General features: G+C 36.4%; 52 protein-coding genes and 1 pseudogene (2 of these 53 cut by a window edge). 5 read left to right on the top strand and 48 right to left on the bottom strand.

What is annotated here, in order from left to right; genetic code table 11:
• Positions 1–10 carry the beginning of a ribosome biogenesis GTPase YlqF gene (gene ylqF, locus CD172_RS09065; RefSeq protein WP_103346175.1) on the bottom strand. It extends 872 nt beyond the left edge of the window, so only the first 10 of its 882 coding nucleotides appear in the window; the start codon lies at positions 8–10; its stop codon lies off the left edge, out of view.
• A gap of 228 nt (positions 11–238) precedes the next feature.
• Here ylqF and CD172_RS09060 point away from each other — a divergent pair, with 228 nt between their 5' ends.
• Genes CD172_RS09060 through CD172_RS09050 form a run of 3 tightly spaced genes read left to right on the top strand, consistent with a single transcriptional unit; the run spans position 239 to position 5814 of the window.
• A complete protein-coding gene (locus CD172_RS09060; RefSeq protein WP_103346160.1) occupies positions 239–601 on the top strand; it encodes a GtrA family protein in 363 nt (120 codons plus the stop codon).
• Between the two features lie 27 nt (positions 602–628).
• The gene (locus CD172_RS09055; RefSeq protein WP_404829371.1) at positions 629–3223 is read left to right on the top strand and encodes a YfhO family protein; all 2595 of its coding nucleotides are present in this window, start codon (positions 629–631) and stop codon (positions 3221–3223) included.
• Positions 3220–5814: a YfhO family protein gene (locus CD172_RS09050; protein WP_225906116.1), complete on the top strand. Its 2595-nt coding sequence runs from the start codon at positions 3220–3222 to the stop codon at positions 5812–5814. The genes CD172_RS09055 and CD172_RS09050 overlap by 4 nt, the downstream gene beginning before the upstream one ends.
• Positions 5815–5916: 102 nt before the next feature.
• Here the strand turns inward: CD172_RS09050 and CD172_RS12995 are convergent, their stop codons facing one another.
• The 23 genes and pseudogenes from CD172_RS12995 to CD172_RS08940 all read right to left on the bottom strand — a co-directional run bounded on the left by CD172_RS12995 (position 5917) and on the right by CD172_RS08940 (position 28199).
• Positions 5917–6129, bottom strand: a complete 213-nt coding sequence (locus tag CD172_RS12995) for an LPXTG cell wall anchor domain-containing protein (protein ID WP_103346158.1) — start codon at positions 6127–6129, stop codon at positions 5917–5919.
• A 111-nt stretch (positions 6130–6240) separates the two neighbouring features.
• Positions 6241–6498 (bottom strand): annotated as a pseudogene (locus tag CD172_RS13140) (prealbumin-like fold domain-containing protein); the annotation flags it as partial.
• 7 nt (positions 6499–6505) lie between these two features.
• Positions 6506–7159, bottom strand: a complete 654-nt coding sequence (locus CD172_RS09040; RefSeq protein WP_103346157.1) for a collagen binding domain-containing protein — start codon at positions 7157–7159, stop codon at positions 6506–6508.
• Between the two features lie 519 nt (positions 7160–7678).
• Positions 7679–8362 carry a phosphatase PAP2 family protein gene (locus tag CD172_RS09035; RefSeq protein WP_103346156.1) on the bottom strand — a complete coding sequence of 228 codons (684 nt, stop codon included), beginning with the start codon at positions 8360–8362 and terminating at the stop codon, positions 7679–7681.
• A 284-nt stretch (positions 8363–8646) separates the two neighbouring features.
• Positions 8647–8997 carry a 50S ribosomal protein L19 gene (gene rplS / locus CD172_RS09030; RefSeq protein WP_037564712.1) on the bottom strand — a complete coding sequence of 117 codons (351 nt, stop codon included), beginning with the start codon at positions 8995–8997 and terminating at the stop codon, positions 8647–8649.
• 101 nt (positions 8998–9098) lie between these two features.
• Positions 9099–9836 carry a tRNA (guanosine(37)-N1)-methyltransferase TrmD gene (gene trmD, locus CD172_RS09025; protein WP_103346155.1) on the bottom strand — a complete coding sequence of 246 codons (738 nt, stop codon included), beginning with the start codon at positions 9834–9836 and terminating at the stop codon, positions 9099–9101.
• Positions 9833–10336 carry a ribosome maturation factor RimM gene (rimM, locus tag CD172_RS09020; RefSeq protein ID WP_103346154.1) on the bottom strand — a complete coding sequence of 168 codons (504 nt, stop codon included), beginning with the start codon at positions 10334–10336 and terminating at the stop codon, positions 9833–9835. Before rimM ends, trmD begins: the two co-directional genes overlap by 4 nt.
• Before the next feature lie 104 nt (positions 10337–10440).
• Positions 10441–10716, bottom strand: a complete 276-nt coding sequence (gene rpsP / locus CD172_RS09015; RefSeq protein ID WP_037564718.1) for a 30S ribosomal protein S16 — start codon at positions 10714–10716, stop codon at positions 10441–10443.
• Positions 10717–10941: 225 nt separating this feature from the next.
• The gene (ffh, locus tag CD172_RS09010; protein ID WP_103346153.1) at positions 10942–12309 is read right to left on the bottom strand and encodes a signal recognition particle protein; all 1368 of its coding nucleotides are present in this window, start codon (positions 12307–12309) and stop codon (positions 10942–10944) included.
• A gap of 13 nt (positions 12310–12322) precedes the next feature.
• Entirely contained in the window at positions 12323–12655 is a 333-nt protein-coding gene (locus CD172_RS09005; RefSeq protein ID WP_037564722.1) for a putative DNA-binding protein, read from the bottom strand.
• Positions 12642–13973: a signal recognition particle-docking protein FtsY gene (gene ftsY, locus CD172_RS09000; protein WP_103346152.1), complete on the bottom strand. Its 1332-nt coding sequence runs from the start codon at positions 13971–13973 to the stop codon at positions 12642–12644. Before ftsY ends, CD172_RS09005 begins: the two co-directional genes overlap by 14 nt.
• A complete protein-coding gene (smc, locus tag CD172_RS08995) occupies positions 13974–17540 on the bottom strand; it encodes a chromosome segregation protein SMC (protein WP_103346151.1) in 3567 nt (1188 codons plus the stop codon).
• 3 nt (positions 17541–17543) lie between these two features.
• Entirely contained in the window at positions 17544–18275 is a 732-nt protein-coding gene (gene rnc / locus CD172_RS08990) for a ribonuclease III (RefSeq protein ID WP_060550889.1), read from the bottom strand.
• 111 nt (positions 18276–18386) lie between these two features.
• Positions 18387–18620: an acyl carrier protein gene (locus CD172_RS08985; protein ID WP_019165520.1), complete on the bottom strand. Its 234-nt coding sequence runs from the start codon at positions 18618–18620 to the stop codon at positions 18387–18389.
• Positions 18621–18936: 316 nt separating this feature from the next.
• Entirely contained in the window at positions 18937–19674 is a 738-nt protein-coding gene (gene fabG / locus CD172_RS08980; RefSeq protein ID WP_060550888.1) for a 3-oxoacyl-[acyl-carrier-protein] reductase, read from the bottom strand.
• Positions 19667–20593, bottom strand: coding sequence for an ACP S-malonyltransferase (gene fabD / locus CD172_RS08975; protein ID WP_103346150.1), 927 nt, complete (start codon positions 20591–20593; stop codon positions 19667–19669). Before fabD ends, fabG begins: the two co-directional genes overlap by 8 nt.
• The gene (gene plsX, locus CD172_RS08970) at positions 20586–21572 is read right to left on the bottom strand and encodes a phosphate acyltransferase PlsX (RefSeq protein ID WP_103346149.1); all 987 of its coding nucleotides are present in this window, start codon (positions 21570–21572) and stop codon (positions 20586–20588) included. The genes fabD and plsX overlap by 8 nt, the downstream gene beginning before the upstream one ends.
• A 1-nt stretch (position 21573) precedes the next feature.
• Positions 21574–22134, bottom strand: coding sequence for a transcription factor FapR (gene fapR, locus CD172_RS08965; RefSeq protein ID WP_060550885.1), 561 nt, complete (start codon positions 22132–22134; stop codon positions 21574–21576).
• A gap of 258 nt (positions 22135–22392) precedes the next feature.
• Positions 22393–24438, bottom strand: a complete 2046-nt coding sequence (gene recG, locus CD172_RS08960) for an ATP-dependent DNA helicase RecG (RefSeq protein WP_103346148.1) — start codon at positions 24436–24438, stop codon at positions 22393–22395.
• Position 24439: 1 nt separating this feature from the next.
• Positions 24440–25309: an L-serine ammonia-lyase, iron-sulfur-dependent, subunit alpha gene (gene sdaAA, locus CD172_RS08955; protein ID WP_103346147.1), complete on the bottom strand. Its 870-nt coding sequence runs from the start codon at positions 25307–25309 to the stop codon at positions 24440–24442.
• A 17-nt stretch (positions 25310–25326) separates the two neighbouring features.
• Positions 25327–25992, bottom strand: a complete 666-nt coding sequence (gene sdaAB / locus CD172_RS08950) for an L-serine ammonia-lyase, iron-sulfur-dependent subunit beta (protein WP_060552470.1) — start codon at positions 25990–25992, stop codon at positions 25327–25329.
• Positions 25993–26153: 161 nt separating this feature from the next.
• Positions 26154–27812 (bottom strand): fatty acid kinase catalytic subunit FakA, encoded by a 1659-nt coding sequence (gene fakA, locus CD172_RS08945; RefSeq protein WP_037564742.1) that lies wholly within the window; start codon positions 27810–27812, stop codon positions 26154–26156.
• Between the two features lie 12 nt (positions 27813–27824).
• Entirely contained in the window at positions 27825–28199 is a 375-nt protein-coding gene (locus CD172_RS08940) for an Asp23/Gls24 family envelope stress response protein (protein ID WP_037564745.1), read from the bottom strand.
• Positions 28200–28639: 440 nt separating this feature from the next.
• Between CD172_RS08940 and rpmB the strand changes: the two genes are divergently transcribed.
• On the top strand, positions 28640–28828 hold the full coding sequence (rpmB, locus tag CD172_RS08935; protein ID WP_037564748.1) for a 50S ribosomal protein L28: 189 nt from the start codon (positions 28640–28642) through the stop codon (positions 28826–28828).
• 81 nt (positions 28829–28909) lie between these two features.
• Here rpmB and CD172_RS08930 read toward each other — a convergent pair whose 3' ends face one another.
• The 14 genes from CD172_RS08930 to gmk all read right to left on the bottom strand — a co-directional run bounded on the left by CD172_RS08930 (position 28910) and on the right by gmk (position 44423).
• Positions 28910–29545, bottom strand: coding sequence for a thiamine diphosphokinase (locus tag CD172_RS08930; protein ID WP_103346146.1), 636 nt, complete (start codon positions 29543–29545; stop codon positions 28910–28912).
• 3 nt (positions 29546–29548) lie between these two features.
• Complete coding sequence (gene rpe / locus CD172_RS08925; RefSeq protein ID WP_103346145.1) at positions 29549–30199, bottom strand: ribulose-phosphate 3-epimerase; 651 nt, start codon at positions 30197–30199, stop codon at positions 29549–29551.
• Positions 30199–31074 (bottom strand): ribosome small subunit-dependent GTPase A, encoded by an 876-nt coding sequence (gene rsgA / locus CD172_RS08920; protein ID WP_060550880.1) that lies wholly within the window; start codon positions 31072–31074, stop codon positions 30199–30201. Before rsgA ends, rpe begins: the two co-directional genes overlap by 1 nt.
• A gap of 294 nt (positions 31075–31368) precedes the next feature.
• Positions 31369–32646, bottom strand: coding sequence for a cytochrome P450 (locus tag CD172_RS08915; protein ID WP_103346144.1), 1278 nt, complete (start codon positions 32644–32646; stop codon positions 31369–31371).
• A gap of 301 nt (positions 32647–32947) precedes the next feature.
• Positions 32948–34924 (bottom strand): Stk1 family PASTA domain-containing Ser/Thr kinase, encoded by a 1977-nt coding sequence (gene pknB / locus CD172_RS08910; RefSeq protein WP_103346143.1) that lies wholly within the window; start codon positions 34922–34924, stop codon positions 32948–32950.
• Positions 34921–35664 carry a Stp1/IreP family PP2C-type Ser/Thr phosphatase gene (locus tag CD172_RS08905; protein WP_103346142.1) on the bottom strand — a complete coding sequence of 248 codons (744 nt, stop codon included), beginning with the start codon at positions 35662–35664 and terminating at the stop codon, positions 34921–34923. Before CD172_RS08905 ends, pknB begins: the two co-directional genes overlap by 4 nt.
• A 5-nt stretch (positions 35665–35669) precedes the next feature.
• On the bottom strand, positions 35670–36764 hold the full coding sequence (rlmN, locus tag CD172_RS08900) for a dual-specificity RNA methyltransferase RlmN (RefSeq protein WP_037564763.1): 1095 nt from the start codon (positions 36762–36764) through the stop codon (positions 35670–35672).
• Entirely contained in the window at positions 36764–38071 is a 1308-nt protein-coding gene (rsmB, locus tag CD172_RS08895) for a 16S rRNA (cytosine(967)-C(5))-methyltransferase RsmB (RefSeq protein WP_103346141.1), read from the bottom strand. The genes rlmN and rsmB overlap by 1 nt, the downstream gene beginning before the upstream one ends.
• The gene (fmt, locus tag CD172_RS08890; RefSeq protein ID WP_060550875.1) at positions 38072–39004 is read right to left on the bottom strand and encodes a methionyl-tRNA formyltransferase; all 933 of its coding nucleotides are present in this window, start codon (positions 39002–39004) and stop codon (positions 38072–38074) included.
• Entirely contained in the window at positions 38997–39485 is a 489-nt protein-coding gene (gene def, locus CD172_RS08885) for a peptide deformylase (RefSeq protein WP_103346140.1), read from the bottom strand. Before def ends, fmt begins: the two co-directional genes overlap by 8 nt.
• A 197-nt stretch (positions 39486–39682) precedes the next feature.
• Positions 39683–42094: a primosomal protein N' gene (priA, locus tag CD172_RS08880; RefSeq protein ID WP_103346139.1), complete on the bottom strand. Its 2412-nt coding sequence runs from the start codon at positions 42092–42094 to the stop codon at positions 39683–39685.
• Positions 42091–43308, bottom strand: a complete 1218-nt coding sequence (gene coaBC / locus CD172_RS08875) for a bifunctional phosphopantothenoylcysteine decarboxylase/phosphopantothenate--cysteine ligase CoaBC (protein WP_103346138.1) — start codon at positions 43306–43308, stop codon at positions 42091–42093. Before coaBC ends, priA begins: the two co-directional genes overlap by 4 nt.
• Positions 43309–43590: 282 nt before the next feature.
• Positions 43591–43800, bottom strand: coding sequence for a DNA-directed RNA polymerase subunit omega (gene rpoZ / locus CD172_RS08870; RefSeq protein WP_037564773.1), 210 nt, complete (start codon positions 43798–43800; stop codon positions 43591–43593).
• Entirely contained in the window at positions 43800–44423 is a 624-nt protein-coding gene (gene gmk / locus CD172_RS08865) for a guanylate kinase (protein WP_037564775.1), read from the bottom strand. The genes rpoZ and gmk overlap by 1 nt, the downstream gene beginning before the upstream one ends.
• 160 nt (positions 44424–44583) lie before the next feature.
• Between gmk and CD172_RS08860 the strand changes: the two genes are divergently transcribed.
• Complete coding sequence (locus CD172_RS08860) at positions 44584–46296, top strand: Rqc2 family fibronectin-binding protein (protein WP_103346137.1); 1713 nt, start codon at positions 44584–44586, stop codon at positions 46294–46296.
• Positions 46297–46653: 357 nt separating this feature from the next.
• Here CD172_RS08860 and CD172_RS08855 read toward each other — a convergent pair whose 3' ends face one another.
• The 10 genes from CD172_RS08855 to CD172_RS08810 form a co-directional block, all read right to left on the bottom strand.
• Complete coding sequence (locus tag CD172_RS08855; RefSeq protein WP_103346136.1) at positions 46654–47067, bottom strand: VOC family protein; 414 nt, start codon at positions 47065–47067, stop codon at positions 46654–46656.
• A gap of 547 nt (positions 47068–47614) precedes the next feature.
• Entirely contained in the window at positions 47615–48223 is a 609-nt protein-coding gene (gene pyrE, locus CD172_RS08850) for an orotate phosphoribosyltransferase (RefSeq protein ID WP_103346135.1), read from the bottom strand.
• Positions 48223–48915 (bottom strand): orotidine-5'-phosphate decarboxylase, encoded by a 693-nt coding sequence (gene pyrF / locus CD172_RS08845; RefSeq protein WP_103346134.1) that lies wholly within the window; start codon positions 48913–48915, stop codon positions 48223–48225. The genes pyrE and pyrF overlap by 1 nt, the downstream gene beginning before the upstream one ends.
• Positions 48916–48919: 4 nt before the next feature.
• Positions 48920–49837 (bottom strand): dihydroorotate dehydrogenase, encoded by a 918-nt coding sequence (locus CD172_RS08840; protein ID WP_103346133.1) that lies wholly within the window; start codon positions 49835–49837, stop codon positions 48920–48922.
• Complete coding sequence (locus tag CD172_RS08835; RefSeq protein ID WP_103346132.1) at positions 49834–50598, bottom strand: dihydroorotate dehydrogenase electron transfer subunit; 765 nt, start codon at positions 50596–50598, stop codon at positions 49834–49836. Before CD172_RS08835 ends, CD172_RS08840 begins: the two co-directional genes overlap by 4 nt.
• A gap of 11 nt (positions 50599–50609) precedes the next feature.
• Complete coding sequence (carB, locus tag CD172_RS08830) at positions 50610–53783, bottom strand: carbamoyl-phosphate synthase large subunit (RefSeq protein ID WP_103346131.1); 3174 nt, start codon at positions 53781–53783, stop codon at positions 50610–50612.
• A complete protein-coding gene (locus CD172_RS08825; protein WP_103346130.1) occupies positions 53783–54877 on the bottom strand; it encodes a carbamoyl phosphate synthase small subunit in 1095 nt (364 codons plus the stop codon). Before CD172_RS08825 ends, carB begins: the two co-directional genes overlap by 1 nt.
• On the bottom strand, positions 54877–56151 hold the full coding sequence (locus tag CD172_RS08820; RefSeq protein WP_060550864.1) for a dihydroorotase: 1275 nt from the start codon (positions 56149–56151) through the stop codon (positions 54877–54879). The genes CD172_RS08825 and CD172_RS08820 overlap by 1 nt, the downstream gene beginning before the upstream one ends.
• Before the next feature lie 13 nt (positions 56152–56164).
• Positions 56165–57040 (bottom strand): aspartate carbamoyltransferase catalytic subunit, encoded by an 876-nt coding sequence (locus CD172_RS08815; protein ID WP_060550863.1) that lies wholly within the window; start codon positions 57038–57040, stop codon positions 56165–56167.
• Positions 57041–57063: 23 nt separating this feature from the next.
• A protein-coding gene (locus tag CD172_RS08810) for a uracil-xanthine permease family protein (RefSeq protein WP_037564799.1) crosses the window boundary here: on the bottom strand, positions 57064–57671 show its 3' end. 685 nt of this gene lie beyond the right edge of the window; only the last 608 of its 1293 coding nucleotides appear in the window; the start codon falls outside the window, past its right edge; it ends in the stop codon at positions 57064–57066.

Genomic DNA, 57671 nt, shown 5'->3' with positions numbered 1-57671 from the left:
GAATTACCAACACGTTTCACTCACTTTCATCTATCTTTAACTCGAATCATTTACACACTAAAATATGATTTATGTTATATTTATCTTAGTTTTTAACTATATAAAATATGTGTCATCATTCGTTAAATACTTTTTCTACAACCCTTAGTATAATTGTTTTTAACGTCAAAGGCTATCCTAATTGACACATCTCTAGAATCGTATGAAAGTAGGAATAAATTTGTTTAAAACCGAAAGAATGTATGAACTCATCCGATTTGTGATTGTCGGTGGGATTAATACTGTCAATTATTATGCGATATATTTACTATTATTATCCCTTTTTCATGTTCACTATTTAATCAGTCACATCATTGGCTTTGTTGTTTCATTCATTATCTCTTACTACCTCAATTGTTATTTTGTATATAAAGTTCAACCTACATTGAAAAAGTTTTTAGCTTTCCCATTAACACAAGTCGTCAATATGGGCACACAAACTTTATTCATTTTTATTTTTGTACATTATTTTCATTTCAAAGAATTTATTGCACCTTTCGTCGGTTTAATTATTACAATTCCGATTACATTTATCTTATCAAGGTATATATTAAAAGATTAATTATTGAGAGGTAATCACATGTATAAAATAAAACACCGTTTATTATACTTTCTTTCATTTTTACTACTATCGATTGTCGCACATAGTTATATCTTATATAAGTTTTTTAAAGACGGTATTTTATTTACGGGTCCCAACGACGGCATAGAACAAATGGTTCCTATTCAAATGTATATTTATCAAAAGTGGTCGTCAGGAACTTTTTTCTATGCGACAGACTTTGGTCTCGGCGGTGATTTTTTTACAGATTTATCATATTACTTCACGACTAACATTTTATTTATTATCAATGTGATCATCGTGAAACTCTTACATATCATGCATCTCGTTGAACCCAATCATCTCATGTTTTGGTTCCAAAATGAGATTGTTATATCCATTATAAAATGTGCACTTATTCTTGCAGCCACTTATTATTATGCTTCATATTTAAAGCTGAATGCCATATCTAAATGGGTATTTGCTACTGGCTTTGCGTTTTCACCCATATACTTTAGATTTACAGTATATTGGCCATTTTTTAGTGATGTATTTATTTTATTACCACTTTTGTGGGCTAGTATAGAAAGATATTTCAAAACAGGTAAAGTCGGTCTATTTATCCTAATTGTCACCCTCTCATTCATCAATAATTTTTACTTTGCGTATTATCAATTATTAATGGGGTTACTCTACTTTATTTTACGCTTATACAATCGTCATCCAGATGATTTAATGTCAAGAAAGCAAACCATTTTCACATTATCCATTGGTGCCATTTTAGGTTTAGGTTCAAGCTTGCTTTTTTTCTTCCATGGCGCACGTAGCTTTTTAAATAATGAACGCGTTCCATTTGATACAACGATTCCTTTCATTGAAAAGTTTAATCAAAATACAAACATTATTTATGATAACTATCTTATTGTCATATTAATCATAAGTATTCAAGCACTACTCACCTTTAAGTTGTATCGAAATATGTATTTTAAATTGTTTGCTTTACTGAGTATCTTAACGATTATCTCAGCGTACATTCCATATGTTGACAGTATATTTAATGGTTTTTCAGCGCCTCAAAAACGTTGGCATTATTTATTGGCGTTTTCAACGAGTGGTTTAATCGCATGTTACGTGCAGCATTTTTTAAAATTACATTTACGTACATATCTGTGGACATCTTCTTTCGTGTTAAGCTTAGTTATCATTAGTGCGATAATGTATGAAAAATTTGTTATATGGATACCTTGGCTCATCATCGTGTGGTTTATCGGTGGCATCACATTATATATAAAACAACAACATTATCGTCATCCAATGCGCTTGGTTTATGGTTCAAGCATCATTATTTTATCCATACTTGTGTCAAGTGTATTCACGCATTTTCAAATCTTTCATTCGGACCATTTAAAACGTGCTAATACATTTTATGTCAATGCAAGTCTCTATCATACACCACTCCAACAAGCGTTAGTGAATAAAATGACACATCAAAAAGCGCCAGAAGAACGCATAGATTGGCGGGTGAATGAACAAGACAATACACCGATGTATCAACATTTTAAAGGATTGAGTTTGTACTCAAGTATTTTTGATCAACAACTTATCGATTTATATTACAATGCATTAATGATAAATATTAAAGAAGAGTCAGTCAGTCGCTATCAATCGACTGGAGGCCGTGCCAATATCGCAAGTTTAATGTCTATCCGTTATCAAATGTTAAAAGATTATCAAGGAAATTTACCTCAATATTTTAAACAAGTTGACACTTCTGGTCAGTACCGAATTTATGAAAACCAAAACGTCCTTCCAGCTGTCAAAGTGACCGATACGTATTATGATGCGAATCAATTAAATACAGCAATAGATCGTGAACATGCGATGATAGATGGTGTTGTTTTAGAGGGGCAAGGACAGCCCTATCCTGCGCCTGCACCTAACTTATTAAAACAAACGACATTGCAGTATCAAAATGCTCAAAGTGTCGATCAAATACACATTAATGTCAATCAAGGGTATGGCGGGGCGACATTAACGCTACCGAAAGCATTACGATCAAAATATAAAGATTTTTACCTGGTCATACACGTAAAACGAGGTCTGCCTGATAGTAATCATGTGATCGATATTAATGGATATCATAATAACCGATTATTTAATGCCTCAAAATACCGTACTGGACAATACGATTTACTTTATCGTACACAGCCTGATCAAAACGGTAAAATCCATATACGTTTGTCTCCGAAAGGAAAGTATGCATTTAAACTATTAGGTTTATACGGTGAAGACTATCAAACGTTACATCAAGCATCTAAAGAAAAAAACTATACGTATCATGAATCACGATCTACGATAAATATAGGTTTAAAAAATCATAATAAAGGTATGATGGTGATAAATATACCTTATAGACATGGTATGCGCGCTACTGTAGATGGGCAATCTGTAAAACCTGAAAAAGTAAATTACTTTATGACAGGGATTCCAGTTAAACAACATGCGAAAAACGTTGAAATCACATATCGTCCCCCATATTTCTATACGATGATTATCATTTCAGTTCTTTCAATTTTAATCGCATTTTGGTTTTCAAAATACAGTTATAAGAAGAATATTAAACGAAAGAGTGAGGCAGATTGAAAGCATCTCTTAAAAACAAGTTGATCAAATGTTTTAAAATCTTTTTAATGGCTTTAGGTGTGGCAGCTGTCGTATATGTCCCTGTTATTTATCGCTTTATCGTAGATGGGATTATATATAGTGGTAATGGGGACGGCTTTAAACAGATGATGCCTTTCCAACGATTTCTATATGATCGCTTTACTCATTTTTCATCTCTATACGATGTTTCAATGGGTCTCGGTGGAGATTACTACATGGACTTAGCCTATTACTATTCCACATCCGTAGTTATGTACCTCAATTTTATAATGATTGCGATTGGCCAATGGCTATTTCATTTAAATCCATCTGAAATCTCATTTTGGCCCGCAAATCAAATCTTCACCGGTTTCTTTAAATGTATGATCACATTCTTTGTCACATATGGCATGTTTCGTGAATTTCATTTAAAAGGAAAATATCGCTTTATAGGCGCATTTTTATATAGTGCATCATCGGTATTATATTATTTTAATTTTACTTGGTCGTTTTTCGGTGACATTTTAATTTTCTTACCGTTGTCGATTTGGGGCATCGAGCGCTTTTTTAAACAACGAAAAATTGGTGTATTTATCCTTGCCATTAGTTTAACGTTGTACTCTAATTTTTATTTTAGTTATTATGAAACCATTGCTTTAACTGCTTATTTAGCTTACCGAATTATATTTAAACATCCTGAGGATATCGTTTCACGTTGGCAGAAATTATATTTATTAATTCCGGCCACCATGTTTAGTTTTTGTATCGCTTCATTCGGGTTCGTTTCTGGAGTACGCTCTTTTATCAATAATGACCGTACATTAAATCAAATTTTCATTTCACCCATTATTGACTTTTCTCAAAAATACCATATATTTACCAACGGATTTTACATAACGTTAACTTTTATTGTCATTGTTGCATTATGCTCATTTAAACTGTATCGACATTATTATTTTAAAATGTTCGCAATTTTAACATGGTGTATTCTCATAGGATCGCTATCGCTCTACTTCGATAGTTTTTTCAATGGCTTTTCAGCTCCACAACGACGTTGGGTCTATTTATTAGCACTTACTACAAGTGGTTTGATTGCACTCTGGTTGAAACATTTTTCTGAATTAACGTTAAAAGATTATGTGAAAGCTTTATCACCTTTAGTGATCTTAGCAATTTTCACAGTATTATTTTCACGTGGCGCCATGTGGTGGATGATTGTTGGCGTATTGATATTAATCCTTTTAGGATACATGTCATGGCGTGCACACTCACATTCCAGATGGTTAATGACTGTTGTCATTTCACTCTTTGTATTACAGCAATTTGTTTTATTAATGAATTACCATACGAACAATATCGCAAAATATCAATCCACGATGAAGGATATTGATGCACCTAAATACCATAGTCAACCGCTTCAACAGAAAATAAATCAAATTACATCACATCAACAAGATTTAGACCGTATTGATTATATGGACAGTTATGCCGTTAATGCTGGGATGATTTATAAATTTAATGGTGTTTCCTTATATTCAAGTATTTTTGATGGTAACATCCTCGAATATTATGATAAAACGATGCAAATCAACATGGAATACGATAGTAATAGCACCTATAGAATGTTAGGTAATCGTGCAAATTTATATGCACTATGGGGTGTCACTGACCGTATTAAAAAAGCGCCAGATCAAAATTTACCATACGGTTTGAAAGTAGAAGACACGATAAAAGATGGCGCTACAACATGGGAACATGCGCGTAATACTGTTCATTATCCTGCAGCCCATTTAACGTCACGTATCTATGACCCTAAATCACTTAAATCACCTATTGACCGTGAACATGCAATGTTATTAGGGGTCGTTAGTGATCAACATAAAGCCAATTCACAGTTAAAAACGAATCCAAACTTAATTTCGCAAGCTACGATTACTGAACGCGATGCGAAAATTTTAGGCAATCAATTAAATGTCAAAGAAACTGATGGTGGTGTCACGATTAAGTTGCCAGAATCCGTACAAAAACAATTTAAAGATTATTATATAGAATTAGATGTTGAACTACTTCAACCGAATCAACCACATTATTTAGATGTAAATGATTTTCATCAAAGACGATCTAATCTAGATTACCAGTACCGACGTTTTGTAACCCCTGTTACTGTACGAGTTCCAGTTAAAGATGCAATACACATTAAACTAAAAAAAGGCACATATCGTTTTCAAGTCAACGGCATCTATGGTGAGAATTATCAAACCTTACGAAATGCTCAACATGCCGTCGATCCCGTTCAAGTGACTAGACACCGAGATCGCTTAGATGTGACAATGTCACCTAAAAAAGACAGTTACCTCGTGTTACCGATTCCTTATAGAGAAGGTTTATACGCGAAAGTAAATGGTGAAAAAAGAGCCATCACCCAAGGAAACGGCATACAATCAATCGTTCCGGTTCATAAAGGAGAACATAAACTTACAGTGCACTATGCAATTCCGTATTGGCCAGTATTACTTATTTTAACGATTATCGGTATTTTTGGTGCATATTTATATAGACGATGGTTAATTAAAAGTAAGCTATGTAAATAAATGATGTGCATTATACAATAAACCCCTTCAGCGTAGGTTTACCTACGTTAAAGGGGTTTTCTCATTTAGAACTTAAACACGATACGTCTTTTATGGAAGAAATTATTTTTTTCTTCTATTAAATGTAATAAGTACGAGACCTAAACCAATTAAACTTAAAATAATCATCGTTGAAGCAAATGGATGATTTTGCATAACTTTACCAGTATTAGGTAACGCATTGCTTTGGTTGGGTTGTGCGTTTTGAGTTGGTTGACTTGAACCATTTGGATAAACTGGTTGCGGTTGTTCCGGTAATAAAGGATTCACTGGCACAGAAGGTTCACTTGGTGTGATAGGTGCTTCTGGTGTTGCTGGTTCTTCCGGTGTTGTCGGCTCCTCTGGTTGAGGGTCTTCCAGAGGTGGTTGTTTAATATTTGTGACGTCTATTTTAATTTCTTTATTTTTTTCAAAATCTAGTACAATTTGATTAGGAAAATTTGCCTGATCAATCGCATATCCATCAGGTATTTTTGTTTCTTTTAACGTATGCGTACCACCTGTAATATTTTCAAATACAAGTTCACCTTGAGCATTAGTGGCTCCTTTAGCTACAACTTTTCCTTCTAGATTTATAAGTTCATATTCTGTACCCGGTAATGGCGTGCTTGTACCATTGCTCTCATCTTTACCAGTTTTCGCAATGGTTACTTTACCCTTTATATTTAGCTAAATCGCCTTCTGCTTTTCCACCAGCATTAATATTTAAAACTGTAGAATTGGAATTTACTGTTATGTATTCTCCGTTTTTATTAATATATGTAACTGACAATTGGTTTTTAAAATCTTTCATTTTCTGATCAATGATTTTTGCTGAGTAATATATAACTAATTCATTATAATTAGGGTTATTAGCTCTAACTTGGAAGCTGTTTCCTTCAATAGTGGCTTCTCCAAAGCCTGCAGTTTCAAATTCACTTTTCGTATAAAATCGAGGTCTATCTTCATTTATCTGGCGAACGGCAAATTGAAATTGATCTTTACTTAATTCCATACCGGCTCCCAGGGTATCTTTTATAATAGCCGGATCATTTCCTCTAAAATAGTCTTGTTTATTATTGAATATAATGGCCCATTGTACATTGTCAACATCAGTTGTAAGGATTTGTCCTGTTTTATAAAACATTTCATTAAAAACACCTACTACACCATTAGAATTATTTACAACTATGTTTTTTGTAATATGAGTATTTCCAAATACTAAGTTGACATTATGACTTCCTTCTTCCGCTTTATTAATTTCTGCCTCGAAGAAGAAATCACCTTTAATATTATTTAAGTTTTTAACATCATCACTAAACGTCAAATAATTTTTCCATTTTGAACAATACAATCCCCTGGAATTTGGCCATCAGAACTTTTAATTCAAAATCTGTAGGAAAACCTACTAGTTCTTTAGGTAACTCTATGGAAATTGTATCTCCAGATTGAATCTTTTGTGTATTTTTCTGTGAAAAATTTACGGTAATTTTCGCTCTATCACGATACCTAAATTCTCCTGTTGAGCCATCTTGTTTCGAGACTTTAATGTCATCGACAAGGGACTAGGTTAAGTCTTGTGCTAATGCACATTTCCCATTGGTAAAAGCTGTGTAAATAAAATAAAAATAGATATTAAAACTGTAAACTTTTTCAATTCTGTCCCACCTTATAAAATTAATCACAAACTTTGAACATTGTAACACAAGTTATAAGGGCATTTTTTAATAAATTTACTATTTAAGCGTAATTTAAGTTATCTATATATTCGCATAAAAAACACAGTTAAGTTCCAAACTTAACTGCATACATTTGTATTTATTGTGCTTATCCTATTGTAAACGTTTTAATGATAAACGATGTGAAATGCTTTGGCATTCTTGATATATTTGCTTACATCAAATCGTTGTTTATATAATTGGTATAGCATTAGAGACATGTTCACCCAGAATAAACCAAATGTAACGCCACCTATGACGTCTGTAATAAAATGGGCATGGAAATAAAGTCTTGAAAAAAGAATGCTCATCCATAATATCATCACAACTGCGACCAAACTCCATCGTAAAAACTGCTGTCTGATTTTTGGTATAAACACTAAAACTATTAACATGATAAATAATGTACTTGATAGTGAATGTCCACTTGGAAATGAAAATCCTGTATCATTTAATAAATGATCATAAGGACGTAGTCGATGTAAAAGCGCTTTTAATATAAATCCTATGATGCCACCACTTGCGACAGTGGCGAGCATCCACAATGCGAATAAATAATACTTTTTTACCATTAAGATGACTGCCCCGATTATCGTTAAAATAACAAATGTAAGGACATCACCATAAGTGGCAACAAACGTCATATAATCATTAAACAAACCATGGTTGAATACCATTTGTGGCTCCCCAAAATGTGCCATCATCCAATTAAATACGCCGTGATCTAATACATACGTTAGCTCAAAACGCAATGCCACACTGCTCATTATAATAATAAAAATCAAACTGCTGACCATTGAAGTTACTTTCATATTTGTCGGTCATTTATACGTATGCATTTATTCACTCAGTGTAAACTTACAAAATTTAAAATAAAATAGTTTCATTTCTTACTATTGTATTTTAAATCTCCGTATGAAATGAACCTTCCCCCTTTATAGTATATTTTTTATAGTATATCCTCTTTCCATTTAGATCACATACACATTAAGACGTAATTAAATATCATCCATTAGTCGTAATGACATTTGAAGGCAAAATAAAAAAGCCTGAATATCCATCATTAATAGATGTACATTCAAGCTTTAAACATGTATTAGCGAATTTCTTGGATACGTGCTGCTTTACCACGTAAGCTACGTAAGTAGTAAAGTTTCGCACGGCGTACTTTACCACGACGTTTCAATTCGATTTTTTCAATTTTTGGTGTGTGTAATGGGAACGTACGTTCAACACCTACACCAGATGAAATTTTACGAACTGTGAAAGTTTCAGAAATACCGCCACCGCGACGTTTAATTACAACACCTTCGAATACTTGGATACGCTCACGAGTACCTTCGACGATACGAACGTGTACACGTAAAGTATCACCAGCGCGGAATGTTGGGATATCGTCACGTAATTGTGATTTCGTTACTGCTTCGATTAATTTGTGGTTTGTCATTTTTATACTCTCCTTCAACCTATGTTCTTGCCTTGACATCATATAGCAGCGGATCATAGTGATTTTTGTGCATTTCACACTCAGAATATTGTAGCAAAGTTTTATTCCATTTTCAATGTTCTTTTGTGTGATTCTACAATTTTCTTATCTTCTTTCGTTAATGGATATTTTTCGAGTAAGTCCGGTCTCTTTTCTAATGTTCGTATTAAAGACTGTTCTCGACGCCATTTTTCAATATGGGCATGATTGCCTGAAAGTAATACATCCGGTACATCATGGCCTTCAAATGTTCTAGGACGCGTATATTGTGGATATTCTAATAATCCACTTGAGAATGAATCATCTTCATGTGACACTTGATTTCCTAACACCTCTGGTATGAGGCGAACGATAGCGTCTGTCATTACCATTGCAGGTAATTCTCCACCTGTAAGGACAAAGTCGCCAACTGAAAACTCATCCGTCACGAGTGTCTCTCTAATACGTTCATCATATCCTTCGTAATGCCCACAGATAAATACGAGGTGGTCGGCTTTTGCGAGTGATTCTGCTTGTTGTTGATCAAAACGTCGGCCTTGTGGCGTCATCAAAATCACACGTGTATGCTCAGTTGTATCTAAATCACGCATCGCATTAAAGATGGGTTCAGGTTTTAATACCATCCCTTGACCACCGCCATATGGGTAATCATCTACTTGGTTATGTTTATTATTCGCATAATCCCTAAAATTTATGGTACGTGTTTGTAATATTTGTTTTTCACGTGCACGCTTTAAAATTGAAGCATTTAACACGCCTTCAAACATTTCCGGAAATAATGTTAAATAATCAATTCTCATTCATTTAACAATCCTTCCATTGGTGTAATGACAATACGTTTAGAATCAATATCTATGTCTTTTACAACATCAGCAATATAAGGAATTAAATGTTCTTTATCACCTTTTACAACCCAAACATCATTGGCACCCGTTTCAAAAATTTCAGTGACACGACCTATTGGACGCGCGCCATCAAACACTGTGCAACCAATAATGTCTGAGTAGTAATATTCGTGTTCTGCTAATTCGATTTCTTCATGATCGCGCTCTTGATATAATGATTGTCCTTTTAAATGTTCTATATCATTAATATTATTAAAGCCTTCAAATGTGAGCATATGCAATCCTTTATGCATACGATGTGTTTTAACAGTGAGTGACACCGTTCGACCTTTATCGTTTACTTCAAGCATTTCACCTGGCTGAAAACGTACATCTGTAAAATCTGAATTAGATTGAATTTTGACTTCCCCTTTGATGCCATGAGTATTAACGATTTTACCCACTTCTACTTTCATCGATTGGGCCTCCTCATTCAAAATAATGTATAAAAAAAGTGAGACGTAAAATCAAACACTTCAATTTGATTTCGCCGTCTCACCTACGTTCATGAACTTTAGAATTATTTTGCTTTCTTTTGTTCGTCAAACGTTTTTAAGATACCTTCACGTGAAAGAATGTTGTGAACTGTATCAGTTGGTTTAGCACCGTCTTTTAACCATTTAAGTGCTAATTCTTCATTAATTGTAACCTCAGGTGCATTCACTGCTGCTGGGTTGTAAGTACCGATTTGCTCGATGATACGACCATCACGTGGTGAACGAGCATCTGCAACTACGATACGGTAGAATGGATTTCTTTTTGAACCTAAACGTGTTAAACGAATTTTAACTGCCATTTATAATACGCTCCTTTAAATTTTCAATAGTTTTGTTATCTACAAGAAATTATAATAACAGGCTTTCGAGACTTTGTAAAGAGAAAATACTTTACCAATTAAAAAATTTGTTACGCCGATAGATATCATAATGCTTTTCATCGAGCCCAAATGGTTTTCGACGTATAGCGACATAAAAAGAAATAGCACTACGGCCTCTCTCCGTAGCACTACTCCTTATACATCCTAAAATGGCAAATTCATACCTTTTAGCATATTTTGCATTTGACTTTGTTTACCTTTTTTACCTTTAGCACCGCCAGTAAATTGTTTCATCATCTTTTTCATATCATTAAATTGTTTCAATAAGCGGTTGACTTCTTGTAATGAACGCCCTGATCCTGCAGCGATACGACGTTTGCGTGAGATATTGAGTTTCGCGGGATTTTCACGCTCTGCAGGTGTCATGGATTGAATGATCGCTTTAATGTGATCAATTTGTTTATCGCTCATTTTTAAATTGTTGATACCTTTCATTTTATTCATGCCAGGTATCATTTTCATAATATCATCTAAAGGTCCTAAGTTTTTCACTTGATCTAGTTGTTCTAAGAAATCTTCCAACGTAAATGATGAATCGCGCATTTTCTTTTCTAAATCTTTTGCTTTTGATTCATCTACATCTTGTTGGGCTTTTTCAATAAGACTTAATACATCACCCATGCCTAGAATACGCGATGCCATACGTTCTGGATGGAACAATTCTAAGCCATCCATTTTTTCACTCATACCTACAAACTTAATTGGTTTTTGTGTGACAGCACGAATTGAAAGTGCAGCCCCACCACGTGTATCCCCATCAAGTTTTGTAAGTGTCACCCCTGTGACATCGAGCTGTTTGTCAAAAGAATCTGCGACATTGACAGCATCTTGACCTGTCATCGCATCAACGACTAACATAATTTCGTCAGGTTTAGAAATTTCTTTCACTTCTTGAAGCTCATTCATTAATGCTTCATCAATGTGTAAACGACCTGCAGTATCGATAATGACAAAATCAAGATGTTCCTCTTTGGCATGCTTTAATGCATTTTCAACAATTTGTTGTGGCGGTACTTGATCACCTTCAGAATATACTGGAATGTCAATTTGTTTACCTACCGTTTGTAATTGATTAATCGCAGCTGGACGGTAAATATCACCCGCAACAAGTAACGGTTTTTTATTGTATTTTTTACGCATAAGTAGTGCAAGCTTACCCGCAGTTGTTGTTTTACCTGCACCTTGTAAACCAACCATCATAATCACAGTTGGAGGTTTTTTAGCCATATTAATACGACTATTATCGCCACCCATTAATGTTGTCAATTCTTCTTGAACGATTTTAATCACTTGTTGTCCTGGTGTTAATGATTTCATTACGTCAGAACCAAGTGCACGTTCAGATACAGTATTGACGAAGTTTTTAACTACTTTGAAGTTAACATCGGCTTCAAGTAATGCAAGTCGTACTTCTCGCATCATTAACTTGATGTCTGCTTCTGTCACTTTACCTTTACCTTTTATTTTCTGCATCGTCTCTTGCAGTCGATCGGATAACCCTTCAAACGCCATAAAGTGACCCTCCTTATTCTAAGTCTTCTAATTCTTTAATATAATGCTTTAATGTTTCAGGTTGTTCAAGCGATTGTTTCATTAATTGATAGAGTTCTTGACGGCGTGTGAAACGTCGATATAACCCTAGTTTCGTTTCATAATCTTCTACTAAGTCGCCAGTTCTTCTTATATTATCATAAACGGCTTGACGACTCACATCAAACGTTTCTGCGATTTCACTTAATGCATAATCTTCTAAATAAAATAAGCGTAAATAATTGCGCTGTTTTTCAGTTAGCAAGGATTGATAAAAATCAAATAAGTAATTCATACGAATTGTTTTAATTAAATCATTGTCGCTCATCCGTTACGTCACCATTTTCATCTGTCGTTACACTTTCTTCAATCATATCAGCAAACAGGCCATATACATAACTTTCCGCGTTGAATGGTTGTAAATCATCTAACTTCTCACCTAGACCAACATATTTTACCGGAATGTGTAACTCGTTTCGAATCGCAAGCACAATACCACCTTTAGCTGTTCCGTCTAGTTTTGTTAATACGATACCTGTGACGTCTGTGACTTCTTTAAACGCTTTGGCTTGCGCTAAGGCATTTTGACCTGTAGTCGCATCTAAGCATAATAAAACTTCATGTGGTGCTTCAGGAATCGAGCGTCCTATCACACGTTTCACTTTCTGAAGCTCATTCATTAAGTTTTGTTTATTTTGTAAACGACCTGCTGTATCACAAATTAAAATATCTACACCTTTATTTTTAGCCGCATTAATGGCATCATACATGACTGCTGCAGGATCAGATCCTTCTTTTTGACGAATCACTTCAACGCCTACACGGTCTCCCCATACTTGAAGTTGCTCAATAGCTCCAGCACGGAATGTATCGCCAGCAGCAAGCATGACTTTTTTACCTTGTGCTTGGTAACGGTGTGCAAGTTTACCAATCGTCGTTGTTTTCCCTACACCATTAACGCCCACCATTAAAATTACATTTAAACGTTCATCTTCTAAATTCATTTCTTCAGATTTATCGTCTTCTTGATGATAGATTTCTACCATTTTTTCAACGATTGTTTCACGTAAATCTTCAGTCTCTGTCACATTACGACGTTTGGCTTCCATACGCAACTCATCAACGAGTTCCATTACCGTATTGAAACCAACGTCTGCCTGAATAAGCATTTCTTCTAATGCCTCAAAAAAGTCTTCATCTACGGTACGATAATGTGCAATTAAATTGTTCAATTGCGTTTGGAAATTTTCACGTGATTTCTCTAATCCATCACGGAACTTGGCTCCTATTTTTTGAGCTTCAAGTTCTTCAAATTCCTCAATAGACATCAGTCCATCATCTTCGAAATCATCATCCCAACTTTGATCTTTCCAATCAATTTCGTTTGCTTTTAACTTTTTCTTTTTGGGCGATGGTTCATTTAGGTTTGAAGTTTCAGATTGCGTAGGATGTGTTTGCATGTGCGTATTTTCAGTTTGACTCGGACGCGTTTCCACTTGACGTTCGAAATCTTGATTCTCATCACGCCATTCTACTTCCTCGTGTCCTTCATTTTTACGCTCGGATTCAAAATCATCCATTTTCCCAAAATCTTTTTCAATATCTTGTCCACTAAATTTGTCTTTGAGTCGTTTAAAAAAGCTCATTTAGCTTTGTTCCTCCTTCATGACATCATCAATTGTATTTAAATTGACACTTACCAGTCTTGAAACACCTAATTCTTGCATTGTCACACCATATAGTCGGTCACACTTTTCCATCGTTCCTTTACGGTGCGTAATGACAATAAACTGCGTTTCATGTGATAAATCCCGTAAAAATTGCGCATAACGTACGACATTGGCTTCATCTAATGCCGCTTCCACTTCATCCAGTATAACAAATGGCGCAGATCTCACCTTTAAAATTGCGAAAAGTAAGGCGATTGCACTTAACGCACGTTCACCACCACTTAATAATGAAAGATGTTGTAATTTTTTCCCAGGTGGTTGTACCTTTATTTCTACCCCTGCAGTTAAATAATCATCATCAGTTAAACTTAATGTAGCTTCACCGCCACCAAATAAAGCTTTAAACACGTCTGAAAAATGTTTTTGAACCGCATGAAATGTTGTACTGAAACGTTCTGTCACTTCTGCATCCATTTCTGCAATAATCTGTTCGAGTGTCGTTTTGGCTTCTCTCAAATCTTTCTGTTGCGTAGATAAAAACGTATACCGTTCATTAACTTCTTCAAATTGTTCAATCGCATTTAAATTGACCGGTCCTAATTCGTCTATCGTCATTTGAGTGAGTTTTACCTTTTGGCGCAATGCAGAAATCTCTTCCTCTTTAGATGCATAATGCGTTTCTGCATATTGGAACGTCATATGATATTTTTCATCTAAGTGTGTTAATGCATGATCAATCAAAACGTCTAACCTTGATTGTGCTGATTTAATATCTTGATATTGATTTTCAATATTTAACAATTGTTGATGAATATCTTCTAACGCTTTTTCATTTGATTCAATTAAATGTTCCGTCTCTAAACGATGTTGACGTAACTGATCTTGTTGCTCATTTAACGATTGCTTCTCATTTTGAAAAGCGTTAATTTTTTCCTCTAACGCTGACAATGTCGCATCATCGTTACCATCTTCAGAATTGATAAGTTCATATTGTTCTTGGAGTTTTTGTAGTTGTGCAGTCACTGTTTCATTTTCTTGATCTAATCTTTTTTGTTCTCCAAGTTGGGCTTTTAAGCGCTCTTTAATCACCGCTAAGTCTGATTGCTTTTGATGCAGCGTCTGTTGTAACGTCGATTGTTTTTCCTTATCTTCTTTCGATTGGTTGGATAAAGCTTGAATTTGAGTGTTGAGTGCTTCAAGTTTTGAAGCTAACGCCGCGTGTTCATTTTGTTTTGATTGAAGTGTAGCTTCACTATTATCTCTTTGATAACCATCATTCATTTCGAATTCAAATTCTTCATGTTCTGCTTTAAGACGTTGTTCAATTTCTTGATGACGGTCTTGTTCTAAAGATAAATCATGAATCGCATGTTTTAAATGATTGTGTTGCTGTTGCACCTTAACATATGCATCGCTCAATTCATTTTGTTGCTTCTTATAATTTTGGCAACGTGTCTCAAGTTCTTGAGTTTGCGTAGTATAGGTCTCTAACTGTGATTCAAGACGTTGAATGTCTTGCTTTTGACTTAAAATAGATTGCTTTTGTTGTGTACCCCCACCAGTCATAGATCCACCTGGGTTAACGACATCACCTTCTAATGTCACAATTCGTATTTTGTAATGTATTGCTTTCGCTATCGCATTGGCATGTGCAATGGTATCAGCAATAATAGTGCGTCCTAATAAATTTTGAATAACGTTTTGATATTGTTTATCCGTTTTCACTGCGTCACTTGCAACCGTTATAAACCCTTCCAAAGAAGATGCTTCTTTAATTAATGACGGTTCAATGTGTTTAGGTTTAATGACAGATAATGGTAAAAATGTTGCACGGCCGGCTTTCTTTTGTTTTAAAAATTGAATCGCGCTACGTGCCACTTTCTCATCATCCACAATAACGTGTTGCATTGTAGCACCTAAAGCCGTTTCAATTGCAACAGTCATATTTGAAGGTACATCAATATTTTGTGCCACCGCGCCATGAATACCTTCAAGATGGGTGGTATTTAATATCGCTTTGACACCTTGATAATAAAAAGCCATTTCATTATCACGCATGCGTAAACCTTCTATACGTGATTTTAATTGATCCGTGTATCGATAGGCTTGATATAATTTATCCTCAGACGCTTTATGCTCAGCCTTTATTTCTGATAATTGAGCTTCAAGCGCTTTATTTTGTTTTGCCACCGCTTCAAGTTGCGTTTCTTTTTCGCGCTTTTGAATGTCTATTTCAGAAATATGTTGTTGTGCTTCTTTTAATTGTTTATAAGCTTCAGTTAATCTCGAATCTAAACGTGATTGTTTTAATTTATGTTCTTCTATCGTACGCTCTAAAAAACGAATATCATTATTGACTTCTGATTGTTTAGACATACAAGCATAGTAGTCATCTTTTAAAGCTTCTAACGTTTCTTCATGATTTTCATCACTTTTTTCAAATGCGACTTCAAGTTCATGAATCTCAGTAGCAAGTGTTTGTTTTTGTTGTTTTAATTGCACTATTGTTTTATCCACTTCATCACGTTGTGCAAGCAATTGTTTTTGATGATGATTTAAACTGTCTTGTTCTTCTTCAATACGTGCATTCGTTTGAGATTGATTTTTTTGACGTTCCTCAATCAATTTATATTGACCTGTAACTTTTTCTACACTTTCAGTAACTTGAATTAAGTGATGATTTAACGTTTCAAGTTTTTGATCTATTTGGTGACGTTCACCTTTCGTCTTTTGAATCGTTCTTGATACGTCTGACTTTTTCGATTGAATGGACGCTTGTTCACTTTGTAGGTCATTTAATGCTTGGTCGTGGGTACGAATTTGAGATTGATAAGACTGAATATCGGACACTGTGACTTTTATATCACTTTCTTTTAATGTCTCCGATAATTGAAGATATTCTTTTGCGATTGCTGCTTCTTCTTTTAAAGGTTCTACACGCCCTTCAAGATTATATAAAATATCTTCTACCCGATTTAAATTATCTTCAGTTTGTCCCAATTTCTCTTCGGAAGCTGCTTTCCGTTTTTTATATTTTAATACCCCAGCAGATTCTTCAATAATTTGACGACGATCAATTGGCTTCGCATTTAATACTTCATCTACACGTCCTTGTGAAATGATGCTTAATGCTTCTTTTCCTAAACCAGAGTCTAAAAATAACTCCACGACATCTTTTAATCTTTGACGTTCATTATTAATGAAAAACGCACTTTCGCCACTGCGATATAAACGGCGCGTTACCACAACATGCTCTGCATCATAATTGAGTAAACCTTTTTGATTATCTAAACTTAATTGAACTTCTGCAAAATTTTGTGCATTACGATGTTTAGCACCCGAAAAAATGACATCTTCCATTTTACTACCACGTAGAGATTTCGCTGATTGTTCACCGAGTACCCATTTAATTGCATCTGTAATATTACTTTTACCACTACCATTTGGCCCTACAATTGCAGTAACACCTTTATCGAATTGAACTTGTGTTGGTTCTGCAAAAGATTTAAAGCCAACGACATCAATAGATTTTAAATAAACCATATGTTACTCCTTATTTGACAGTTGTAGTAACGCTTTTTCTGCTGCTTTTTGTTCAGATTCTTTTTTCGTACGCCCCACACCAGACGCCACAGCTTCATTATCTAAAAGTACTTCTGACGTAAATTGACGATGATGCGCAGGACCATCTTCTTTGATCATGCGATAGGATACTGAACTTCGCAACGTTTGATGTGCCATTTCTTGAAGTTGTGTTTTAAAATCAACAACACCACTCAATGCATTATCTTCAACATATGGGAAAATAATGGCATTCGCAAAGCGTTCAACAACTTCAAGACCTTGATCTAAATAAAGTGCGCCTACAAAGGCTTCAAACGCATCTGCAATTAATGAAGGTCGCGTACGCCCACCTGTTTTCTCTTCACCTTTTCCTAACAGAATGAGTTGATTCAGATTAATTTTATTCGCAAATATTACAAGTGATGGTTCACACACGATTGTTGCACGCATTTTTGTTAGGTCACCCTCAGGAACATCAGGGTATTTCTCATATAAAAAGCGTGATACCGTCAATTCTAATACTGCGTCTCCTAAAAATTCCAAACGTTCATTATGACTTAAGCGTTCCATATTGAAGTCATTAATAAAACTCGAATGTGAAAAAGCTTGTTGATATATATCTAAATTACGAAAGGGTAAATCAAGTTCTTTCATTTTTAATTTAAAGTTATGTTCAAAAGCTTTAATCAGCGTTTGTTTTCGTAATTTCGCCATTCAGTTTCCTCCATTTAATTCACATTTCTACTAAAGATTTGATGTAGTTGGATTGCCTTATAAATGATTAGTAAAAAATCTGAGTCGAGAACACGACTCAGATGAAAAGAATTATTTTTCAAGTGTATTAATGTAATTCACAGCGTCTCCAACTGTGTTGATTTTTTCAGCTTCTTCATCAGGAATCTCTGTACCGAATTCATCTTCTAATTCCATTACTAATTCCGCAATGTCAAGTGAATCTGCGCCTAAATCATCTTTGAATGAAGCATCTTCAGTTACCTTGTCAGCATCAACGCCTAAACGGTCAACGATGATATCTTTTACTTTATCGAAGTTTTCCACAGTGTTTCACCTCCTTTAAAAAGTCGATGTACTTCATCGAATTGTGTGTCACATAACGTGACGGTATCACAAATTCAAGAAATACTAGACTTTTTTATTTTGCCATTTTATCTCCATAAATACAACCATTCTCATGCAAAAACTACTGTATTTTAACGATGTTTCATCAATTTAAAAGTGATGATACCTACGAGGGTTTCAGCATTCATTTTTCTGAATGATTGTTCGTTAATCATTGAGAGGTTGCATATCGCATCATGCATTGAATGTTCTCGTAAAACTTAAATACATGATGCGGAACTTAAGTGAACCTCAATTACTCCATGTGCATACCACCATTCACATGGATAGTTTGGCCTGTAATGTATTTCGCTTTATCAGATGCTAAAAAGGCAACAGTATGAGCGATATCTGTATCTTCACCGAAATGACCTAAAGGAATTTGTGATTTCATACCTTCTTTTAAGTCATCGTTCAAAGCATTTGTCATGTCAGAAACGATGAATCCTGGTGCAACAGCATTCACTGTAATATGGCGTGAAGCAAGTTCACGTGCTGCAGTTTTCGTCATACCAATCACACCCGCCTTTGAAGCAACGTAATTAATTTGACCTGGGTTACCTACTGCACCGACGATACTTGTTAAGTTAATGATACGTCCACCTTTTTGGCGTAACATTTGAGGTGTCACTTTTTGAATACAGTTAAACACACCTTTTAAGTTTGTATCAATAACATCATCCCATTCTTGTTCTTTCATACGCATTAATAGGTTGTCACGCGTAATTCCTGCATTATTGACTAAAACATCGACTGAACCAAATTGGCTAACGACTTCTTTAATCATTGCTTTAACTTCATCAGGGTTCGCAACATTCGCTTGAATAGCAAATGCTTCAACACCCTTTTCTTTAATGCTCTCTACGACTTGTTCTGCTTTTTCTTTGTTGCCTGCATAGTTAACTGCAACGTTAAATCCTTCTTCAGCTAATTGTAATGCGATACTGCGTCCGATACCTCTTGACGCGCCTGTTACTAATGCTACTTTAGTCATGTTTTAACCATTCCTTTACATCTTCGAGCGTTTGAATCGAAGTTAATTTGATATCTCTGTTTATTTTTTTAACTAAACCAGATAAAACTTTACCCGGTCCGATTTCTACGAAGTGATCTGCACCTTGTGCAATCAACCATTCCACAGATTCGATAAATTGAACCGGTGAGTACAACTGTTCAATCATATGTTGATGAATTGTCTCAGCATTTTGTTCACCTTGCGCATGCACATTTTGAACGACAGGAACCGTTGCATCTGACCATTCAAACGTTGACGTATAGGCTTCGAAATCTTTTTCAATTACTTTCATCATTGATGAATGAAAAGGTCCTGAAACTTGAAGCGGCATCACGCGTTTTGCGCCTAATGCTTTACCATTTTCGACGAATTCATCAATTTTTGATTTATGCCCAGACACAACAATCTGACCTGGGCAATTAATATTTGCCGGTTCAACAATGGCTTCCTCTGTAGAAAGATCATTACAAATGGCTTTCACTTCATCGTAAGAAAGCCCGAGTACAGCGGCCATACTTCCAACACCATCTGGAAACGCTTTAGCCATTAATTCACCACGACGACGTACAATTTTTACAGCATCCTCAAATTTTAATACGCCACTCATAACAAGGCTTGAGTACTCGCCTAAACTATGACCAATGGTGAAATCTGCTTGCGGGCGTCCCATGGCTTCATATAATGCCATACTATGCGTAAGTAGTGCGGGCTGTGTATTTTCAGTTTGACCTAACACACCATGTTCATCTTTAAACATTGTTTGGAGTAAATCAAAATCGACACTTGCTTGTGCTTGATCTAAGATCTGTGTCGCACGTGGATCTGCTTGATATAAATCTGCAGCCATACCTACTTTTTGCGCACCTTGACCTGGAAACATAAATACCGTTTTACTCATCTTTTTCTCCTACCTTTTCACGCATAATGTCCACAATTTTGGTGTCACTTGCAATTTTAGCTTGTCTAATTGCAGAGTAGAACGCTTTTGCGTTAGAACTACCATGTGCTTTTACAACAACACCATCTAAACCTAATAGTACAGAACCACCATACTCTGAATAATCAAGTTGTTTTGCGATGGCTTTAATATCTTTTTTCATAATAAGAAGTGCGATTTTATTTTTAAATTTAGACATTAATGTCCCTTTAATAATTTTGCCAAATGACTTCGCAATACCTTCTAAATTTTTCAGAATCATATTACCAGTGTAACCATCTGTAACAATCACATCTGCATCATCTTCCAAGATAGATTTAGCTTCAATGTTCCCTACAAAATGAAGCGTATCAGAATCTTTTAATAATGCGTATGCCTGTTTCGTTAAGCTATTTCCTTTTTGAGCTTCTGTACCAATGTTAAGTAAAGCGACACGTGGTTGTTCAATATTACGCACATTTTGCGCATAAATATGACCTAAGATTGCATTTTGATATAAGTGTTCTGCTTTTGCATCGGCATTTGCACCAACATCTAAGAAGACTACACCATTACCTTTTACAGTTGGTAACGTAACGACTAAAGCAGGTCTTGATACGCCAGGTAAACGTCCAACAATAAATAATCCAGCAGACATCAATGCGCCTGTATTCCCAGCAGATACACATGCTGTTGCTTCTCCATTTTTAACAGCTTCAGCCATTTTTACCATAGAACTATCTTTTTTTCGTTTAATCGCTCGAACGGGCTCATCTTCCATTGAAATAGCTTCTGTTGTATGACGCACATGTACACGTGGATGATTTATCGTACATTGTGCTTGATCACCAAATAATAAAATCTCTAAATCATCAAAGTCATTCACTGCTTTTTCAACTGCTTCTAACACGATATCAGGTGCGTCGTCTCCACCCATCATATCTACAGCAATTTTAATCATGTTATTCATCCTCACTTATGTAATACATTTTAAAAATTCCTTCAAAAACTTTTGTATTATGAACGTACGAGCGTACAGTCATTTCATAATATTTATCATCATGATATTCAACGTGTGCTTCAGCAATCACAACATCACCTAAATAAACAGGTTTTACAAAGTGAATGTGACTCTCTTTTGTCAGTACAGATTCATGTTGAATCAATGCCACACAAAGAGAATTCGCTTGCGCAAAGACCACGTGACCTCTCGCAACACGATTGCGCGTAAAAACATCATGTTTCGTAATCGTATATACTGACTTGGCATATTGATTTGCTTCGAGTGCGACAACATCACCTATAATATCTTGATTCTCTAATGAACTAATATTTTCATACTGATCTTTAGCAACACGTTTAACACGTTCTCTTAGTTCAGGGATGTTGAGCTGACTTCTATCGAGACGAATGGTTTGAATACTCACTTCATACATGTCACTCAATGCTTGATCAGTAATAAAGGGGTTTTGTTCTATTGTTTTTTGAATCATTTCCCGTCGTTCATTTTTCGTTCTTTTCATGTTTATGCCACCCCTATTTAGTACCAAGTCTTAATGAACTCAATACCATTCTACCATGCATCTAGAGAACTTCAAAATAATTTAATACAGTAATTTTACAGTATATCTTTACACCTTAACGGTTCGATAACTTATGCATTATGAAAATATAGGCTTTTAATCACCATTGTTTTAGACCATTTGTTAAAGGAAACTATGGATAATAGTAAAAAAGCATTAAGTACGGTTTCTCACGTCTTAATGCTCAGAATGTTACATTTAATCAAAGCGTTGATGTAACATATTATCTTCTATAAACGAACGTAATTTATCAAATTGCGATGTAAAAAACACACCGCTTTGAATCAATTCTGCCGCTTCGTCTCTTGCCACTTCAAGCATTCGATAATCCTCAACGATGTTGCCAACTAGAAAATCTGGAAGTCCACTTTGTTTCACTCCAAAAAAGTCTCCCGGACCACGCATCTCTAGATCTCGCTCACTCAATTCGAATCCATCCGTCGTTTGTGTCATAATTTGCATACGTTCAATACCTGTCTCAGTTTTGGGTGAGGCTATCAATACACAGTAACTTTGATGTTCACTTCGACCGACACGTCCTCGTAATTGATGCAATGTCGACAGGCCAAATCTATCAGCATCGTATATCATCATAAAAGTTGCATTTGGAACGTTTACTCCTACTTCTACAACAGTTGTTGCAACAAGTACATCTATATCATGCGCACTAAATTGATGCATGACCTGATCTTTTTCATCTGAAGTCACCTTACCGTGTAAGATTCCAATTCGCGCTTCAGGTAATTGTATTTTTAAATCGTCATAGAGTGCAATCACATTTTGTACATCTTCAAGATGCTCAGAACTTTCAATAAGTGGTGAGATAACGTAGGCTTGACGTCCTTTTTTCAATTCATTGTTAAGTTGACTTAAAACTTGTTCATAGGCTTCATGTTTAGCCCAATAAGTTTGAATGGGTTTTCGTCCTTTTGGTAAATGTTTGATAGATGATACGTCCATTTCACCAAAAACGGAGATTGCCAACGTTCTTGGAATCGGTGTAGCCGTCATAAAGAGCACATTGCTTAATGCTCCTTTCTCACGTAACTTTTGTCGTTGTTCAACACCAAACCGATGTTGCTCATCTGTAATGACAAGTCCAACATTATGAAAGACAACGTCATCTTGTATGAGTGCATGCGTTCCAATAACGCAATCAATCTCACCTTGTGCCAATTGTTCAAGTAATAATCGTCTCTTTTTACCTTTAACGGAACCTGTTAATAATGCAACGTTCATTTTGTCACCAAACAATTGCGCTAAACTTTCTGCATGTTGTTCGGCCAGTATTTCTGTAGGTACCATCAATGCAGATTGATAGCCAGCTGTTTTTAACGCATACATACATATTGCAGCAACGACTGTTTTACCAGATCCTACATCTCCTTGTAGTAATCGATGCATGCGTATAGGCGCTTTTAAGTCTCTAAAAATTTCATTGACACTTGTTTTTTGACCTTCTGTTAATTCAAATGGCAGCCCGTCGATAAATCGTTTAACATCATCCAGATTATAATCGACTTCTACCGCTTGATCTGACGCTTTTTCAAGACGATTTAACCATTGCATGCGTAATTCAAACATAAAAAATTCAGTAAATGCAAATGTCCGGCGTGCTTTTAGCAATGATTGCTTATCTTTAGCTTGATGCAAAGCATTTATAGTATCATTTAATGTTTCTAATTTATATTTTTTGCGTAAATCGCTAGGTAGCCACTCATGAATCGTCACGTCTTTTAAGGTTTTCTGAATCATGTCGTTAAGCGGTTTTTGTTTCAATCCTTCTTTCACGCGATAAATAGGAGTGAATTGTGCCGCTTCTACTTGAGATAGATCAAACATCATTTTAGTGCCGTTAATCTCTTGTTTATGTTTGAGCCATTTGCCTTTAATCACGACAGGTTGATGTAGTTGAATGTTCTTTTTAAGATAAGGTTGATTAAAAAACACAACTTTCACTGCAATGCCGTTAATCATGACGTGTACTGTTAGTTTAGATTTATTACGTCCAAAAAAAGCGACAGTTGGCGAGGAATAGACCTCACCTTGTACTGTCACTGTAGATTCATTATCAGCGTCATTTAAATCAACAAGTGAATTATCTTCATAACGCGTTGGCAAATGAAGTATTAAGTCTTGTATACTCCATATATTCATTTCATTAAGAATTTGAAGCCGTTTCGGCCCCAACCCTTTGATGTCCTTTAACTCATAAGGATTTTCAATGAGGTTTACTTTTGTCATATTAATCACCAAAGATTTGTTGTTTGAGGCGTTGACCTGTAGGCGTACCTGCAAGGCCACCACGTCCTGTTTCACGTAATGCAGACGGCATCGTTTGCCCAATACGATACATCGCATCTATGACTTCATCCGTTGGAATACGTGATTCAATACCGGCTAACGCCATATCAGCTGAAACGATAGCATTGGAAGCACCAGCAGCATTTCGTTTAACACATGGAACTTCAACCAATCCTGCGACTGGGTCACATACTAAGCCCAGCATATTTTTCATGCAAATCGCAAAACCTTCTGCAGATTGTCTTGGTGTACCGCCCGCAGCTTCAACTACTGCGGCAGCTGCCATCGCTGCTGCAGAACCCACTTCAGCTTGACAACCGCCAGCAGCACCAGAAATCGACGCATTGTTGGCTACTACAAATCCAAACGCCCCTGATGTTAATAAAAAGTTTAACATATCTGTACGTGAAAGTTGTAATTTATCCTTTAATGCAAATAACACCCCTGGCACTACACCAGCTGATCCGGCTGTTGGTGTCGCACATATTTTCCCCATCGCTGCATTGACTTCATTTGTCGCAACCGCTTTACTAACTGCATCAAGTAACGTATCTCCAGCGATAGAACCACCGCTTTCAATGTACTGTTTCATTAATACTGCGTCACCGCCAGTTAAGCCTGTTTTTGAAGTGACACCATTGATACCTTCTTCAACAGCATTTTCCATCGTTTCTAAGTTTTTATTCATATGAGCATAGACTTCTTCTTTTGTTAAACCCGTAACGGCCATTTCTTGCTCCATCATCACTTCATAAATCGCTTTATCTTCAGCTTCACATTTAGCGATTAGTTCTTTAACATTTTTAAACATGCTATCCCCTCCATCATTTACGCATCACCCATTAAGGAGACTGTTACTACACCAGGTACTTGACGAATTTCATTTAAAATTGCTTCACTTATATCTTCATCAAGTTCACATGTCATCAGTGCTTGGTCACCTTTTTCTTTACGTGCCACTTGCATACTACCAACGTTGATACTATGATCACCAATGATATTTGCCACTTTACCAATCGTACCAAATGTATCCTGATGAAAAACGAGTAATGTTGGATAATTGCCACTTATTGCTAATTTAAAACCGTTAATGGCAACAATTTCAATTTTACCGCCACCAATAGAGACACCTTCAACCGATATATGATGGTCACCATCAATCATATCAATAATCGCTGTATTCGGGTGTGCCCGCTCTTCCGCCATTTCAATGAAATTGATACGCATACCTTCTGCTTTTGCTGTTTCAAGACTGCTTTCGATACGACTATCGTCCGTATCATAACCTAAAAGTCCACCAACAAGTGCAACATCGGTACCGTGTCCACGATATGTTTCCATAAATGAACCATATAAATAAATATCTGCTTGCTGTGGTTGCTTGCCAAATAAATCTCTTGCAACGAGACCTATACGCACAGCACCAGCTGTATGAGAAGACGATGGGCCAACCATCGTAGGACCTATAATGTCAAAAACACTTTTATATTTCATCATTTCATTCCCCCTAGTTGCAAATTAATGCAAGACATTCACATTATAACAAGCATTTTCATGTATTGAAATATTGTGATATTGATTACAAATGCGCATATATTATTCCAAAAAAATCACAGGTTAATGGTTTATACCCATATCCTGTGACTTTAAAAAATTTATTCAACTGAGAAAAAATAAGGATAGATTGGTTGTTGACCTTGTTGAATTTCAACTTCCACATCTTCATAGTTCGACTCCATATAGGATTCAATCCATTCTGTTTGTGCTTCAGTTGCTTCTTCACCAACGATAATCGTTAAAATTTCGCTATCTTCATCTAACATTTTGTCTAATGTTTTCTGTAACGTCACGTGAACATCCTTATCACTTACAACAATCTTATCTTCAACTAAGCCCATAAACGCATCTTTTTCGATAGTAATACCGTCAATTTTAGTATCACGTACCGCATACGTAATCGACCCAGACTTCACATCTTCTAATGCTGACGTCATTACGTCTTGATTTTGTTTTAAATCAACCGTACTGTCGTAATTGAACATCGCCGTAATACCTTGTGGAATGGTTTTTGTAGGTACAACCACTGCTTCAACATCAACAATTTCAGCAGCTTGTTGACTTGCCATTTGAATATTTTTGTTATTAGGTAAAATAATTGCACGTTTACAACCACTTTGTTCAATAACTTTCACAATGTCTTCAGTAGAAGGATTCATAGTTTGTCCGCCACTAATCACATGCGTGGCACCCATCGATTTGAATAGTTTTGTAATGCCATCGCCCATTGAAATTGTAATAATAGCTGTTTCAACTGGTTCATTTGACTCTGCCTCGGCATCATTAGCTTTAGCAGCTTCTTTACGTAAAACTTCACGATGTTGTTCACGCATATTTTCAGCTTTAACTTTAATTAATTCACCATACTTTTGGCCGAACGTGAATACCTCACCTGGTGTTTCAGTATGAACGTGGACTTTAACAATTTCATCGTCACTAATCACAAGTAAAGAATCACCGAACTGACTCATGTCATCTCTAAATGTAGTTTCATCAAATTTTGCTTTTCCTGGTAAAAAGCGCACCATCATTTCAGTACAATAACCGTAAACGATATCCTCGGTATTAATGACACCATGGAAGTCATGTTCATCATTAAAAAATGCTTCTTTATCAACGCTAGGTGCTTTCTTTTCAATTTTTTCGCCTTTCATGGCCATCAAGAAACCTTCATAAACAAGTGTTAAGCCTTTACCCCCACTATCAACAACGCCAACTTCTTTTAAAACCGGGAGTAGATTTGGCGTATTTTCAAGTGACTTTAACGCTGCTTCATAGACATGTTCCATAATTTCTAAACAGTTATCTGTATCATTTAATTTTTCTGTCGCAGCGTGCGCAGCATCTTTAGCCACTGTTAAAATAGTACCTTCAACAGGTTTCATGACTGCTTTATATGCTGTGTTAACACCGGCTTCGAAACTTTTAACAAAGCCTTGCGCATCAATTTCTTTTTCATTTTCTAATGCTTTAGAAAATCCTCTAAAAATTTGTGACAGAATAACACCTGAATTACCACGTGCGCCCATCAATAAACCTTTAGAAAATGTCTTACCTAATTCCCCGATATGGTGCGTAGGATTGTTTTGAACTTCTTCTCTACCTGACGTCATTGAAAGATTCATATTCGTTCCTGTATCCCCGTCTGGAACTGGATATACATTCAATGCATCTACCATATCCGCATTATTAGATAAATTTTGTGCTCCCTGTATAATCATTTCGGCAAATAAATCACCGTTGATTTTCGTAACCATCCGAATGTCCTCCTATTTGTCATTACCGTCGTTATTAAAACGCACGCCCTGTACAAAAATATTTACTGAATTCACTTTTAATTTTAGTGTATGTTCAAGTGTATACTTCACGGTAGCTTGTACATTTTGCGCTACTTCAGAAATTTTCACACCGTAGCTGACTATAATATACATATCTACATCCAAAATACCGTTATCTTCTTTAACTACAATACCTTTCGCGTAGTTCTCATGACCTAAAATTTCTGCTAACCCATCACGAACTTGTTGACGTGAAGCCATTCCAACGATGCCATAGCATTCCACTGCTTTGCCACCTACTACTGATGCAATTACCTCGTTTGAAATATCTATGCTGCCGTAATCATTTGTAATTTCTAATGACATAAATAACGCCTCCTTATTCAACACTTGTATATATGGAGTTACAAGAAATAACTTGGATGACCTTAGATGTTTGATCTCGAATTCGTTTATCGGAAGTTAGAAAACATAACACCTTATATACCCATTCATTTTTGTTGACGTACATTAAAAATAATGCACTTATGTCTCACTAACATACTTTCCCATTAGTATCGATTTACATATTTATATCTATCTTACTAAATTTATTTAAACCTTTCCATAAGGAACTACCTTATTTAAAGATTTTGTAAACATGCAAATATTTAATCACAATTTAAGATTATATCAGAAAGTACGTCATGCACAAAGTATTTTCTAATATATCATCTATTTTTTATTGCTTTAAAAATTTGAATATGGTATATTACCTTAGTATGTAGTAGCAAAGTGTATTTGTATTTCTTAAAGGAGGTACGATGATGGGTAAACAATGTTTCGTAACAGGCCGTAAAGCGTCAACGGGTAACCACCGTTCACACGCATTAAACTCAACTAAACGTCGTTGGAATGCTAACTTACAAAAAGTTAGAATTTTAGTTGATGGTAAACCTAAAAAAGTTTGGGTTTCAGCTCGTGCTTTAAAATCTGGTAAAGTTACTCGCGTGTAATTATCAGTAGCACGTCTCTCAATTGAGAAATTTTTGATATAGTAAATCCCGTGTCTTTATGTGGAAGACACGGGATTTTTTTTAATCTTTACTTCGAATTTGATACAGCATACCTTCGTGTAGAAGGATTTCTGCATCGTTGACTTTAAATTCATTTGAAATGGTTAACGTTGCACCTTGTTCTAAATGTTTGTTATCAAGCTCGTATTTGAAACCTTTTAATGATAAGGTCGCATAATCAGTGGCTGGAATAAATGAAATGTATGGGTACCGACGTTTCACACGTTTTGTGTATGTGCCTGGCGTTAATAATTCAATGACATTACGTTGATCGATGAGTTGTATTTTTTTATCTTTAAAATCTGCATGTTTTAATAATTGCATGGCACCCATAAAATGATCTAATCGACCACCTGTCGCCCCATAAATTTTAATTTTTTTGTATCCCATCTCTAATGCTTTTTGAACAGCATACGCGAGATCAGTGACATCCTTTTCTTTTGGCATGGTTTCAATGTTCATACGTGCTTCTATCCACTGCTTTTCCTCAATTGTAACTGAATCAAAATCACCTACCGCATATACCGGTTGTATCTTTGATTGTAGTAATACGAGTGTGCCGCGGTCTACGCCTATCCAATCTTCATTAACCTTTTTTTGTAATAAGCGATTTGGTATATTACGTTGACTACATAACAAATGAACACGTTTTTTCATCAATTATCCCTCACATTTTAAATGTTTTAGAGCTACATCGTACGCATCAAACTTAAAAAAGTAAGAACCTGCTACAAGCCAGTCTGCACCGGCCTCAATAACGGATTGAGCAGTTTGATCATTGACACCGCCATCCACTTCAATTTTAAAATTGAGTTGGTGTTCTGTTCTAAACGCATCGAGCATTTTAATTTTGTCTACAGCTTGCGGAATAAATGTTTGACCGCCAAATCCCGGATTCACAGACATTACTAAAACAAAGTCAACATCGTGTAAGATACTATGGAGTTGCGATACAGGTGTACCTGGGTTAATCACTACACCGGCTTCTTTACCATGTGCTTTAATTTTTTGTACCGCTCTATGAATATGCGGTGTCGCTTCTAGATGCACTGAAACTTTATCTGCACCTTTATCGCAAAATGTATCTATATATTGTTCAGGATTGGCAATCATTAAATGCACATCTATAGGTAATATTGTTTTTGCCCGTAACGCCTCTAAAATTGGAAACCCAATTGAGATGTTTGGCACAAATTGACCATCCATTACATCAAAATGTAAGCCATCTACACCGGCTTCAGTTAGTTTTTCAATTTCTTTTTCAAGATTCATAAAATCAGCTGATAATAAAGAAGGAAAAATTTTAGTCATTAGTATTTCACCTTTCGATTTGAAATTTCATTGAGTAATTGTACGTAATGTTGATATCTAAAAGGTTCAATTTCACCTTCTTCTACCATTTTTTTAACATGACACTTAGGCTCATTCGTATGATAACAGTCTCTAAATTTGCATGATGCACCGTATTGACTAATTTCGATAAAATTATCTCTCAAAGTGTCCTTGTCGATATGATCAAAGTCCAAAGCACTAAAACCTGGTGTATCTGCAATAAATCCATTATGACGGGGGTATAATTCCACATGTCTTGTCGTATGTTTCCCACGATTCAATGATGTTGATATTTCATTAGTTTCAATATTGAATGTAGGCTGATATTTATTTAATAGCGTAGATTTCCCTACACCTGACTGTCCACTTAAAACAGCAAGTCCTGGTTCCCATTCATTAAAAATATCCTCTGCTTTATCTGTTTTACCGATAAATTGTGTCGCATAACCTATTTTTTTATATACTTCTAATATCTCATTAACCGACCGCACCTCATCATCAGAAGCTAAATCCTTTTTTGTCACCACAATACGAGGCTTTAACCCATAAGAGTGACCAATCACTAAAAAACGATCAAGTAACTGCGTCGAAAAATTAGGCGATACCGCACTCATAACTATTACGAGTAAATCTATATTACTCACAGGTGGACGTTTTAACTCATTGTCTCGTGGGTGGATATGCTGAATGTACCCTGATGCATGCGTTTCGTCATCGATATCAACAATGTCACCAACAATTGGTGATATTTGTTTTTTTCTAAATAGCCCTCTAGGTTTTGCATCATATAATTGACCATCCACATCAACTCTGTAGACACCGCTTATCGATCTTATAATACGTCCTGTTTTCACATTTGCACCTCGTTTAATGATGATTTCAGATTCATTATAGCAAAGGTTTTTATGAATGCACATGTGAAAGAAACTTTTTACATATATTTATAACATTTACGATGATTTTAAGTTAAATTAACATTTTATAATAGGCTATCAGCACCATAAAGCGTAATCAAGAACTGCTATTCTTTTGGCCACATATTTACCATACTGTTAAGAAGATTTCTACCCATTGAAGCGTTCAACGTTCATCGATGGCTTTTAAGACAAAAAAGCGGCGGACATCAAAGTCCTAGCCGCTATAATAGATTATCGTTGTACGCGTGGACGCACATTTTGAATAATTGTACCACTTGTCACTTTACCTGGGAATTGGTCTAATTTCACAGATAAATCTTGTGAAGGGGCTTCAAAATCAATTTTATTCGCAAAATACTTAATCGTTTCTTCCATTACAATAATAGTCATCCATTCACCTGCACAACGATGGTTTGTATAGAAATCGCCTCCGCCTTGAGGAATTAAATCGAACGGACTGCCATCCCAATTTTCGAAACGGTCTGGATTAAATTGGTAAGGATTTTCAAAAAGTTCTGGATCATGTGTCGTACCAAAAACATCTAACAGTGTGAAAGTTCCTTTTTTAATACGATACCCATCAAATTCAATATTTTTCTTGAGTTTACCTGGTAAGAACGGTACAAACGGGAATATACGTCGAACTTCTTGGGCAAATTTATATGCATAGTTAGGATCATCTGACACTTGTAATTTGATACGCTCTTGGTCATATTCAATCATCGCTTTAACTGCATAACTTACAAATCGGTTCACTGCTGCAAGTGGACGCACAACATTCATTAAATCAATCGCACATAAGCGCGCATCCATAGGGTTACCTTTATAATCTTCCCAATGTGCAAATTCATACAAAGCAGTGCCTGGTTCAGCATTAATTTTACCTTTACGCACAGCAATGATTTGTTTTTCTAAGAATTGTTCCACACGTGCACGTGCTTTTTTAGCTTTACGATATCCTCCACCGATAGTTTGGCCAAGACCTTTGAATGAATCGATCATAATATCCATGTCTTTTGCATTTTGTTCAGCTTCTTCAGCGGTTTGATGGATGCCCGCCCATCTAAAACCAATTTTAGTTAGAACATAGATGGATTCTTTATAAATGTTAACCTCTCTTTGATTTTGCATATGTTCTGTATGCATAAACCAATGATTACGAGTAAGTTCACGTAAATACTTTAAATTCTCTTCTGTCATTAGAGACATAAACAATGCTTTACGATCCACGTGTACTTTGCCTTTTGTCGTATGAATGGCACCTTTACCAAACAGAGTATTCACCACACGTTTAGGCAATGTTTTTTCACGTTGCATGACATCATTATTGTAGAATAACTCTGCAGCCTCTTTCCCACTAATCACTGCAATAGGCTTCATGCCCATACCTGTTGTTTGAAATGCTTTAGAATTAAATTTTTCTAAGCGGCACGGTACATATGTATATGCCTCTTTTAAAACTTTAAATGTGTTATCCAATCCTGGATCTTTTGGTAGTTGCTTTGCCACTTTACTTCCCCCCGTATTACATTTTCTTTCATTCTACCCCATTATAACGTGAATCAATCTCAATAATCTAATAAAAAAGAGGCTGCCAATGGGTTAAGGACATTTCAATTATGTATATAAATAACGTTGTATTATACAAGAAATAATCCTACTCTTTGATAAATCCTCTTCATTATAATTAGAAACATTAATCCGAATGTCGCACACACTAAAATACTCTAAAATAATGAAAACCTCCAAATATCATTGTTGATTTTGAAGGTTTTCATATTATTACTATCTCATTTTTGAAATCATGATATCAAATATCATCATAGGCGATTGTTTCATCTTTCACCGTTTTACCATCAACTTTTACAATATAACTCGCTTCGCCACCCTCTTCGATAACAAAGCTCAAACTTTGAGTCGTAGCTTTTGTGATTGTGAATGATTGGATTGGTGAGGCGCCATTACTATTTTTGTCTTTTTTAAAAATCTCAACTTTTTGAGGTTTATCATTTTTACCCGTATATGGAATCGTAAATGACTCAGAATATGTTTTATCAGGTGATGATTCATCATCTTTAGATTTATCACCTTTCGATACGATAAAGTTAACGGTACTACCTTCATCCACCTCAGTTTTACGTGGCGAATGATTAATGATATCCCCTTCTTTAACCGTATCATCATGACGTTCTGATTCAACATGTACTGTCAGACCTTTATTTTCTAGTTCTTTTTTCACCGAAGAGAATTTTTTATTTGTGTAGTCGTCAACATAAACTTTTCGTTTACCGAGAGACTCTGTAATTTCAACACGTTCTTTAGAAACTGAAACTTTTTGACCAGGCGTAATACTTTGTCCTTCAATATTACCTTTAGGTATGTCATGTTGCGTGTACGCAGTTGTAAAATGCACATTTTTAAAGCCCAATTCTTCTAAGGTCTTTTGTGCATCTGCTTTGGATTGTCCAATGAGATTTGGCATGACTTCAATATGTTCACCTTTAGAAATGACAAGGTCAATTTTTGTGCCTTGTTCAACTTTCTCACCGACGTCAGGTTGTATTTTCATAACATGGTTTTTGGCGTAGTGCTCGCTATAATCTTGTGAAATACGTCCTACCTTAAGGTTATTATCTTTAAGCATTTTCTCAGCTTCAGCCTCTGTTTTGCCACGTAGGTCAGGCACCTGACTATATTTGTCACCCATCATTGCAGCAGCTACAAAAATAAATAAGCTGAAGAATAAAATAGTGAATATCAATCCAAAAAGGATTTTCTTCCCTCTTGAACGTTTTTGATATCCTTCATTCACTGGTGCTTTAGAGTGGGGTGTCGTCGTTACTACAGGTATTTGGGTTGTCTCTTTAACTGATTTTGGTTGAGATGGTTCGTTTTTAATTGCGTTTTTATCGAGTGTAATGGTCTTCGTTGCACTTTCATTAGGTTGATACAACGTTTCATGTGCTCTTGCTTCAGATAACGTCGAACTTAAATCATGGCGCATTTCAGCAACAGACCCATACCTTTTAGATTGGTCTTTTTCAGTTGCTTTTAATATCACATTACTTAAAGCTTGTGGCACATCATGCCGTGTATCCGATACATTAGGCACTGGGTCTTGAATTTGCTTAATAGCAATGCTCACAGGTGTTTCACCATTGAAGGGAGGATGTCCGATAAGCATTTCATACAAAACAATACCTAAAGAATAAATATCCGAGCGTGCACCCGTTTTTTCACCTTTAGCTTGCTCTGGAGATAAATATTGAACCGTACCTACGACATGATTGGTTTGGGTCATCGCTGTTTCACTTAATGCTTTTGCAATTCCAAAATCAACAATCTTAAGTGTTTGATTACGATCAATAATGATATTTTGTGGTTTAATATCTCGATGTACAATCCCTTTTTCATGCGCATGATGAATGCCTTTAAAAATTTGTTCAGCAAATTTAATGGCTTTATCAGGCGCTAATTGACCATGAGATTTAATATAATCTGAAAGTGTTGGACCTTCGATATACTCCATCACTAAAAAGAAGCAATCATCTTCTTCACCAACATCAAGCACACTCACTATATTTTCATGTGATAATAATGTCGTATTTTGAACTTCACGCTCAAAACGTGCAATGGTCTCATGTTTTTCATTTGGCGGAACGTGTATCATTTTTACAGCAACTTGTCGTTTTAAAATACGGTCCCAAGCGACATAAACATTGCTCATGCCGCCTCCACCTAAGATATGTTTTAATTCATAACGTTCATCTATAATGCGTCCAATCATACAGGATCACCTGCAATTTCTGCTAAAACAAAAGAAGTATTATCTTTAGCTTCATAAGATTGCGCAAGTGCGATAAGTGCCTCACCTGTCTCAGTCAATGTCATAGATTCATTGAGTACATCGTGTATGGCTTGTAAAGGGACATAATCCGTTAAACCGTCAGAATTAAGTAACAAATATTGGTAAAAGTGAATGCGTTTTGTAAAAACATCAGGACTTACGCGACGGTCTGTTCCCATTACTTTTGTAATAATGTTACGTCTAGGGTGATGTAAAGCTTCTTCTCGTGTAATTTGACCTAACATGACAAGTTGATTCACAAATGTATGATCAATTGTCACTTGATCAAAATAACGACCATTTACCAAATATGCTCTTGAATCACCAATATTCGCAACAACAATATGATGGTCATAAATTAACGCACATACACATGTTGTCCCCATACCGCGATAAGCTGGTTCTCTCTCTGACAAAAGAAATAAATCAAGATTAATAGATTGTAAAGTTTGCTTTAACCACAGTTCCGCGTTTTCTTGTTCAATATAATTTTCTTCCTCAAAACGCTTTTGAAGTGCATCAACGACAAATTGTGATGCAACTTCTCCAGCTTGGTGACCACCCATACCATCACAAATGACAAGCAATTGTTGATCCGTTTGATTGTAAAAAATTCCACCTGCGTCTTCATTTTGTTCTCGGTAAAAACCAGCATCTGAAAATAATTCTGCGTTTAACATCGATTCTACCTCGTTTCTGCTTCACGTTCTTTTGCACGTAATTGACCACATGCTGCATCGATATCTGAACCTTGTTCACGTCTTATTGTAGCATTGATTCCTAATCGTTTTAATTCTTTTTCAAATTTAAAAATATCATCTTTAGGTGTTTTTACATAATTTCGTTCTGGCACATGGTTTACTGGAATTAAGTTCACATGGCAATTTAATGGTTTAATCAATGCTGCAAGTTCGCGTGCATGTTCAATTTGATCGTTAACTCCACCGAATAAGCCATATTCGAACGTAATTCGACGGTTCGTCTTTTCTTGATAATATTGTATCGCTTCCATTAATTTGTTGACATCATACGCTCGGTTAATTGGCATCAGTTTAGAACGTATTTCATTATTCGCCGCATGCAAACTTACCGCAAAATTAATTTGTAATGATTCATCTGCAAAATCATAGATTCTAGGAATAATCCCTGAAGTTGAAACTGTAATATGGCGCGCACCAATATTTAAGCCTTCATCGTGATTGACAATCTTAAGAAAGTCCATCATTTCATCGTAATTCTCAAACGGCTCACCAATTCCCATAATAACAATTGATGAAACACGTTCATTTGTTTCATCTAGTGCTTTTTGCACTGTTAAAACTTGAGATACAATTTCCCCAGCTTCCAAATTACGTTTAAGCCCGCCTAACGTAGATGCACAAAATGTACAACCGATTCGACATCCTACTTGTGTAGTCACACACACAGAATTTCCGTAATCATGGCGCATCAATACTGTTTCAATAGTGTAACCATCTTGTAATTGGAATAAAAATTTAATCGTGCCATCTCGACTTTCTTGTTTTACAACTGTTTCTAACGTAGTGATACTAAAGTGGTCAGCAAGTAGTTGGCGTAAATCTTTAGATAAATTCGTCATTTCTTCAAAAGTATTTACACGTTTACCATACAGCCATTCAAAGATTTGTTTAGCGCGAAAACTTTGTTGACCGTGTTCTTGAAGCCACTGTTTCATTTCATCAAACCGTAAAGAATAGATCGATTGTTTTTCGAAATCAGGTAAAAACTTGTTTTTCTTTTTCTTATCAGCAGTGATCATTACGCATGTTCCTTTCTTTTAATTTTAGTAATAAAAAAGCCATCTGTATTAAAATCTTGCGGTAATAATTGTAGTGTTTTAATACGTTCATTCGTTTTTGGATTTTCAAAAACTTCAAATTCAAATTCTGGATGTGCCTTTAAAAAAGAATAAATTACATTCTCATTTTCCATCTGTTCTATGGTACATGTGGAATAAACCAATGTGCCACCTACTTTGAGGTGTTGCGATACATTTTCTAATATTTGAAGTTGTAAATCAACTAGTGATGTCACATCTTGTTCTGTAATCATATATTTAATCTCAGGCTTGTGGCACAACACGCCTAGACCACTACAAGGTGCGTCTACAATGATTTTGTCATATTGTTTTGTATAAGGTTCTGTCGCATCGTGAACATACGTCGAGATGTTATTTAACTTCAGTTTATTGATATTATGTTGAATTAACTCAATTTTATGCGGATGTATATCTGTCGCTTCTACATGTCCAGTTCCATTCAACATTTCTGCAGTATGACAAGCTTTACCACCTGGTGCACTACAACAATCTAAAATAAGATCGCCATGTTGTGGCGCTAAAATCGCACTTACAAACATTGAACTTTTATCTTGAATACTCATTTTACCATCTTTAAAAAGCTGCGCATGTATGACTGACCCATTGGAAACATGTAAACACTCATTTAACTCCGTATCTTGTTCGATATGAAATCCTTCTCTTTCAAGTGCTTTCATAGCATCGTTAACGGTAATCAATGTTTGGTTAACTCGCACAGTTTGCGCAACTGGTTTTAACATTTCTTGCGCAATGGCTTCTGTAGTATCTATGCCATAATGTGTTTTCCAATGTTTAATGATCCAAACCGGTATACTATACATAATTGATAAGCGCTCTATGTCATTCTTAATGGTGCTTAATTGGGGCAGTGATTCAGTTGTCAAACGTCTTAAAATCGCATTAACCGTGTTACCTGTTTGTCGGCCTCCACGCTTTTTAGCTATTGAAACCGCCTCGTTAATGATGGCATGCGTAGGTATTTTATCCATATAGACAAATTGATAGATACTCATCCATAGCAATCGTCTTACCCATCCCTTAATCTTCGTTTTCAAAAATGGCTTTAAAAAGTAATCCAATGTTAATTTACGTTGAATGGTTCCGTAAACGAGTGCTGTATAAAGACCGCGATCACTAGGATTTAACTGCACTTGGTTTAAGACTTCATTGATTTTTAAATTACTATATGCGCCTTCTTTAAAAACCGCTTCAATTGTATCAAGACTTAATGCACGTACTGAAGTCATTTATCCTAGTTCCTTTCCGACCAATTCATCTTGGTAACCACTTAAAAAATTAGCAGTAGGCATGCGTTTTTTACCAGCTAATTGGATCTCTGTTAACGCAATACTATCATCAGAACCGGTACCTACAACAATCGCTTTTTTTGTTGTCTGCAAAATTTTACCCGGTTGTCCTGAAACATTTGGCACGAGTTCTGCTGTATACAGTTTCATTGTTTTCCCCTCTAAAGATGTTGACGCTACAGGCCATGGGGATAATCCTCGGATATGATTGAAAATTTGACGTGCCTCTTGTTGCCAATCAATCCATTCATCTTCACGTTGGATGTTTGATGCAAATGAAACTTTTGATGCTTCTTGAGGTACGCTTGAGTTGGTACCATTTAAAATGCTCGGTAATGTTTCTTGTAAAAGTGTTGTACCTAATGCGCTTAATTTATCATGCATTGTGCCCACATTATCTTCATCTTCGATAGGTATTGCACGCTGTGAAATAATATTCCCGGCATCAAGTTGTTGTACCATATACATAATTGTGACACCTGTTTCTTTTTCACCATCTATGATTGCTTGATGAATAGGCGCCCCACCACGGTACTTAGGTAATAATGAAGCATGCACATTTACAGCACCATATTTAGGGTGTGTTAATAATTCTTTAGGTAATAATTGACCAAACGCAGCTGTCACAATTAAGTCACATTCCATATTTAATAACGTCTCAAGTTCTTCAGAGTGTGCAAGTTTTTCAGGTTGTAATACAAGCAAATCATGTGCCGCCGCAACTTTCTTAACTGGAGGTGGTGTTAAAATACGTTTTCGACCCACTGGGCGATCAGGTTGTGTCACCACTGCTATAACGTCATGCGTTTCAATTAACATTTCTAAAATTGATGTTGAAAAATCAGGTGTACCCATAAAAATAATTTTACTCATTGTCGTAGTAGGCCTCCAATTCTTTTTCGGTAATTTCTCTATCCATAATATCAGTAAATAATACGCCATTAAGATTATCTATTTCATGTAAAATCATGCGTGCAATATCATCATACGCCGTTAACTCAACATCTCTTCCATAAATATCTTTACTTTTTACTGTAATCATTTGACTTCGCGTCACTTCTCCAAAACGATTTGGCACACTTAAACATCCTTCTAGTTCAGTTGTTGTCGTATCCGATGCGCGCACTATTTCAGGGTTAATTAATTGTAGTAGTCCGTTTTGTTCCATATCTACCATCGCAATTTGAAGTGGTATACCTATTTGTGGTGCGCTCAACGCTTGGCCACCTGCTGCATACATCGTATCTTCAATATCTTGAATAATTTGAGTCAAACGTTGATCAAATGTCGTCACAGGCGCTGCCTTTTTTCGAATTAAGGGATGTGTGTCCGTTAATATTTTTTTAATTGCCATGTCCAAATCTCCTATTAAAATTCATCATTATATTATAGCTTAAATTTTATAAAATTGCGATGACGTACATGCGATATGCACATAACGATTGTATTACAATGTTGAATCACTTTTAATAAATGCGAAACTATCATAAAAAAAGTGAAACAGAAATCGGATAGATTTCAATGTTTCACTTTTAAAAGTTTCACACTTATTTACATCATCATAAAAGGATTGATATCGATTTTTAAAGACAATTTCTCTTTTACAAATTGTTCATGATAAAAATCATCTAAATAGGTTAACGCATGTATGAGTGACGGTTCACTTTTATATTTCACTAACACTTGGAAACGATGTTCATTATTTATTCTCGGAATTGCTGCTGCTGAAGGCCCTAGGATGAGGGATTTATCAGATAAATGTTGAATTAATATTTGATGAATATGTGTGGCAGCTTCTAACACCTTTTTCATATTTTGATGTGTAATCGTAAAATTGATTAAATAATAATACGGTGGGTATTGACCCAATTGACGATACTTCATTTCCTTTTGATAAAAATTCAGATAATCACCGATTTTGACATCTTGAATTGCATAATGTTCAGGATTATACGTTTGAATAATGACTTCGCCAGTTTTTTCATGTCTACCTGCACGCCCTGCCACTTGTGTTAACAATTGAAATGTGCGTTCACTAGCTCGAAAATCAGGTAAATTAAGTAGCGTGTCTGCATTTAAAACACCTACTAAAGTGATATTAGGAAAATCTAAACCCTTCGCTATCATTTGTGTTCCTAGTAAAATATCACCTTTACCTTCACCAAATTGCTTCAGTAATTTTTCATGACTCCCTTTTTGTGTTGTTGTATCTACATCCATTCGAATAATACGCGCCTCAGGATACATTTCATTTAAATATTCTTCAACTTTTTGGGTTCCCGTCCCCATTTGTCGAATGTGTTCACTTTCGCAACTAGGACATTGAAACGGCGCTTGTGTTTGATACCCACAATAATGACATTTTAGTTGATCGGATGATTTATGATAGGTTAGTGAAATATCACAATTTGGACATTGTGGTACATGACCGCAATCACGACACAACATAAAAGATGCATATCCTCGGCGGTTTAAAAACAGTACTACTTGCTCATTGTTATCGAGTCTCATTTGAATCGCTGTTTTCAACTTATCTGAAAACATTGAGCGATTTCCATTCGCAAGTTCCTCGCGCATATCACTTATATCGATATTTGGCAAAGGCTGTTGATTGACTCGAGATGGCATGGACAATAGCTGGTATACGCCTTTTTCAGCACGCGCATAACTTTCAAGACTTGGGGTAGCACTGCCTAGAACGAGCGGACATTGATGATATTCGGCACGCCAAACTGCAATATCGCGCGCATGGTATCGCGGGTAATCTTCTTGTTTATACGTTGCTTCATGCTCTTCGTCTATAATAATCATTCCTAAGTTTTTAAAGGGCGCAAATACACTAGAGCGCGCGCCAACACTAACACGTGCGCGACCATCTCTAATTTTTCGCCATTCATCGTATCGCTCACCTTTAGACAATCCGGAATGAAGGACTGCCACTTCATCTCCAAATCGACGTTTAAAGCGGTTCACCATTTGAGGTGTTAATGCAATCTCTGGCACCAACATCATTGCAGTTTTACCGTCTGTTAACACTTTTTCAATGATTTGAAGGTATATTTCAGTTTTCCCGGAACCTGTAACACCATGCAGTAAAAACGTTTCAGACGTCTGACTTTCTGTGGCACGCTTTAGTTGGTCAAATGTGGTTTGTTGTTCAGCAGTCAATACACGCTTTGATTCAGCTTCAAACACGCGTCCTTTATATGGATCACGTTCTATCGTTGCATCATATTTTTCAATGACACCATGTTTTACTAAAGTATTAATAGATGAATTCGAAAAGCCAATCTCCAACAATTCTTGTAAATAGACATCTCTGTGACTTTCATCTAGTAAAAAAGCCAATAGTTCATATTGTTTAGGTTGTTTATTTAACGTCTCTAATCGTGCTTCAGCACGTGCAATATCACAAACTTTGACTGCTTTTTGTGTTTTTTTGGCAGTTGCTTGCTGCAATATTGTTTCTTCATAAATATGTCCATTCTCCAAATACGGTCGCAATGTTTGAATCATTTGATCTGCTTGTGCTTGGCGATAGGTGTATTGACCATTGCGGTCAAAATATTTAGAAATGCTTTCAGGAAGTTCTGTCCCTTCATTGATTTGAAATACTTTTTGATACTTTGCTTTAATAGCACTTGGTAACATTGTTTCTAAAATAGATATACGTTTGCATATAAAATAATGACTAAACCATTGACTTAGATGCACTAATTCTTCAGTGAGTTCAGGCTGAATATCTTTTACTTCAAGAATAGCTTTTACTTTAGATAAATCATACTCCGCTTCATCATCAGGAATGCACGCCATGACATAGCCTTGAATTTTACGTGGTCCAAATGGAACGACGACTCTTACCCCAGGTTGCACTACAGACAGTAAATCATGAGGTATCCGATAATCAAACGTGCGGTCTACACGCTTAGCGTCAACATCTACAATGACTTGAGCAATCGTCATTGCCACTCACCTTCTAAAGTATCTAAAATTTGGCGTGCAATATCTATTTTAGCCCCTTTTGAAATAGGTACAGCATGGCCGTCTTTAAAATACATTGTAACTTCATTCTCATCTGAACTAAAACCGATGGACGTGTCGCCGACATTATTAGCGATGATAACATCGGCATGTTTGCGTTTCAATTTATCTTGTGCATATTGAGCGACATTTTCTGTTTCAGCTGCAAACCCTACAAGCTTTTGATGGGTTTTTTCTTCACCTAAAAATTTTAAAATATCCACAGTTCGTTTAAATTCAACGTTTACATTACCATCTTGTTTTTTCATTTTATGTTCTAAAGGTTGGCATGGCGTGTAATCAGAAACAGCTGCCGTTTTGAAAATAATATCTTGCGTTTTATAATGCGCTAAAACGGCATCAAACATATTTTGAGCACTTTGAACAGGGATGAATTTAACACCTTGAGGTGGCTCAATAGATGTTGGTCCTGAAATTAATGTCACGTGTGCGCCACGCGCCACTAGTGCATCAGCGATTGCGTAACCCATCTTTCCAGAGGCACGATTCGAAACGAAACGCACTGGGTCAATAACTTCCACAGTAGGTCCTGCAGTAATTAAAACATGTTGATTGGTAAAGTAAGATACCGTGTCATTGATCGGTTCAGATGGCATAGGTTCAAAATGGGGAGTCTGTTGAATCATTTCCACAATATCAATAGGTTCTGCCATTCGACCTTTAGCCACATAGCCACACGCTAAAAACCCTTCACCAGGCTCAATAAAATGGTAACCATCTTCTGATAAAATTTTCATATTATGTTGGATACGTGGATTTTGATACATATTGACATTCATTGCTGGCGCAATCCATTTCGGTGTGGTAGTAGCAAGTAACGTCGATGTGACAATATCATCTGCCAAACCATGTGCAAGTTTAGAAATCGTATTCGCCGTTGCAGGCGCAACAACAATTAAATCTGCCCAATCACCTAATGCGATATGTTGAATCTCTTCTGGATTTTCTTCAATGAACGTATTCGTATAAACAGGTTGTCGACTAATCGCTTGAAACGATAAAGGGGTCACAAATTCTTGTGCATGTGCAGTCATCATGACACGAACAACATAGCCCGCTTGTGTTAATTTACTTGTTAAATCAATAGCCTTATACGCAGCAATACCACCTGTAACTGCGAGTAATATATTTTTCATTTCTTCCACTCCCGTAAAAACACTTGATTTGATTATAATATAGGTTACTAATGATTTCACTTGTTTGTCATTCACAACACATTCTAATCATGGTTGTAGCGCATTTACACACTCATCTACGCATGATGTTGCCACACATGATGCATATCATTACTTTATCACGTGCTTTTTTGGATTTTAAAAAACCTTCAAAGTTCATATTCCATGAATTTTGAAGGTTATCCGTAAAGGTGAAATCATATATTTCAACTTCAGTTGCTAGATTCATAGCAATCGAGTAGCTTAGAAGTTTTTAGGGTCAACATATGGATGTACTTTATTAGCAGCGATTTCTTCTAAAGCACGTCCAACTGTTTTTTTGCTCGTATAGTCATTTAATAATAAATGTTCTGGATCCGCTTGAATTTCACGTGCACGCTTTGCAGCTGTCGTTGCAATTAAATATTTAGAGCTAATCTTATCTTGTAATTGATGAATAGGTGGATATAACATTATTTTTTGGCCTCCAATAACATTTTTCGATATTTTGCTTCGATACGTTCCCGTTTTAAGTGTTCCGCTTCTACAATAGCTTGAATTCGGTCTTTCGCAAGGTCAACCTCATCATTCACTACGACATAATCATAAAGATTCATCATTTCAACTTCTTTACGTGCCTCATTGACGCGACTTTGAATTTTTTCTTCTGATTCCGTTCCACGTCCAACTAATCGTTCTCTTAAATGGTCAAGACTTGGCGGTGCTAAGAAGATAAATAAAGCATCCGGAAACTTTTTGCGCACTTGTTTTGCCCCTTCAACTTCAATTTCTAAAAAGACATCATGACCGGCATTCATCGTATCTCTTACATATTGAACTGGCGTTCCGTAGTAGTTCCCTACATATTCAGCATATTCGATAAATGCATCGTCTTCTATTAATTTTTCAAACTCATCCCTTGTTTTGAAAAAATAATCCACGCCATCTACTTCACCTACACGCATCTCACGTGTTGTCATTGAAATTGAATATTTATAAGATGTCGTTGGATCATCAAAAATCCGCTTTCGAACTGTGCCCTTTCCTACACCAGAAGGGCCTGAGAGTACTATAAGTAAGCCTTTTTCAGTATCCATTCCTTACGACCTTTCCTTCGCTATTCTATAGTTATTAACATATCTTACCATAATTATAATTCTATTGTATAGAGCTTACCTACAGAAATGTTTAATCTGCATTACACGCATGTGCATGTTATAATGAATCAATGAATTTTAGTAAAGGTGGCACATAATTATGGCATTTGATGGACTTTTTACACGTAAAATGGTTGAATCTCTTCAATTTTTAGTCTCTGGACGTATTCATAAAATTAACCAACCCGAAAATGACACGATTATTATGGTCGTACGACAACATCGTCAAAACCATCAATTGTTGTTATCCATTCACCCTAATTTTGCACGTATACATTTAACGGAAAAGAAATATAATAATCCTTTTGAACCACCGATGTTTGCGCGTGTTTTCCGTAAACATCTTGAAGGTGGCATTATTCAATCCATCCGCCAAATTGGCAATGATAGACGCATAGAAATCGATATTATGAGTAAAGATGAAATAGGCGATACCATTTATCGCACAGTCATTTTGGAAATAATGGGAAAACATAGTAACCTCATCCTCGTGAACGAAGAACGAAAAATTATTGAAGGGTTTAAGCATTTAACACCCAATACAAATCAATATCGTACTGTAATGCCTGGATTCGCTTATGAAGCACCACCATCACAAAATAAACAGAATCCGTTTACGTTTAAAGGTGAAGAAGTATTACGATTTATCGATTTCAATGCTGGGAAAATTGACCGTCAGCTTTTACACACTTTCGAAGGATTTTCTCCGTTAATTACGAAAGAAATTACAAGTCGCAGGCAGTTTATGACACCTCAAACATTGCCCGTAGCATTTGATGAAGTACTTAAAGACATCGATCACACTCTTACACCTGTATTTCATAAAAACCATGAAACGGGTAAAGAAGACTTTTATTTTATGACATTAACGCAGTTTTATGATGACCAAGTCGTCTTTGATTCTTTACACGAATTGTTAGATCGATTTTATGATGCTCGAGGTGAACGCGAACGTGTCAAACAACGTGCGAATGACTTAGTCAAACTCGTTCACCAACTGTTACAGAAAAATTCAAATAAACTCAGTAAGCTCGTTGACGAATTAGAAGGAACATTAAATAAAGATGAACAACAACTTTATGGTGAATTGATTACAGCGAATATTTATCAATTAAAACCCGGCGATACGTCTCTAACGACGATTAATTATTATACCGGTGAAGAAGTTACCATTTCACTAAATCCAATGAAATCTCCAGCTGAAAATGCACAGTTTTATTACAAACAATACAATCGCCTTAAAACACGTGAGCGCGAATTAAAACACCAAATTGATCTTACAAAATTAAACATTGCTTATTTTGAAAACATTGAACAACAACTTGCACATATTACTGTGGATGAAATTGATGATATTCGTGAAGAATTAGCTGAACAAGGGTTTGTAAAGCAACGCAAACAAAAGAAAACTAAAAAAAGCAAACAAATAACATTACAAACATATATTTCATCTGATGGTGACACGATACAGGTTGGGAAAAATAATAAACAAAATGACTATCTAACAAATAAATTAGCGAAAAAGTCTCATCTTTGGTTTCATACAAAAGACATTCCAGGTAGTCATGTCGTTATACTGGCAGATGAGCCCTCAAATCAAACGATCGAAGAAGCAGCAATGATTGCAGCTTATTTCTCTAAAGCTGGGCAATCTGGGCAAATTCCAGTGGATTATACTGAAATTCGTCACGTCCATAAGCCAAGTGGTGCTAAACCTGGGTTTGTCACGTATGATAATCAAAAAACATTATTTGCAACGCCCGACTTTGATAAAATTACAGCTTTGAAAAAACACGAGAATCATAAAAATTAATACATGATTAAAAGGGCTGCGCTTATCAGACCTGTTAATTAAAAATAAGCTAACAAAATTCCTTTATACATGAACTTTGTTAGCTATTATTTATCTATATAAATCGATTTCGTCTTAGTGATGGACACTATGATGCATTGTGATTAATCCCTTAGCCGAGACTTCTGAGGCATTGAGTCGCTACCGAAAATCCATTTTGAGGTAAGGCGCCTAGAAAAGCGAGGCGTTAGGGACAATCATAGGTTTAATGATCTATGTCCCAAACCTATTATATGATGAAATTAATTGATTTAATTATTCTATAATGTGACCACCACAGCTAGGTGGTTCTTTAGAGACGTGTTAGAATTTTAAATTTTATTTCTTTGATTCAGGTAATGCGAGTTGGAATTTGACGCCAAATTTATCTTGAATCCAGGCAAATTCACGGTATTGAGGTTGCATTTCCGTTTTTGGCATCAATATTGCACCGCCATCTTTCAAACCATTGTAAAGTACATCCATTTGATATTGATCTTTAACAGTAACAAATAATGACATCGCCGGATTCATTTCAATATCTGTTCCATTCATATTATCTATAGCCATAAAGACTTGACCATTAAGTTTAAAAATCGTGTGTTGCACTTTACCAGCGTAATCAGGTGTGGTTTCATCATATTTCACCATCGTGATAATTTCACTATCGTCAAACAAAGACGTATACAAATGTACTGCTTCTTCAGCATCACCATTAAACATTAAAAACGTCGTAATTTTAGGTATTTTCATTACGTAAGTCCTCCTTGATGTGGTTGAGACTTATGTCACATGCCACCAAATTATAATATGAGTAGACGCACAATGTGAAACGAGGCACCGTACGCCCATATCCAGATTCTTTTTAACTTTCACTTATGTATATAACCCGTTACAATGGAATTAAATCATGAATGGAGGAAAATCAAGATGATAAGTATAAATTTAGTGATACCTATTCTTGTCCTTTTAGTTATTATGCTTATAGGTTATGCTTTTGCACGTTGGTTCTTAAGATAAAGTTTATGGGTAAAAGCGATGCGTAAAATTGACTTATAAGCACTATAACCTAAAAATGCACATCAAAGGTATGTCATTGATGTGCACCTGTATACGGTAGGATAAAATATTTTTCAATAGAAAGGGTGACGTCCTTTCGTCACCCTTATGTTTATACGATGATTACCCCTTCAAATGCTACTTAAGGATGAATTTGAAAGGGGTTTGCTTATTACTTAAGAAATGCTCCCGCGATTTTTAATAGATGATGTGAAGCATCCATAATCTAGTTATCTCCTCATTACAACGTGTTACGCCACTGAATTAAACCCTCTACATCTTGTTTAGAAATCTTGCCACGCTCAACTGCTACGTCTACAAGTTCATCAAAATGACTTAAAGTGTAGAAAGGAACTTGTGCTTGTTTAAATTGTTCATCCGCTTTACGTAAGCCATAGGTAAATATAGCAACGACGCCTAAAACGTCGGCCCCCGCTTCACGTAATGCTTCTACTGCAGTAATGGATGAGCCACCTGTCGAAATCAAATCTTCTATCACAACTACTTTTTTACCTTCACTTAATGCACCTTCAATTTGATTTTGTTTTCCATGACTTTTACTCTTTGATCGTACGTAGCTCATTGGTAAATTCATTTTATCTGAAATAAATGCTGCATGTGGGATACCAGCTGTAGCTGTACCAGAAATGATATCTACTTTTTCAAAATGGTTTTGAATTAACTCGATTAAGCCATCTCGAATCGCTTCACGTACATTTGGATAACCTAACGTGACACGGTTATCACAATAAATTGGTGATTGAATTCCAGAACTCCATGTAAACATGTCATTAGGTGATAAGGAAACTGCTTCTATATCAAGTAATGCTTGTGCAATGTGTTTCGCCATTAGTTTAACCAACTTTCTTTAATTTGATGATATGCTTTGACAGGATCTGTGCTTTTTGTGATTGGACGTCCGACAACGATATGTGTAGCACCAAGGTGTTTAGCTTCTTCAGGTGTCGTCACACGTTTTTGATCGTTCACATCACTATGTTTCGGACGTATACCAGGTGTGACTTTTAAGAAATTGTCACCACAGTGCGCTTTAATCAACGCCGTTTCAAATGGAGAGCACACGACACCATCTAAACCTGAACGTTGCGCCAGTTTAGCATAGTTAAGCACTGCTTCTTCCATCGTTGTATGAATATTTTGTTCATGATGCAACATCTCTTCAGTTGTAGAAGTTAGTTGTGTAACTGCAATGATTTTAATGTTAGGATTATGCGTTTTTAATCCTTCTACTGCACGTGTCATCATTTCAGTGCCTCCAGCAGCATGCACATTGACAAGGTCTACCTCTAATTTCGCAAGCCCTGCCATCGCTTTGCCAACTGTATTTGGAATATCATGGAGTTTTAAATCTAAAAAAATATCATGTCCTAATTGCTTAATATCTTTAATCAATGAAGGTCCTGTTTGATAAAACAATTCCATTCCAACTTTGACAAACAGTGGCTCATTAAATTGTTTTAAAAATTGAATGACTTCTGTATGTGATGCAAAATCAAGTGCAATAATTGGAGTATTCTTCATTATTTTACAACCCTTTCTGCGTACGTCCTTTCAGTTCATGAATATGATGCACACCAAGGTCATCTAATAAATTTGGTAAGGCATCTATAATTTCTTTACAAACACATGGATTTTGGAAGTTAGCTGTTCCTACAGCAATGGCATCCGCACCGACTGAAATATAGTCAATCACGTCTTGCGCATTTTGAATGCCACCCATCGCTATAATAGGAATCGTTGGCATAGCTTTACGAACCTCATACACCATACGTAAGGCAACAGGCTTAATTGCTGGACCACTCAAGCCACCAATAACATTACTAATAATCGGACGCCCTGTTTTATGATCAATGCGTATGCCTACGAGCGTGTTAATCATTGTTAAGCCGTCTGCATATTGACCAATCGCTTTTGCCATATCTACAATATTCGTCACATTAGGAGATAATTTAACATACACGGGCACTTCTGACACCGCTTTTACTTTTCGAGTTAATGAAGCAGCTACTTCAGGATCAACGCCAAACTGCATACCGCCTTCTTTAACATTTGGACACGAAATATTTAATTCAAGTGCTTTGACATTCGGTGCTTTAGAAATATGACTTGCTACATATACATAATCTTCTTCAGTAGAACCCGCGACATTTGCGATAATTGGTACATCATACGCTTCTAATGCTTTTAATTCATGCTCTAAAATATGGTGTACACCTGGATTTTGTAGCCCTATTGCATTAATCATTCCACTATCTGTTTCAGCAACACGTGGCGTTTCATTGCCAAAGCGTGCTTCTTTCGTAGCCGCTTTAATCATAATGGCACCGAGATCTGATAGAGAATAAAACTGACTGTACTCTGCACCAAATGCGAAACATCCACTTGCTGGCATGACTGGATTTTTTAAAGTTAGTCCAGGTATCTCAACTGTTAATCGGCTCATAAAACTACCGCTCCTTTTTCAAAAACTGGCCCGTCCGTACACACTTTTACATAGTCAGTGGCGCTATCGGGCACGTGGCATACACAAGCAAAACATGCACCGATGCCACATCCCATGCGTTCTTCTAGAGAAATATATCCTGGAACATCTTTAAGAGTGTACAACTCCGTTAAAGCCTTTAACATCGGTTTAGGGCCACACATGTAGTAAATATCATAATCAACTGGTAACGTATCAATCACATTGGTAACAAAACCCTTTTTACCTAAGCTACCATCTTCAGTAACGATATGCGTTTCACCGAGTGCTTCAAATTGTGATTGGTAAAACACATCTTTTTTTGAGCGAAATCCTAATACATGAACCGTTTCAATTCCCTTCAGATTGAGTTGTTTTGAAAGCTCATATAACGGGGGCACCCCGATACCGCCCCCTACTAGTAAAGCTTTCTTTTTTGCTTTTTCAACTGGAAAACCATTTCCTAACGGCGCAATGATATCGATAGGATCGCCGGCCTTTAATGCCGCAATTTTTTGCGTCCCTTCCCCTTCAGCTCTAAACAACATCGTAAACGTGTTTTTTTGGCTGTCAATGTTACAAATGGAAATAGGTCTTCTCAACATGTGTAGTGATCCTTGACCTGTTTTAATATGCACAAATTGACCAGGTTGTTTTAATTTAGAAACACTTGGACCACTCACTTTTAATTCATAAATGCAATCTGCAATTGCTTCATTAGAAAGTACTGTTAATTTATCCACTACAACGCCCCCTACATGTTTCGCATTGAAAATGTCATACTTTCAATCACGTTTGTTAATGCATTTGCTGTGTCTAAAGATGTTAAACATGGCACCCCATTTTCAACAGATGTGCGTCTAATTTGGAATCCATCACGCTCTATCGTTTTACCTTTCGTCATTGTATTAATGACAAGTTGTACGTCGCCATCTTGAATCTTGTGAAGTAAATCGTCATGACCGCCTATTTTACCTACCGTTTCCACTTGAATACCATGGTCAGCTAGTATTTGAGCTGTCCCCTTCGTCGCAATGATTTTGTAACCTACTTCATTTAAACGTGTTGCGATTTTGACCATCTCTTGTTTATCTTTATCACTCACAGTTATTAAAACCGTTCCATAATCTTTGACTTCCATCCCAGCTGCTGTTAATCCTTTGAATAGTGCCTTTTCTAATGTAAGGTCACGTCCCATGACTTCACCTGTTGATTTCATTTCAGGTCCAAGTGTAATATCAACATTTTTTAATTTGTTAAAACTAAACACCGGTGCTTTCACAAATACGCCTTCTTTATATGGTTGAATCCCTTGCTTAAAGCCCATGTCTGTTAATTTTTCTCCCATAATTGCACGCATGGCAAGTTGCGCCATCTGTATTTCTGTTATTTTACTTAAAAATGGTGCCGTACGACTCGAACGTGGGTTAACTTCTAACACGTATACCCCATCATGTGCTAACACGAACTGGATATTAATCAACCCGATAACATTTAAGCCTTTCGCAAGCTTAACTGTGTATGCTTCTAAAGTGTCGATGTCTTCTTGGCTTAATGTTTGTGGTGGATACACTGCGATTGAATCTCCTGAATGTACCCCTGCTCGTTCGATATGTTCCATGATGCCAGGAATAATCACCGTTTCACCATCACAAATCGCATCGACTTCGATTTCTTTACCAGTGAGATAACGATCGACTAATACTGGATGTTCTGGACTTGCTTTAACCGCTTCATTCATATAATTTTCAAGCTCAGCGTCATTATATACAATTTCCATCGCACGTCCCCCTAAGACATAGGATGGGCGTACAACAACGGGATAACCGATGTCTCGTGCATTATCCAGTGCTTCTGTTGCTGATGTTGCTGTTTTTCCTTTAGGTTGAGGGACATTAATTTGATTTAATAATGCCTCAAATTCTTTTCGGTCTTCCGCACGGTTTAAATCTTCAAGCGTCGTTCCTAGGATGTGAACACCATGTTTAACAAGTTTATCTGCAAGATTAATCGCAGTTTGTCCACCAAATTGAACAACGACCCCTTTAGGCTGTTCTAGGTTAATGATGTTCATCACATCTTCTTCAGTGAGTGGTTCAAAATACAATTTATCTGAGATAGAGAAGTCAGTTGATACGGTTTCAGGGTTGTTATTGACAATGATTGCTTCGTAACCTGCATTTTGAATCGCCCATACGGCATGAACCGTCGCATAATCAAATTCAACCCCTTGCCCAATCCGAATTGGACCTGAGCCTAAGACGATAATTTTTTCTTTATCGCTGACGATAGACTCATTTTCCTCTTCATATGTGCCATAAAAGTAAGGTGTTGCAGATTCAAATTCAGCTGCACACGTATCTACCATTTTGTATACTGGGTAGATGTTGTGTTGTTGTCTTAATTGATAAACTTCTTGCTCTGTCATTTCAAAACGATGCGCAATCACACGATCGCTAAATCCGAAGCGTTTCGCAAATTTCAGGTAATCAATATCCCCTTTATTTGCTTTTAATGCGTGTTCCATGTCGATAATGTTTTTAAATTTATTTAAGAAGAAGTAGTCGATTTTTGTCATCTCATGAATCTCTTCTAAAGAAGTCCCACGTCGAATTGCTTCACCGATAAAGAATAAACGTTCGTCATCTTGTGCTTGAATGCGCGCTTTAATGTAATCTAAGTCAAAGGATTCTCCATTTGGCAACCCTAAATGGTGTACGCCATACTCCAAAGAGCGAATTGCTTTAAGCAATGATTCTTCATACGTACGACCAATCGACATCACTTCACCAGTTGCTTTCATTTGCGTACCTAATTCGCGTTCACCTTTCTCAAATTTATCAAATGGAAATCGCGGAATTTTAGAAACAACATAGTCCAAAGCAGGTTCAAATGCAGCATACGATGTGCCAGTAACAGGGTTTTTCATTTCATCTAAAGTTAGACCGATCGCAATTTTGGCAGCCAATTTAGCTATAGGATAACCCGTAGCTTTTGAGGCCAATGCCGATGAACGTGACACGCGTGGGTTCACTTCAATGATGTAGTATTTCATCGAGTGAGGATCTAGCGCAAGTTGGACGTTACATCCCCCTTCAATACCTAAAGCACGGATGACTTTTAACGAGACGTCACGCAACATTTGATATTCAACATCGGATAATGTTTGACTCGGTGCTACGACAACTGAATCCCCTGTATGGATACCAACAGGATCAATGTTTTCCATATTACATACGACAATCGCATTATCATTTTTGTCGCGCATCACTTCATACTCAATCTCTTTATATCCAGCTATTGATTTTTCAATTAAACATTGTGTAGCCGGACTGTATTTTAATCCGTTAGACACAACTTCTTTGAGCTCATCATCATTGTGGCAAATACCACCACCTGTACCGCCCATCGTAAAAGCTGGTCTTACGATTAATGGATAACCTACTTGTTCCTTAAATTGAAAGGCTTGTTCTAACGTATTGACAATATCACTTTCAGGTACAGGAACATCTAATTCATTCATTAAAGTGCGAAAACGTTCACGGTCTTCAGCGCGTTCTATTGAATCGAGTTCTGTCCCAAGTAACTTCACATTATTGGAAGCGAGTACGCCACTATTGTGAAGTTCAATCGCCATATTCAAACCTGTTTGTCCACCTAAAGTTGGCAATAATGCGTCAGGTTGTTCTTTACGAATGATGCGTGCGATAAAATCATGCGTAAGTGGTTCAATATAAACTTTATCGGCAATTTCTTTATCAGTCATAATCGTCGCTGGATTCGAATTGACTAAAATAACACGGTACCCTTCTTCTTTTAGAGCCAGACACGCCTGAGTTCCGGCATAATCAAATTCTGCTGCTTGCCCAATAATGATTGGTCCTGAACCAATGACTAAGATGGATTGAATATCATTTCTTTTTGGCATTATGAACGCACCCCTTCTTTTTGATGGTCTAGCATTAACGTGATAAATTGATCAAATAAATAGTTAGAATCTGTAGGACCTGGACATGCTTCAGGATGGTACTGCACTGAAAATGCTGGCGCTGTCTTATGACGTAATCCTTCCACAGTACCATCATTTAGCGCAATATGGGTCACTTCTAAATCGGTAGCTTTAATCGATGCAGCATCAATCGCATATCCATGGTTTTGACTCGTCAACGCGATTTTTCCAGTGCGTAAATCTTTAACAGGATGATTGGCACCACGATGTCCAAATTTCATTTTGAAAGATGTTGCACCTTGAGAGAGTGCAAACAGTTGATGTCCTAAGCAAATGCCAAAAAATGGAATTTTCCCTAGTATGCCTTGAATCATCTCAATCGCAACATGTACATCTTCAGGATCTCCAGGCCCATTTGATAGCATGACACCATCAGGAGACATGTTTAAAATCGCTTCTGCACTTGTATCATAAGGGACAACCGTGACTTCACATCCGCGAGCATTGAGTTCACGCACAATATTTTGTTTTTTACCAAAGTCTACAAGGACAACATGTAAGTTGAATCCCGTAGAGACATATGGTGTTTTCGTTGAAACTGTTGGCACTTCAGTACGTGGAAATTCAATTGTTTTTAATGTTTGTATCGTCGTATCTATGTCATTTTTATGATCAACAAATGCAGCTTTAAGTACGCCATGTTGACGAATTTTTTTCGTAATACTGCGTGTATCTACACCGCTGATTCCTGGAATATTGAATGTTTTTAATACTTCATCTAAAGATTTTTGAGCACGGAAATTACTAGGTGTTGAACATGCTTCTTTAACTACAACACCATTAAGTGTCGGTACTAACGATTCAAAATCCTCACGATTAATGCCGTAATTTCCAATTAATGGATACGTAAATGTTATGATTTGACCTGTATAAGAAGGATCAGAAATCGTTTCTTGATAGCCTGTCATCGCTGTATTGAAAACAATTTCCCCTCTTGTTAATGCATCAGAACCTAATTTAAAACCTGTATATACCGTTCCATCTTCAAGTACCAGATAACGTTTCTCAAACATTATTTTTCCCCCTTATAACGAATCTCTCCATCAACCATCGTGAATAAAGTTTTACCATACACACGCTCTCCTAAAAATGGTGTGTTAGAAGATTTAGATAAAAAGTCTTCCGCTTTAATGTCATATGCTACATCTAAATCAATGAGTGTTAAGTCTGCAGGCGCGCCTTCTTCAAGTTTGCCAAACGGTAAGTCAAATAATTTAGCAGGTTTAATTGTGATATAGTCTACTAATTGTTGTAATGACCATTTCCCTGTTTTAACAAAGTGTGTATATAGAAGTGGGAAAGCCGTTTCACTTCCTACAATTCCAAAAGGTGCACGCGTCATCGGTTGATCTTTTTCATCAGCAGCATGCGGTGCATGATCAGTCGCAATGATGTCAATTGTGCCATCTAATAAACCATCAATCAGTGCTTGGCGATCTTCGGTACTTCTTAGAGGCGGATTCATTTTATAAATGGCGTTATCTCCAGGCACATCGTCTTCTGATAATAATAAATGATGTGGTGTAACTTCAGCTGTCACTGGTATACCTGCTTTTTTGGCATCGCGTATCACGCGTACACTTTCTTTAGTTGATACGTGACAGACGTGATAATGGCAACCTGTTGCTTCACTTAAGAGTACATCACGTGCAATTTGTACTGCCTCACAAATGCTAGGAATTCCAGGAATACCCAATGCTTTACTACGTTCACCCTCATGCATCGCGCCACCATAAATCAAACTATTATCTTCACAATGTGCGACAATGGCTTTATTCACAGCTTGTGCTTGTTGCATCGCTTCATACATTTTAGCCGCTTCTTGAACACCGACACCATCATCTGTAAATGCAAATGTTCCTTCATTGGCTAACGCCTTAAAATCAACATGCGTTTTACCTGCCTGACGCTCTGTAATGGCCGCATAAGGTAATACACGTACGTGGGCATTTTCATCAATTAAGTGATGTAACCTTTGCATATGTTCTACTGAATCTGGAACAGGTTTTGTGTTTGGCATAGGACAAATTGTCGTAAATCCGCCACGCGCTGCAGCAAGTGTGCCTGTCTCAATTGTTTCTTTATGCTCACCACCTGGCTCTCTTAAATGCACATGCACATCAATAAAACCAGCTGATAAGAAATGCCCCTGAGCGTCAATCTGGTCCATTTCAGCTTGAGGTTCAATTTTATCTGCGATGGCTTTAATTTTTCCTGCTTCAACTAACACATCTACACGTTTTAATGTCCCTGCTTCTAACATCTTTGCATTTTGAATTAAGATCATTTCAATCTCTCCCTTATCGAATCGTTTCCGTTAATACTGCCATTCTTAAATACACACCGTTTTGCATTTGCTTAAAAATTCTAGACTTTGGCGCTTCTACTAACGCATCAGCAATCTCTACATTGCGATTAACTGGCGCGGGATGCATTATAATAGCATCCTCTTTTAACCTGTTGTACCGTGCTTCATTTAACCCGTATTGCGCGTGATATGCTTTTGCATCAAACGTGATGTCGCCTTCATCATGACGTTCATGTTGTACACGGAGCAACATGACAATATCGACCTTATCAATCACATCATCTAAATCTACATACGTTCCTCCCATCGTCTCATCTTGCCAAATGTCAGGACTTGAAAACACAACGTTTGCCCCTAAAGCTGTTAAACTTTGATAATTACTACGTGCAACCCGTGAGTTTTTAATGTCACCACAAATGACGATATTAAGCGCTTCAAAACGTCCAAACGCTTCGTAAATCGTCATTAAATCCAGTAAGCTTTGCGTCGGATGTTGTCCACTACCATCACCAGCGTTAATAATCGGTATACCCATATGTAACAATTCGTCATAATAGTTGTTCTCATGATGACGGATAACGAGCGCGTCACACCCTATACTTTGTAACGTTCGACATGTATCATATAGGGATTCTCCTTTTTGCACAGATGACGTCGCTATTTCAAAATTGATTTGTTTCATCTCTAGACGATGTTCTGCCATTTCAAAACTGCATTTTGTACGTGTTGAATTCTCGAAAAACAAATTAGCAATATATTTCCCTTTTAAACTTGGTCTGACTTCTCCATGTTTATATTGTGAAGCGACTTCTATAAGGTGTTTAATGTCTTCAGTTGATAACTTTTCCATTGAAACTAAATGTTGCATCATATGTCCTCCTTTGAATGTGTCTAACGTTTTGGTAGTAAGAGATTTAAAACGATTCCTGCTGTTGCTGATAATGCCATACCTTCGATTGTCAACTTAACACCTAAATCTGATAAGTTAAGCATCATATTACCAATACCAATCACTAAAATGACTGACGCAATGACTAAATTTCGGTTTTGCGCAAAATCCACCTGACTTTCAACAATCATTCGTAAGCCACTCGCTGCAATTGTTCCGAAAAGCAGAATGGATACACCACCCATAACAGGTGTTGGGATAGATGAAATCAATGCTGTAAATTTTCCAACAAATCCAAGCATGATGGCAATCACAGCAGCCCCTGCGATTACATAAATGCTATAGATTTTTGTAATTGCTAGTACCCCAATGTTTTCACCATACGTCGTACTTGGTGGTCCACCAATGATGCTCGAAAACATTGTGGACACCCCGTCACCGATGATTGACCGATGTAAACCTGGATCTTCAAAGAAATTACGACCTACTATTTTGTTAATCACCATTTGATGCCCAATATGCTCACTTACAGTGACGAATACAATGGGTAACATCACTGCTATTAAGCCGAGGTGTATAGAAGGTTGATAATCTGCAAACGGTATGTAAA

This window comes from Staphylococcus agnetis (assembly GCF_002901865.1).
GTDB lineage: Bacteria > Bacillota > Bacilli > Staphylococcales > Staphylococcaceae > Staphylococcus > Staphylococcus agnetis.
This window is presented reverse-complemented; position numbering and strand designations above follow the sequence as displayed.

Excerpts from the sequence above, each read along its gene's own strand:
- CD172_RS09035 (WP_103346156.1), bottom strand. The coding sequence starts at position 8,362 with ATGAAAGTAACTTCAATGGTCAGCAGTTTGATTTTTATTATTATAATG.
- rpsP (WP_037564718.1), bottom strand. The coding sequence starts at position 10,716 with ATGGCAGTTAAAATTCGTTTAACACGTTTAGGTTCAAAAAGAAATCCA.
- fapR (WP_060550885.1), bottom strand. The coding sequence starts at position 22,134 with ATGAAAAGAACGAAAAATGAACGACGGGAAATGATTCAAAAAACAATA.
- fabD (WP_103346150.1), bottom strand. The coding sequence starts at position 20,593 with ATGAGTAAAACGGTATTTATGTTTCCAGGTCAAGGTGCGCAAAAAGTA.
- CD172_RS09005 (WP_037564722.1), bottom strand. The coding sequence starts at position 12,655 with ATGAGCGACAATGATTTAATTAAAACAATTCGTATGAATTACTTATTT.
- gmk (WP_037564775.1), bottom strand. The coding sequence starts at position 44,423 with ATGGATACTGAAAAAGGCTTACTTATAGTACTCTCAGGCCCTTCTGGT.
- def (WP_103346140.1), bottom strand. The coding sequence starts at position 39,485 with ATGGCAATTAAAAAAATATTAACGGACACACATCCCTTAATTCGAAAA.
- sdaAA (WP_103346147.1), bottom strand. The coding sequence starts at position 25,309 with ATGTTTAAAAATGTTAAAGAACTAATCGCTAAATGTGAAGCTGAAGAT.
- CD172_RS08940 (WP_037564745.1), bottom strand. The coding sequence starts at position 28,199 with ATGTCATTAGAAATTACAAATGATTACGGCAGCATAGATATTTCAAAC.
- CD172_RS08930 (WP_103346146.1), bottom strand. The coding sequence starts at position 29,545 with ATGAAAAAACGTGTTCATTTGTTATGTAGTCAACGTAATATACCAAAT.
- rnc (WP_060550889.1), bottom strand. The coding sequence starts at position 18,275 with ATGGCGAAATTACGAAAACAAACGCTGATTAAAGCTTTTGAACATAAC.
- carB (WP_103346131.1), bottom strand. The coding sequence starts at position 53,783 with ATGCCAAAAAGAAATGATATTCAATCCATCTTAGTCATTGGTTCAGGA.
- fakA (WP_037564742.1), bottom strand. The coding sequence starts at position 27,812 with ATGGTTACGAAAATCAACGGTGATTTATTTGCCGAAATGATTATACAG.
- CD172_RS08825 (WP_103346130.1), bottom strand. The coding sequence starts at position 54,877 with ATGTTTGAGAAACGTTATCTGGTACTTGAAGATGGAACGGTATATACA.
- CD172_RS09060 (WP_103346160.1), top strand. The coding sequence starts at position 239 with ATGTATGAACTCATCCGATTTGTGATTGTCGGTGGGATTAATACTGTC.
- sdaAB (WP_060552470.1), bottom strand. The coding sequence starts at position 25,992 with ATGAAATATAAAAGTGTTTTTGACATTATAGGTCCTACGATGGTTGGC.
- CD172_RS08860 (WP_103346137.1), top strand. The coding sequence starts at position 44,584 with ATGGCATTTGATGGACTTTTTACACGTAAAATGGTTGAATCTCTTCAA.
- pknB (WP_103346143.1), bottom strand. The coding sequence starts at position 34,924 with ATGATTGGACGCATTATAGATGAACGTTATGAATTAAAACATATCTTA.
- smc (WP_103346151.1), bottom strand. The coding sequence starts at position 17,540 with ATGGTTTATTTAAAATCTATTGATGTCGTTGGCTTTAAATCTTTTGCA.
- ftsY (WP_103346152.1), bottom strand. The coding sequence starts at position 13,973 with ATGAGCTTTTTTAAACGACTCAAAGACAAATTTAGTGGACAAGATATT.
- recG (WP_103346148.1), bottom strand. The coding sequence starts at position 24,438 with ATGACAAAAGTAAACCTCATTGAAAATCCTTATGAGTTAAAGGACATC.
- priA (WP_103346139.1), bottom strand. The coding sequence starts at position 42,094 with ATGACGATTGCTCAAGTCATTGTAGATGTTGACGCTAAGCGTGTAGAC.
- rpmB (WP_037564748.1), top strand. The coding sequence starts at position 28,640 with ATGGGTAAACAATGTTTCGTAACAGGCCGTAAAGCGTCAACGGGTAAC.
- rsmB (WP_103346141.1), bottom strand. The coding sequence starts at position 38,071 with ATGACTTCAGTACGTGCATTAAGTCTTGATACAATTGAAGCGGTTTTT.
- pyrF (WP_103346134.1), bottom strand. The coding sequence starts at position 48,915 with ATGAAGAATACTCCAATTATTGCACTTGATTTTGCATCACATACAGAA.
- coaBC (WP_103346138.1), bottom strand. The coding sequence starts at position 43,308 with ATGAAAAATATATTACTCGCAGTTACAGGTGGTATTGCTGCGTATAAG.
- pyrE (WP_103346135.1), bottom strand. The coding sequence starts at position 48,223 with ATGGCGAAACACATTGCACAAGCATTACTTGATATAGAAGCAGTTTCC.
- CD172_RS08820 (WP_060550864.1), bottom strand. The coding sequence starts at position 56,151 with ATGATCTTAATTCAAAATGCAAAGATGTTAGAAGCAGGGACATTAAAA.
- rpe (WP_103346145.1), bottom strand. The coding sequence starts at position 30,199 with ATGACTAAAATTTTTCCTTCTTTATTATCAGCTGATTTTATGAATCTT.
- rpoZ (WP_037564773.1), bottom strand. The coding sequence starts at position 43,800 with ATGTTATATCCACCTATTCATCAATTACAAGATAAGATTAGCTCTAAA.
- rlmN (WP_037564763.1), bottom strand. The coding sequence starts at position 36,764 with ATGATCACTGCTGATAAGAAAAAGAAAAACAAGTTTTTACCTGATTTC.
- rimM (WP_103346154.1), bottom strand. The coding sequence starts at position 10,336 with ATGAAAGTAGAAGTGGGTAAAATCGTTAATACTCATGGCATCAAAGGG.
- CD172_RS08840 (WP_103346133.1), bottom strand. The coding sequence starts at position 49,837 with ATGAGCCGATTAACAGTTGAGATACCTGGACTAACTTTAAAAAATCCA.
- plsX (WP_103346149.1), bottom strand. The coding sequence starts at position 21,572 with ATGATTAAAATTGCTGTAGATATGATGGGTGGAGACGACGCACCTGAT.
- CD172_RS08815 (WP_060550863.1), bottom strand. The coding sequence starts at position 57,040 with ATGCAACATTTAGTTTCAATGGAAAAGTTATCAACTGAAGACATTAAA.
- trmD (WP_103346155.1), bottom strand. The coding sequence starts at position 9,836 with ATGAGAATTGATTATTTAACATTATTTCCGGAAATGTTTGAAGGCGTG.
- fmt (WP_060550875.1), bottom strand. The coding sequence starts at position 39,004 with ATGAGTAAAATTATTTTTATGGGTACACCTGATTTTTCAACATCAATT.
- rplS (WP_037564712.1), bottom strand. The coding sequence starts at position 8,997 with ATGACAAACCACAAATTAATCGAAGCAGTAACGAAATCACAATTACGT.
- CD172_RS08855 (WP_103346136.1), bottom strand. The coding sequence starts at position 47,067 with ATGAAAATACCTAAAATTACGACGTTTTTAATGTTTAATGGTGATGCT.
- CD172_RS08905 (WP_103346142.1), bottom strand. The coding sequence starts at position 35,664 with ATGTTAAACGCAGAATTATTTTCAGATGCTGGTTTTTACCGAGAACAA.
- ffh (WP_103346153.1), bottom strand. The coding sequence starts at position 12,309 with ATGGCGTTTGAAGGGTTATCCGATCGACTGCAAGAGACGATGCAGAAA.
- fabG (WP_060550888.1), bottom strand. The coding sequence starts at position 19,674 with ATGACTAAAGTAGCATTAGTAACAGGCGCGTCAAGAGGTATCGGACGC.